49 protein-coding genes and 2 pseudogenes (2 of these 51 running past the window's edge) are annotated in these 57,671 nt (G+C 64.0%); 21 read left to right on the top strand and 30 right to left on the bottom strand.

Translation table 11 applies throughout. The annotated features are described in order from the left end of the window. Positions 1-150, bottom strand: the beginning of a protein-coding gene (locus WIMU1_RS06735; protein WP_062795612.1) for an HNH endonuclease signature motif containing protein. The gene continues 1,170 nt to the left of window position 1, outside the view; the window shows 150 of its 1,320 coding nt (coding positions 1-150); its start codon is at positions 148-150; its stop codon lies beyond the left edge, outside the window. Between the two features lie 167 nt (positions 151-317). Then, a pseudogene (locus WIMU1_RS06730) lies at positions 318-1,112 on the bottom strand (SDR family NAD(P)-dependent oxidoreductase). 82 nt (positions 1,113-1,194) lie between these two features. On the opposite strand from WIMU1_RS06730, the gene WIMU1_RS06725 reads away from it, so the two are divergent. Together WIMU1_RS06725 and sigJ are read left to right on the top strand one after the other, a co-directional pair. After that, entirely contained in the window at positions 1,195-1,773 is a 579-nt protein-coding gene (locus tag WIMU1_RS06725) for a TerD family protein (protein ID WP_062795611.1), read from the top strand. Positions 1,774-1,804: 31 nt separating this feature from the next. After that, the gene (gene sigJ, locus WIMU1_RS06720; protein WP_062795610.1) at positions 1,805-2,722 is read left to right on the top strand and encodes an RNA polymerase sigma factor SigJ; all 918 of its coding nucleotides are present in this window, start codon (positions 1,805-1,807) and stop codon (positions 2,720-2,722) included. Positions 2,723-2,730: 8 nt separating this feature from the next. Here the strand turns inward: sigJ and WIMU1_RS06715 are convergent, their stop codons facing one another. The 7 genes from WIMU1_RS06715 to WIMU1_RS06685 form a co-directional block, all read right to left on the bottom strand. After that, entirely contained in the window at positions 2,731-4,236 is a 1,506-nt protein-coding gene (locus WIMU1_RS06715) for a flavin-containing monooxygenase (protein ID WP_062795609.1), read from the bottom strand. Then, positions 4,233-5,357, bottom strand: a complete 1,125-nt coding sequence (locus WIMU1_RS06710) for a hypothetical protein (protein WP_062795608.1) — start codon at positions 5,355-5,357, stop codon at positions 4,233-4,235. The genes WIMU1_RS06715 and WIMU1_RS06710 overlap by 4 nt, the downstream gene beginning before the upstream one ends. Continuing rightward, complete coding sequence (locus WIMU1_RS06705; protein ID WP_084248021.1) at positions 5,354-7,063, bottom strand: MFS transporter; 1,710 nt, start codon at positions 7,061-7,063, stop codon at positions 5,354-5,356. The genes WIMU1_RS06710 and WIMU1_RS06705 overlap by 4 nt, the downstream gene beginning before the upstream one ends. Beyond that, positions 7,060-7,896 (bottom strand): NmrA/HSCARG family protein, encoded by an 837-nt coding sequence (locus WIMU1_RS06700; RefSeq protein WP_062795607.1) that lies wholly within the window; start codon positions 7,894-7,896, stop codon positions 7,060-7,062. Before WIMU1_RS06700 ends, WIMU1_RS06705 begins: the two co-directional genes overlap by 4 nt. A gap of 91 nt (positions 7,897-7,987) precedes the next feature. Further along, positions 7,988-8,728 carry an alpha/beta fold hydrolase gene (locus WIMU1_RS06695; RefSeq protein WP_062795606.1) on the bottom strand — a complete coding sequence of 247 codons (741 nt, stop codon included), beginning with the start codon at positions 8,726-8,728 and terminating at the stop codon, positions 7,988-7,990. A 43-nt stretch (positions 8,729-8,771) separates the two neighbouring features. Then, on the bottom strand, positions 8,772-9,593 hold the full coding sequence (locus WIMU1_RS06690; protein WP_062795605.1) for an alpha/beta fold hydrolase: 822 nt from the start codon (positions 9,591-9,593) through the stop codon (positions 8,772-8,774). A 147-nt stretch (positions 9,594-9,740) separates the two neighbouring features. Then, positions 9,741-11,600, bottom strand: coding sequence for a sensor histidine kinase (locus WIMU1_RS06685; RefSeq protein WP_245969094.1), 1,860 nt, complete (start codon positions 11,598-11,600; stop codon positions 9,741-9,743). 168 nt (positions 11,601-11,768) lie between these two features. Here WIMU1_RS06685 and WIMU1_RS06680 point away from each other — a divergent pair, with 168 nt between their 5' ends. Then, complete coding sequence (locus tag WIMU1_RS06680) at positions 11,769-12,137, top strand: response regulator (protein WP_245969096.1); 369 nt, start codon at positions 11,769-11,771, stop codon at positions 12,135-12,137. Between the two features lie 33 nt (positions 12,138-12,170). On the opposite strand, the gene WIMU1_RS06675 is transcribed toward WIMU1_RS06680, so the two are convergent. From WIMU1_RS06675 to WIMU1_RS06665, 3 genes are all read right to left on the bottom strand, one after another. After that, positions 12,171-12,830, bottom strand: a complete 660-nt coding sequence (locus WIMU1_RS06675) for a response regulator transcription factor (protein WP_062795962.1) — start codon at positions 12,828-12,830, stop codon at positions 12,171-12,173. A 69-nt stretch (positions 12,831-12,899) separates the two neighbouring features. After that, positions 12,900-13,487: a carboxymuconolactone decarboxylase family protein gene (locus WIMU1_RS06670; RefSeq protein WP_062795603.1), complete on the bottom strand. Its 588-nt coding sequence runs from the start codon at positions 13,485-13,487 to the stop codon at positions 12,900-12,902. A gap of 84 nt (positions 13,488-13,571) precedes the next feature. Continuing rightward, positions 13,572-13,853 (bottom strand): DUF3253 domain-containing protein, encoded by a 282-nt coding sequence (locus WIMU1_RS06665; RefSeq protein WP_062795602.1) that lies wholly within the window; start codon positions 13,851-13,853, stop codon positions 13,572-13,574. A gap of 159 nt (positions 13,854-14,012) precedes the next feature. On the opposite strand from WIMU1_RS06665, the gene WIMU1_RS06660 reads away from it, so the two are divergent. The 10 genes and pseudogenes from WIMU1_RS06660 to WIMU1_RS06615 all read left to right on the top strand — a co-directional run bounded on the left by WIMU1_RS06660 (position 14,013) and on the right by WIMU1_RS06615 (position 25,099). After that, positions 14,013-14,750 carry an SDR family NAD(P)-dependent oxidoreductase gene (locus WIMU1_RS06660; protein ID WP_031333423.1) on the top strand — a complete coding sequence of 246 codons (738 nt, stop codon included), beginning with the start codon at positions 14,013-14,015 and terminating at the stop codon, positions 14,748-14,750. A gap of 116 nt (positions 14,751-14,866) precedes the next feature. After that, entirely contained in the window at positions 14,867-15,481 is a 615-nt protein-coding gene (locus WIMU1_RS06655) for a DUF998 domain-containing protein (protein ID WP_062795601.1), read from the top strand. Between the two features lie 169 nt (positions 15,482-15,650). Continuing rightward, positions 15,651-16,391 (top strand): GntR family transcriptional regulator, encoded by a 741-nt coding sequence (locus WIMU1_RS06650; protein WP_062795960.1) that lies wholly within the window; start codon positions 15,651-15,653, stop codon positions 16,389-16,391. Positions 16,392-16,396: 5 nt separating this feature from the next. Beyond that, the gene (locus tag WIMU1_RS06645; RefSeq protein ID WP_023962513.1) at positions 16,397-16,624 is read left to right on the top strand and encodes a 4Fe-4S dicluster domain-containing protein; all 228 of its coding nucleotides are present in this window, start codon (positions 16,397-16,399) and stop codon (positions 16,622-16,624) included. A 62-nt stretch (positions 16,625-16,686) separates the two neighbouring features. Continuing rightward, a complete protein-coding gene (locus WIMU1_RS06640) occupies positions 16,687-18,126 on the top strand; it encodes an ABC transporter substrate-binding protein (RefSeq protein WP_062795600.1) in 1,440 nt (479 codons plus the stop codon). Continuing rightward, the gene (locus tag WIMU1_RS06635) at positions 18,126-18,983 is read left to right on the top strand and encodes an ABC transporter permease (RefSeq protein ID WP_062795599.1); all 858 of its coding nucleotides are present in this window, start codon (positions 18,126-18,128) and stop codon (positions 18,981-18,983) included. Before WIMU1_RS06640 ends, WIMU1_RS06635 begins: the two co-directional genes overlap by 1 nt. After that, positions 18,980-19,759, top strand: a complete 780-nt coding sequence (locus tag WIMU1_RS06630) for an ABC transporter ATP-binding protein (protein WP_062795598.1) — start codon at positions 18,980-18,982, stop codon at positions 19,757-19,759. Before WIMU1_RS06635 ends, WIMU1_RS06630 begins: the two co-directional genes overlap by 4 nt. A gap of 8 nt (positions 19,760-19,767) precedes the next feature. Further along, on the top strand, positions 19,768-22,479 hold the full coding sequence (locus WIMU1_RS06625) for a fumarate reductase/succinate dehydrogenase flavoprotein subunit (RefSeq protein WP_062795597.1): 2,712 nt from the start codon (positions 19,768-19,770) through the stop codon (positions 22,477-22,479). A 99-nt stretch (positions 22,480-22,578) separates the two neighbouring features. Beyond that, positions 22,579-23,519 (top strand): annotated as a pseudogene (locus tag WIMU1_RS06620) (AurF N-oxygenase family protein). After that, positions 23,519-25,099, top strand: a complete 1,581-nt coding sequence (locus tag WIMU1_RS06615; RefSeq protein ID WP_062795596.1) for an FAD-dependent oxidoreductase — start codon at positions 23,519-23,521, stop codon at positions 25,097-25,099. The pseudogene WIMU1_RS06620 and the gene WIMU1_RS06615 overlap by 1 nt, the downstream one beginning before the upstream one ends. 30 nt (positions 25,100-25,129) lie before the next feature. On the opposite strand, the gene WIMU1_RS06610 is transcribed toward WIMU1_RS06615, so the two are convergent. Continuing rightward, entirely contained in the window at positions 25,130-25,696 is a 567-nt protein-coding gene (locus WIMU1_RS06610; RefSeq protein ID WP_307714350.1) for a TetR/AcrR family transcriptional regulator, read from the bottom strand. An 82-nt stretch (positions 25,697-25,778) separates the two neighbouring features. Continuing rightward, the gene (locus WIMU1_RS06605; RefSeq protein ID WP_062795958.1) at positions 25,779-26,270 is read right to left on the bottom strand and encodes a PaaI family thioesterase; all 492 of its coding nucleotides are present in this window, start codon (positions 26,268-26,270) and stop codon (positions 25,779-25,781) included. Positions 26,271-26,422: 152 nt separating this feature from the next. Between WIMU1_RS06605 and WIMU1_RS06600 the strand changes: the two genes are divergently transcribed. Further along, on the top strand, positions 26,423-29,467 hold the full coding sequence (locus tag WIMU1_RS06600) for an MMPL/RND family transporter (protein WP_062795594.1): 3,045 nt from the start codon (positions 26,423-26,425) through the stop codon (positions 29,465-29,467). Between the two features lie 44 nt (positions 29,468-29,511). Here WIMU1_RS06600 and WIMU1_RS06595 read toward each other — a convergent pair whose 3' ends face one another. The 4 genes from WIMU1_RS06595 to WIMU1_RS06580 all read right to left on the bottom strand — a co-directional run bounded on the left by WIMU1_RS06595 (position 29,512) and on the right by WIMU1_RS06580 (position 32,435). Next, positions 29,512-31,020, bottom strand: a complete 1,509-nt coding sequence (locus tag WIMU1_RS06595) for an alpha/beta hydrolase (protein ID WP_062795593.1) — start codon at positions 31,018-31,020, stop codon at positions 29,512-29,514. Further along, a complete protein-coding gene (locus WIMU1_RS26370; RefSeq protein ID WP_062795592.1) occupies positions 30,984-31,247 on the bottom strand; it encodes a hypothetical protein in 264 nt (87 codons plus the stop codon). Before WIMU1_RS26370 ends, WIMU1_RS06595 begins: the two co-directional genes overlap by 37 nt. A gap of 14 nt (positions 31,248-31,261) precedes the next feature. Next, positions 31,262-31,582, bottom strand: coding sequence for a type VII secretion target (locus WIMU1_RS26130; RefSeq protein WP_120802790.1), 321 nt, complete (start codon positions 31,580-31,582; stop codon positions 31,262-31,264). 139 nt (positions 31,583-31,721) lie between these two features. After that, positions 31,722-32,435, bottom strand: a complete 714-nt coding sequence (locus WIMU1_RS06580; RefSeq protein ID WP_062795590.1) for a hypothetical protein — start codon at positions 32,433-32,435, stop codon at positions 31,722-31,724. An 84-nt stretch (positions 32,436-32,519) separates the two neighbouring features. On the opposite strand from WIMU1_RS06580, the gene WIMU1_RS06575 reads away from it, so the two are divergent. Then, positions 32,520-34,049, top strand: a complete 1,530-nt coding sequence (locus WIMU1_RS06575) for a glycosyltransferase family 39 protein (protein ID WP_062795589.1) — start codon at positions 32,520-32,522, stop codon at positions 34,047-34,049. A gap of 18 nt (positions 34,050-34,067) precedes the next feature. Here the strand turns inward: WIMU1_RS06575 and WIMU1_RS06570 are convergent, their stop codons facing one another. Then, a complete protein-coding gene (locus tag WIMU1_RS06570; RefSeq protein WP_062795956.1) occupies positions 34,068-35,381 on the bottom strand; it encodes a uracil-xanthine permease family protein in 1,314 nt (437 codons plus the stop codon). A gap of 216 nt (positions 35,382-35,597) precedes the next feature. Between WIMU1_RS06570 and WIMU1_RS06565 the strand changes: the two genes are divergently transcribed. From WIMU1_RS06565 to WIMU1_RS06550, 3 genes are all read left to right on the top strand, one after another. Then, entirely contained in the window at positions 35,598-35,915 is a 318-nt protein-coding gene (locus WIMU1_RS06565) for a hypothetical protein (RefSeq protein WP_062795588.1), read from the top strand. Further along, positions 35,912-38,299 (top strand): TPR repeat domain-containing protein, encoded by a 2,388-nt coding sequence (locus WIMU1_RS06560; RefSeq protein WP_062795587.1) that lies wholly within the window; start codon positions 35,912-35,914, stop codon positions 38,297-38,299. Before WIMU1_RS06565 ends, WIMU1_RS06560 begins: the two co-directional genes overlap by 4 nt. A gap of 983 nt (positions 38,300-39,282) precedes the next feature. Further along, on the top strand, positions 39,283-40,164 hold the full coding sequence (locus WIMU1_RS06550; RefSeq protein ID WP_062795585.1) for a hypothetical protein: 882 nt from the start codon (positions 39,283-39,285) through the stop codon (positions 40,162-40,164). 395 nt (positions 40,165-40,559) lie between these two features. Here the strand turns inward: WIMU1_RS06550 and WIMU1_RS06545 are convergent, their stop codons facing one another. From WIMU1_RS06545 to WIMU1_RS06515, 7 genes are all read right to left on the bottom strand, one after another. Beyond that, positions 40,560-41,282 carry a DUF8548 family protein gene (locus tag WIMU1_RS06545; protein WP_062795584.1) on the bottom strand — a complete coding sequence of 241 codons (723 nt, stop codon included), beginning with the start codon at positions 41,280-41,282 and terminating at the stop codon, positions 40,560-40,562. Between the two features lie 84 nt (positions 41,283-41,366). Then, positions 41,367-42,590: an MFS transporter gene (locus WIMU1_RS06540; protein ID WP_371850280.1), complete on the bottom strand. Its 1,224-nt coding sequence runs from the start codon at positions 42,588-42,590 to the stop codon at positions 41,367-41,369. After that, on the bottom strand, positions 42,587-43,333 hold the full coding sequence (gene narI / locus WIMU1_RS06535) for a respiratory nitrate reductase subunit gamma (RefSeq protein ID WP_062795582.1): 747 nt from the start codon (positions 43,331-43,333) through the stop codon (positions 42,587-42,589). The genes WIMU1_RS06540 and narI overlap by 4 nt, the downstream gene beginning before the upstream one ends. A gap of 3 nt (positions 43,334-43,336) precedes the next feature. After that, a complete protein-coding gene (narJ, locus tag WIMU1_RS06530; RefSeq protein WP_062795581.1) occupies positions 43,337-43,984 on the bottom strand; it encodes a nitrate reductase molybdenum cofactor assembly chaperone in 648 nt (215 codons plus the stop codon). After that, on the bottom strand, positions 43,981-45,645 hold the full coding sequence (gene narH, locus WIMU1_RS06525; protein ID WP_062795580.1) for a nitrate reductase subunit beta: 1,665 nt from the start codon (positions 45,643-45,645) through the stop codon (positions 43,981-43,983). The genes narJ and narH overlap by 4 nt, the downstream gene beginning before the upstream one ends. After that, a complete protein-coding gene (locus WIMU1_RS06520) occupies positions 45,645-49,373 on the bottom strand; it encodes a nitrate reductase subunit alpha (protein WP_062795579.1) in 3,729 nt (1,242 codons plus the stop codon). Before WIMU1_RS06520 ends, narH begins: the two co-directional genes overlap by 1 nt. Before the next feature lie 364 nt (positions 49,374-49,737). Further along, entirely contained in the window at positions 49,738-51,030 is a 1,293-nt protein-coding gene (locus WIMU1_RS06515) for a lipase family protein (RefSeq protein WP_084248018.1), read from the bottom strand. A 232-nt stretch (positions 51,031-51,262) separates the two neighbouring features. Here WIMU1_RS06515 and WIMU1_RS06510 point away from each other — a divergent pair, with 232 nt between their 5' ends. Together WIMU1_RS06510 and WIMU1_RS06505 are read left to right on the top strand one after the other, a co-directional pair. After that, positions 51,263-53,278, top strand: coding sequence for an OPT family oligopeptide transporter (locus tag WIMU1_RS06510; RefSeq protein ID WP_062795578.1), 2,016 nt, complete (start codon positions 51,263-51,265; stop codon positions 53,276-53,278). 49 nt (positions 53,279-53,327) lie between these two features. Beyond that, on the top strand, positions 53,328-53,474 hold the full coding sequence (locus WIMU1_RS06505; RefSeq protein WP_245969097.1) for a hypothetical protein: 147 nt from the start codon (positions 53,328-53,330) through the stop codon (positions 53,472-53,474). Positions 53,475-53,546: 72 nt separating this feature from the next. Here the strand turns inward: WIMU1_RS06505 and WIMU1_RS06500 are convergent, their stop codons facing one another. From WIMU1_RS06500 to WIMU1_RS06485, 4 genes are all read right to left on the bottom strand, one after another. Then, on the bottom strand, positions 53,547-53,807 hold the full coding sequence (locus WIMU1_RS06500) for a hypothetical protein (protein ID WP_147431408.1): 261 nt from the start codon (positions 53,805-53,807) through the stop codon (positions 53,547-53,549). A gap of 304 nt (positions 53,808-54,111) precedes the next feature. Then, on the bottom strand, positions 54,112-54,726 hold the full coding sequence (locus WIMU1_RS06495) for a hypothetical protein (protein WP_062795575.1): 615 nt from the start codon (positions 54,724-54,726) through the stop codon (positions 54,112-54,114). A gap of 29 nt (positions 54,727-54,755) precedes the next feature. After that, complete coding sequence (locus tag WIMU1_RS06490; RefSeq protein WP_062795574.1) at positions 54,756-55,244, bottom strand: DUF8820 family protein; 489 nt, start codon at positions 55,242-55,244, stop codon at positions 54,756-54,758. Between the two features lie 43 nt (positions 55,245-55,287). After that, on the bottom strand, positions 55,288-56,334 hold the full coding sequence (locus tag WIMU1_RS06485) for a DUF6745 domain-containing protein (RefSeq protein ID WP_245969098.1): 1,047 nt from the start codon (positions 56,332-56,334) through the stop codon (positions 55,288-55,290). A gap of 744 nt (positions 56,335-57,078) precedes the next feature. Between WIMU1_RS06485 and WIMU1_RS06480 the strand changes: the two genes are divergently transcribed. Further along, positions 57,079-57,671 carry the 5' end (the start) of an aldehyde dehydrogenase family protein gene (locus tag WIMU1_RS06480; RefSeq protein ID WP_062795572.1) on the top strand. Its footprint extends 862 nt past the window's final position, so the window shows 593 of its 1,455 coding nt (coding positions 1-593); it begins with the start codon at positions 57,079-57,081; its stop codon lies beyond the right edge, outside the window.

Genomic DNA, 57,671 nt, shown 5'->3' with positions numbered 1-57,671 from the left:
GGAGACGGCGAGTTCTTCATTCACCCGCAGTGTCGCCAGCTCGACGACATCGGCGACCGTCTGCGCGAAGCGCCGATTCACCTCACGCGGAACAGTTCTCAGATCCTCGACCACCTGTATGGCTCGAGTTCCCCCCTCGACCAACAACATGACCCAATTCTAGATCAAGGGTCTGACAATTCCATCGATCACATTCTGGCGCAGACACTCTCGCGGGCACCGTTGCACACAAGTTCAACCCAGACATCACATCCGGCCATCAGATCACGACTTGTGTGCACTCAGGCACATCACCCGCCGAGCCCAGGGTTCAGGGTTCAGGGAACGATCGAGTCCAAGTAACCGCCGTCTACTCGTACGGCGGCACCAGTGGTTGCCGAAGCCTGCGGAGACGCGAGATAGACACACATGTTCGCGATCTCTTCGGGCTCGATCAACCTCTGCAGCAACGATTGTGGACGGTGCAGACGCATGAACTCGCGCTGGGCCTCGTCCCACGGGAGGTCTTTGTCCACGAGTTGATAGACGAAGTCCTCGACCCCACCGGTGTGGGTGGGCCCCGCTATCACCGAGTTCACGGTGACGCCGGTGCCTGCTGCTTCCTTCGCGAACCCACGGCTCACGGCGAGCAGTGCCGTCTTCGACATCCCGTAGTGGATCATCTCGGTGGGGATCACGATCGCCGAGTCGCTTGCGATGTTCTGGATGCGTCCCCACCCACCATCGGTCATCGACGGCAGATAGGCGCGGATGAGTCGCACTGCGGCAAGCACATTCACCTCGAAGTAGCGGCGCCATTCCTCGTCGGAGATGTCCAGCGCAGGCTGCGACCCGAAGATGCCGAGATTGTTCACCAGGATGTCGACCGAGGGAAGGGCAGCGAGCAACGTGTCCACACCGTCGGTGGTGGTGACGTCGGCAGCCAACGGTATGACATCGGTTTCAGGTACCTACGCGGTCAGTTCCGCCACCGCGTCGCGCACCTTCCCAGCGTCTCGACCGTTCACCGCAACGCGCGCTCCCGCCTCGGCAAGTCCCTTCGCGATTGCCTTTCCGATGCCCTGGCTCGAACCTGTCACCAATGCTGTTCTACCGCTCAGATCGATACGCATACTGCCGACTGTAGACGCGGCCATCGGTACTCTTGGAGGGGATGGTTTGCAAGCCAAAGAACCCGCTCCGAGGAGGATGCCCATGTCTGTGAGCCTGGCCAAAGGCGGAAACGTCTCGCTGAGCAAGGAAGCACCCAATCTGACCGCGGTAAGCGTCGGACTCGGGTGGGACGTCCGATCCACCACCGGTGCCGACTACGACCTCGACGCCAGCGCCCTTGCGATCAACGTGAACCGGAAGGTGCTGAACGACTCGTTTTTTGTGTTCTACAACAACCTGCGTTCCCCTGACGGCGCCATCGAGCACACCGGCGACAACCGCACCGGCGAGGGCGAGGGCGACGACGAGACGATCACCGTCGATCTGAAGGCCCTCTCGCCGGACGTCGACTCCATCATCTTTCCGGTCACCATCCACGAGGCCGATATCCACGGTCAGAGCTTCGGCCAGGTGCACGGCGCTTTCATCCGAGTGGTCAACCAGGCCGACGGGCGAGAACTGGCACGCTACGACCTGAGTGAGGACGCGTCGACAGAGACCGCCATGGTGTTCGGCGAGATCTACCGGCGCGGCGGCGAATGGAAGTTCCGGGCGGTGGGCCAGGGATACGCCTCAGGGCTCGCCGGTATCGCACGCGACTACGGGGTCAACATCGGCTGAGAACCTGCCGACGTCCGCCTACGATCACCCCATGCCGAGTCTCGCGGATCGATTCCAGGATCAACGCACTCGCCTGCTCGCGGTGGGATATCGAATCACCGGGAGTGTCACGGACGCCGAAGACGCCGTGCAGGAATCGTGGCTGCGTCTGGCCGATGTCGATGTCGACTCGATCAACGACCTCGGCGCCTGGCTGACCACCGTGGTCGGGCGCATCTGCCTCGACCGGCTCCGGTCGGCAGCGGTTCGACGAGAACAGTATGTAGGCCAATGGCTTCCCGAGCCCGTGGTCACCGCGCTCCCGTCCGGCGATTCACAAGATCCACTGCAGGCGGTGGTCGCCGCGGAAGACAGCCGATACGCCGCAATGGTGGTGCTCGAAACCCTGACTCCCCCGATGCGCGTCGCATTCGTGATGCATGACGGTTTCGGTGTGCCGTTCGCCGAGATCGGCGGCCTCCTGGGTGTGAACGCGGCCTCGGCACGCCAGATGGCCTCACGTGCCAGGAGAATTGTCTCGGGAGTGCCGCCGTCGGTCCCGGAGACCGAACAGGCCGACGCGGTGCAACGCCTCGTTGCTGCGCTGGCCTCGAAAGACGTCGATTCCGTTGTGGCTGCACTGGATCCGGACGCCATGATCGTCGGTGATGCGAACCGCACCACCCCCACAGCGGTCAAGCCCATCCACGGTGCGGACGGCGTCGCGCGATTCCTGCTGGGGCTGGTTCGACGGTACGGCGAGTCGTTCCTGTCCGAACAGATCCCGGTGCTCGTCAACGGCGAACTCGGTGCGTACAGCGCCGGATGGGACGCTGCCGGCGACCGTCGCGCATCCCCGGCTCGCGCCAGTTGCTTTGTGGTCCGCGACGGCCGTGTGGCAGCCATCTACGACATCGCCGACCCCGCGAAGCTGAAGGCGGTACCGGACGTGCGCTCATCTGACCGGTGAGCACAGGGTCAGGAAACCCGGCACTCCTGGCCCACACCAACCGCGCTGACCTTCTCGTAGCGCTGCGGATCAAAGGTGCCGTTGCGTTCCCGGAACGAGCGACCGGTACCAGGCCACAGCAAGGTCAACCGTCCGCTCTGTGGGTCGAGATACCAACTGCTGCAACCACTGAGCCATACCGTCGACGCACTTCGCTCGTCGATCTCCCGCGTGTAGTCGCGCTCGGCATCCGCGGACACCTCGAGCGCCAGCCCACTGTTGCGCCACAGGTGGTCCAGGGCGCCCAGGACGTAGTCGATCTGCGTCTCGATCATGTAGATCGCGGAGTTGTGGCCGAGTGCGGCATTGGGGCCGTCCAATACGAACATGTTCGGGAAGCCACTGACGGCGGTGGACGCGTACGACACCATGCCCTCGCCCCAATGGTCGGAGAGCAGTTCCCCGCCCACACCCGCGACCCTCTCGGCGAACGCGGGCCTGGCAGCCTCGAATCCGGTGGCCATGACAACAACGTCGAGATCGTAGGAACGCCCGCTGGCGGCGACCACCGAGGCACCGTCGAACGCCGCGAGCGCAGAGGGTTCCAGTGTCACCGACGGCCTCGTCAGCGCCGGGTAGAACTCGTCACTGAGAAGTATTCGCTTGCAACCGATTTCATAGTCCGGCGTCAGGGCCCGTCGGAGATCCGGATCGCCGATCTGGGCAGTCAGATGTCCCAGCGCTCGGGCCCGGATCTCATCGATGTCCGGTCGGAGCCCCCGGCGCTGCGCAAATGCTTTGTCGGCCTCGGTGAAGAGCTCTTCCCTCAGGCGGTCTGCGTTGGCCTTCACCTGTAGTTGCACACGCTCGGGTTCGCTGTATTCCCGATTGCCTCGCGGCACCACATAGGGCGCGCTGCGGGAGAAGACGACGAGCTCCCCGGCACGCTCAGCGAGGTGTGGCGTGAGTTGAACCGCCGATGCCCCGGTGCCGACGATGCCGACGCGTGCGCCGTCGATCGGAGCTTCGTCATCCCACTGGGCGGTGTGAAAAACCTTGCCGGAGAATGTTTCCGAGCCGCTGACCTCAGGCATGAGCGGATCAGCCAACCGGCCGACCGCCACGACGAGCACGCGGGCCCGCATCTCGCCCGCGTTGGTCGCCACCAGCCAGCAGAGCTGATCCGGAAGCCATCGCGCCTGTGCCACATCGGTGTTCAGATGCAGGTGCGGCGTCAGACCCTCCTCGTCCACCGCACGGGTCAGATACTCGTGGATCTCCGGCCCCGACGCGAACAGCGAGGTCCAGTCACCGGGAGGCCGGAACGAATACGAGTAGACATGTGCGGGTACGTCACATGCGACGCCCGGGTAGTGGTTGTCCCGCCACGTGCCGCCCACCGAATCGCCGCGCTCGAGGATGACAAAGCTCTCCCGGTCGGCCCGAGCCAGCCGGATACCCAGGCCGAGTCCCGCGAACCCGGCACCGACGATCGCCACATCGACGCAGTGTGGCAATGAGGACGGTGAGGTCACGCGAAGACCCGTCGCAACACTTCGACCCGCTCGGCGGGTGGGTCCTCGTAGAGGGTCGTGCGCTGACGCGGCGTCCGGCCGAGTTCTCTGCCCAACTCCGTCACATCGTCGGGCGAGAGCTGTCTACCACTCTCGGGCCCGGCGTCGGGACGTAGCGTTCCGTCCATCAGGACGCCGCCGACATCGTCAGCACCACCGCGGAGCACGGCACGCAGCGCGTCGGCGTCGAGTTTGGTCCACGCCGCCTGTACGTGGTCGATGGTGCCGAGCATCATCAGACGTGCCACCGCGTGCACTGCCCGGGTCTCGCGGAGCGTGGGGCCCTGGACCGCTTGATCCCGGACGTGGGGTGGCGCGTTCTCGGGAAGCATCGGCATGAGGATGAGTTCGTTGAAGCCGGACGTGCGGTGCTGGATGTCGGTCAGCAGACGCAGGTGGGCCACCTGGTGAATCGGGTCCTCGATGTGACCGTAGAGCATCGTCGCGGTCGATTTCAGACCCATCTGGTGGGCGGTGATGATCGTGTCCACCCACGCGGCGACCGACAGTCCGCGGCCGTCGGGCGAGAGGGCGCGGCGCACGTGGTCGTCGAGTACCTGCGCGGCAGTGCCGGGCACGGTGTCGAGGCCCGCCTCGCGGGCCGACCGGAGGAACTCTCCGGCGGTGACGTCGAGTCGGGTCGCGGCGTCGAACACCTCTGTTGCGCGGTAGGCGTGCAGATGGATCTCGGGCGCGACCGCTTTGATCCGCTTGATCAGCTCCAGGTATTCGGCGGCGGACTCGGTCGCCGGAACAGGACCCTGCAGGCAGATCTCGGTCGCGCCGAGTTCCCAGGCCTCCGCAACAAGGTCTTCCAGGCTCACACCGCCACCGTCGGCCAGCACGGCTGCCGTCTCGAAGTTGCGGTTGGCGACAAAGGTGAGGTCATCACCAGTGGTCTCGCGCCGGGCGGCATCGGCCAACGCACAGAGTTCGTCCAGGTCAGGACCGTCGGCCTGCAGGAGATAGCTCCACTCCAGGTCGTCGATCGAACCGGGATCGCGAGCCAACCGTCGCAGGACCGGTTGCACCACGGCCGGCGGCATGTGGTGGTCGGCGGCCCATGACGATCGCAACTTCATCCCTTGACTGTAGAACCGTGCCGCAACTCCTCCCGTTCAGCGGTACCGTTCGGTTCGCCGACTTGGCCGATGTGCTCCCCAGCCCGCGCCGGATGGCGGCCGGTCCGGGGCCCGACCGCGAACAGTTGACGTTCTTCTTCGGTTGCGCCGGTCACCGTGTGCGACAACGCCGCGGTGATCAGTTGGTGGTCCGACTCCGTCCAGCGCTCGGTGGTCTGCCGCTTGTAATCACTCCACGAGGGAACGGTGAACTGTTCCACCCGCAGGTCCGAGTCGGCGCCATGGCGGTACAGGCCCCACGAGTATCCGCCGGTCCGCCGCCGCGCCTTCCCCACGGCGGCCATCGCCTGATCGAACTGGTCCAACTCTGCGGGCCGCACGCGATAAGTCACCGAGACGACAACAGGGCCGTCATCGGGTTCGGGTCCGAACACCACCATCGGAGTGGGCCAGGCAGTGGACACACCTCGCGGCAGTGTCCCCGTCTCGGGCCGCAGCGGTACCACCGTGACGCTGGCCGCCGCGGCGACAAGCAGGGCCGCCGAGATGAGCAACGCCGTGACAAAGCTCGTGTGGGACGCCACCACACCCCACACAAACGATCCGAGAGCCTGCGATCCCATGAACACGAGCAGGTAGATCGACATCCCGCGGGCCCGCACCCAGTGCGACAGCGACAGCTGGATCGCTGCGTTGAGCGTGGTGAGAGTTGCGATCCAGGCAGCTCCGGCCACAAGGAGCAGCGGCAGCACCGCCCACACCGGCAACACGCCGACCGCGACCACTCCCACCCCGTACGCGATCGCCGAAGCCGCCAGCAAGGCGTTGGGCGACAACTTCTTCCGCAGGCGCGGGTAGATCGCGACGCCGGCCACCGCCCCGACACCGAGCATGCCCAGTACCAGGCCGTAACCCGATGCCCCGAAATGAAGGTGCTCACTCGACGCCAGCGGCAGCAGAGCCCAGAGGGCAGATGCCGGGAAGGCGAAGACCGCCGATCGCACCATGATCCGGCGAACGATGGGTGCTGCGTGCACGTAGTGCAGACCGGTCACCAGCGACCGTCCCAGCCGCTCACGGTCTACGCCCGGGGCGTCGGCGGGTCGCCGCCACCACACCAGCGCACCGATGATCGCCAGGAACGACACGGCATTGATCGCGAACACCGCGGCCGGCCCGGCCGCGGCCACCACCACTCCGCCAATCGCCGGACCCACCGCACGTGCCGCGTTCACGGTGACACTGCCCAACGAGGAAGCCGCTGGGATCTGTTCGCGTGGAACGAGTTCTGGCTGGATGGCCTGCCACGCCGGAGCCGACAGTGCCGAGCCGCATCCGAGCAGGAACGTCATCGCCAGCAGCATCACAGGCGTCAGCACATCGGTCCAGGCCAGGAATGTGGTGACCCCCGCAGCGACCGCGGTGTAGACACTGACCGCGATCAGCAGGCGCCTGCGATCGAGGAGATCGGCGAGTCCACCGGCGGGCAAGGCCAAGAACAGCGTCGGCAGCAGGCTCGCAGTCTGGACGAGCGCAACGATGGTGGCGCTGCTGCCATGCTCCACCAGGAACCACTGGGCCCCGACGGTCTGCATCCACAGACCGATGTTCGAGACGAGCTGGGCGATGAACAGATATCGATAGATCTTGTTGCGCAACGGCGCCCATGCGGACGCCTGGGGCGCGGACTCCGCAGTGGTGGTCATAGCGTTTCGTCCAGCCAGTCGGTGAACGATTGCCAACCGACTGCCGGGTATGCGGTGTGCAGAGCGGGGATGTCGGCCGCATATCCGGTGTCGTTGAGGTACCCGAACATCGCCCGCATGTCCGCCGAACCGATGTCGGTAGCATCGACGGTCCGCAAACGAACGGTGCGGCCGAGCTGCTGCCCCAACGCTTCCGCCATCTGGGCGGGTGTCGGTGCGTCGGACGCGATGTCGATCCGCCGGCCCACGTGGGGCGCCGGATCCTCGAAGACCGTCGCGACGAACTCGCCGAGGTCGCGACGTGAAAGCTGTTGTAATGGAGTATTTTCACCGATCGCGAGCTCGAGTACTCCCCCACGCACCTGGTCGATTCCGGCCAGGAGGTTGTCGTAGAAGTATGTGGGGCCGACGATCGTGCTGGCAACGCCCGACCGCATCAACGCCGCCTCGACAACTGCTTTGCTCTCGAAGTGCGGGATCCCGGTGTGGCGATCAGCACTGGCCACCGAGGAGAAGACCAGATGAGGAACACCGGCGGTGGACGCTGCTTCGATGATCGAGATCCCCTGCGAGACTTCCTCATCCGGTCCACGTTCGAACGGTGTGGTGAGAGCGAAGACACCGGCGACTCCCGCGAACGCCGCGGCGAGGCTCTTCGGGTCGCCGAGGTCGGCAACAGCGAGTGATGCACCCGCATCTGCGAGCCGGCGGGCTCGGGTCGACTCCGGGCGCCGGACCACTGCACGCACGGGCAGCGCTCTGGCGAGCAGCGCTGTCACCACGGCGCCACCTTGCGCGCCGGTGGCGCCGATCACCACATAGGGGCTGCTCATCTTCTCGGACTCTCTGTCGGTCAATGGTGGATGTCTAAGCAAGTGGGCGCACCGCCCTCGGCACGTCGACCGGGGGCGGCGCGCTGGAACATCAAGCGCTCGCGACGGCGCTTTCCTCGGTCACCGCAGTGACCGCCTCTTCGATGAGGGAGACGACCTCAGCCGGCTTCGCCAGCATCACCAGGTGCGGGGCGTCGAGTTCGACAACCTTCTTCAGGCCCGCACGCTCGTACCCGAAACGCTCGACGTCCGGGTTGATCGTGTGGTCGTCGCTGCTGACGATTCCCCACGCGGGCTTGGTCTTCCAGGCGGCGACCGGTGCTGCTTCACCGAAGGCCGCGGCGGCCAGTGGTCGTTGCGAGACGGCAAGCACCTCTGAGTCTTCCTGCGGGATACCCGCGGCGAAGACGGCCGGGAAGGCGCTGATCTTGACCGAGACGTCGGTGCCGGGCTCGGCACCCTCGATCGGGAACGGCGTGTACACAAGATTGGCGGCGAGGTCGGAATCCGGGAACCGGCCCTGCAGTTCGCCGAGGCTCTCGCCTTCTTCGAGTGCGTACCCGGAGACATACACCAGGCCGACGACGTTGTCGGCGGCACCGGCAACGGTGATCACGGCGCCACCGTAGGAGTGGCCGACGAGTACAACCGGGCCGTCGATCTGCTCGACGAACGAGCGGATGTACGCCGAGTCGCCGAGCAGACTGCGGTTGGGCACCGGGGGCGCAAGAACGGTGTGACCCTTGTCGAGCAGACGGCGGGTCACCGGGGTCCAGCTGGCAGCATCGGCAAATGCACCGTGGATGAGAACGATGGTGGGTGTTGCGGACATGAACGAACTCCGTTGTCTAAAGGGCTGAAAGGGGGCCTGGCTGCTACTTGGCGATGAACTCGAGGATGTCTGCGTCCAGGGCCTTCTGGTACTCCCCGTAGATGCCGTGCGGGGCGCCTGGGTAGACCTTCAAGGTTCCGTCCTTGACGAGGTCGATGGTCTTCTCGGCAGCTGCGGCGATCGGCACGATCTGATCGTCGCCGCCATGGGCGATGAAGATGGGCACGTCCAGGGCCTTGAGGTCCTCGGTGAAGTCGGTCTCGGAGAACGCCTTGACGCAGTCGTAGGCGGCGGCGAGGTTCACCAGCATGCCCTGACGCCAGAAGTCGTCTTTTGCACCCTGGGAGACATTGGCATCGTCGCGGTTCGCACCGAAGAAGGGCTCGGACAGGTCCTTGTAGAACTGCGAGCGGTCGTTCAGTACACCGTTGCGGATGTCGTCGAGAGCCTCGATCGGAGTGCCTTCGGGGTTGGACTCTGACTTCAGCATGACCGGTGGGACAGCGCCGGCCGTGATCACCTTGGCGACCCGATCTCCGCCGTGCTGGGCGGCGTAGCGGACCACTTCACCACCACCGGTGGAGTGTCCGATCAGGACCAGGTCGCGCAGGTCAAGTGCCTCGACGAGTTCGGCGAGATCTTTGGCGTAGGTGTCCATGTCGTTGCCCTGGTAAGTCTTCGACGACCGACCGTGGCCGCGGCGATCATGGGCGATGGCCCGGTAGCCGGCGTCGGCGAGGAGCTTGAGTTCGAGCTGCCAAGCGTCCGACGACAGTGGCCATCCGTGGCTCAGGATGACCGGCTGGCCACTGCCCTGCTCGGTGTAGTAGATCTCGGTTCCGTCGGTGGTGGTGATGTACGGCATGGTGTCTCCTGTGGTCGCTTCGACGTGGTGACATCAACATTCGTCCACCGCGGCAGCTGTGTCGACGCTGCTGGCGTCCAAACCCGGGGGATGGTGACGGGAGGTGCCACTACCGGCTAGCCGGTAGTGGGCGTGAGGCTTCAGGTGTCAGGCGTCGCGTGCCACGGGTATCCGCACGGTGAGGTTCGTACCCTCACCCACCGGACTCGACACGGTGAATGTTCCTCCGACGGCTTCGATTCGATCCTGCAGGCCGATCAGACCTGATCCCGCGCCGGTGTCTGCCCCACCGTCTCCGTCGTCGCACACGGTGAGGTCGAGAACTTCATCGGTGATCGCCGCAGTGATCGTGACCACGGAGGCGTCGGCGTACTTCGCGGTGTTGGTCAACGCTTCGGCCACGACATAGTAGGCAGCGACTTCCACCGGGTCGGGCAGTCTCCAGGGGATGTCGATGGACAGGGACACCGGTACCGGTGATCGGCGGGCGAGGGTCTTGAGTGCCGGTCCGAGCCCACCCCTAGAGAGGATCGCAGGGTGGATGCCGCGCGAGAGTTCCTGAAGATCGGTGTGTACGTGCGTGAGCGCATCGACGCTGCGGTCCAGCCGAAGTCGTAGGTCCTCCCGGTCCGTGGGGACGGCCGCCTGCGCGGCCCTCAACTCCATGCCCAGGGAGACGATGCGTTGCTGGGCGCCGTCGTGGAGGTCGCGTTCGATGGTCCGACGCGCCTGGTCGGCCGCTGCGATGACACGTGCACGCGACTGGGTGAGTTGAGCCCGGGTCTCGCAGTTGTAGACCGCGGTGGCCACCAGGTCGGCGAAATCGGTCATCCGGGTCTGGATCTCGAGCTCGGGTGCACGGTCTGACGACGCGACCACCACCGCGCCCCAGACGTCGCCGTCGATGGTGATCGGCACTCCGAGCCCGCAGACCAGTCCCCGTTGGTGCATGCGATCGGCAATCGGGCCGGTCGCTGCCGTGTAATCGATGGCCGCTGGTTCCCCGGTGGTCAGAACAAGGGTGCAGATGTTGTTCCCACCCAGTTCGAGCCGCTCTCCGGGAGTGAGGCGGTTCTCGTTGCGCTCGTCGTCCCAGGCCGCGAGCACAACACCGTGCCCGTCCTCGAACCGCACCACCGACACGTGCTCGGCACCCAGCCCGGATCCGAGTTCCCGCGCGACGGCCGGATATACGTCGTCGGGCTCCACACGCAGGGCAACCAGGGTGGCCACCCTGCGCAGCGCGGCCTGCTGGCGGGCCAGCCTGGCAGTCTGTTCATGCAGTTGTTCCCGATCTCGGGCGGCGGCCAGCAAGGCTTCGAGTGCCGGCACGATTCGCCGGACACGGCGTGCGTCGGCAGCATCGAGGGTGCCGGGCACCAGCAACGCGCCGAGATCGATACCATTGTCACGCAACAGGATCCGCTGCTGGTCCGGCGCCGGGTCAGTGTCCGCCGGCCCGAGCACCGCGTGTGGCGGCGGCAGCTCGAGTACATCGGAGAGCCGGGAACTGGCCTTTTCGAACATCTCCGGCGACATCGACTCACGGAGCATGGTGCGTGCAAACGCGGCCAGCAGGTCGGCTTCCCGCCGCCGTTGATCGGATTCGACTGCGCGAAGCCGGGACTGGCCCACCAGCACATTGGTCAGTATTGCCAGCGTCGAGAACACCACCACGGCGGGAACCAGGCTCTCACTGTTCTCCGAAACATGCACGTACGCGTAGGCCGTTGCGCTGGCCACCGATGTGACAAGCGCGAGGCCGAAACCCCATCCGGCCGACACGACCAGGACACCGAACAGGAAGACCGCGCCGAACGCGGAATTGGGGGCGATCTGTTCGAGCAGATGCACCACGAGCATCTCGGTGGCGATGAAGCCGCACGCGATGGCGATGCCCCACCCCAGAGGTGGAGCGCTGGGCCGAAGCACCGTGGTGGCGAGCCTGTCGCGCCAAGAACCGCGATCGGTACTGAACTCTGTTCCTGACCGAGCCGCAGAGATCATCGTGCAGACCTGCGGTGCGGCCTGCTTGTTCGTCCGAGCACACGGCGATGATAGTGCCGTTGTCGGCCAAGCGGCTCGCCGCCGAAAGCGGCCCGCGCCGCTTTCGGCGGCGAGATGTTCCTGCTAGCGGGAATGCCCCACGCGCGTCCGTCTGACACCCTCGAAGAGGTGAAGCCCTCCGACCATCGCTGCCTCATCGTCGATGACAGCGTCGCCTTCTGCGCTGCGGCGCAGAGGCTGCTGGAGGCTGCGGGCATGACGGTGGTCGGGACGGCCGCGACACTTGCTGCTGCGGTACAGACCGCTGCCGGCACCCGGCCCGACCTGATCTTGGTGGACATCGACCTCGGCGGTGAGAGTGGCTTCGATGTGGTCGAAGCGCTACTGGACACCCGGCCGGACCCGGTTCCCGCCGTCATCCTCGTCTCCACCCACGATGAGGAGGATTTCGCCGACATGGTGGAGGCGAGCTCGGCGATCGGGTTCCTGCCGAAGTTCGAACTGTCCGCCGAGTCGATCATGCGCATTCTGAGCTGACGGCAGGTCGGCAAACCCTCTGGCCCGTGGTGATCAGCTCATCGCATCGAGATACATGATCACTGCCCGGACCCGCCGGTGGTCGTCGGCTGTATCGGCGAGATCGAGCTTGGTCAGGATGCTGCGGACGTGTTTTTCCACGGTGCCCTCGGTGATCCACAGCCTGCGCCCGATGCCGGCGTTGGAGAGCCCTTCCGCCATCAACGTCAGCACATCTCGTTCCCGTGCGCTGAGGGCGCCGAGCGGATCATCGCGCCGTCGCGCGGCCACCAGCTCGTGCACCAGAGCGGGGTCGATCACCGACGCACCGTTCGCAACTCGACCCACGGTGTCCACAAAATCGGTGACGTCGGTGACCCGGCTCTTGAGCAGGTAGCCGATCCCCCGGCCACCGTCGAGCAACTCGAGAGCATGGTCGACCTCCACGTGTGCCGACAACAGGAGCATCGAGACCGAGGGGAACTCTTTGCGGATCTGCAGCGCGGCGTCGAGACCCTCCGAGGTGTGCGACGGTGGCATCCGGATGTCGATGATGGCCAGTTGTGGCGGTTCCGCCCGCACGAGCGTGAGCAGTTCATCGGCGTCGCCGGCCTGGCCGACCACGTCCAGCCCGGCCTGCGTCAGCAGACTCGACAGGCCTGCCCGAAGCAACACATCGTCGTCGGCGATCACCACGGACAATCCGGCCGACATGTGAGTCCCTTCGTAGATCGCGTCACCTGCCTGCACCAGTGTGCCCGGTCGGTCAGACGGTCGACGCGGTCAGTCCGCCACCGCTGTGTCGGGATCGGCCCACGGCACCCGGCAGGAGTCGGTCGAGAAACCCTGGTCGGTGATACCGAGCGCCGAGTACATCCGCGCCCGCTGATTCTCCAGCCCGATCTGATAGGTCAGCTCCACCACACCGGCGTCGCCGAAACGCTCACGCAGATCGGCCACCTGCTCGTCGGTAACCGTGGTCGGCGTTGCGGTGATCGCATCGGAGTACGCGATCGCCGCCCGTTCGTCGTCGCTGTAGTGCGGCGAACTCTGATAGTCGGCGATGTCGCGCAGACGGTCGATGTCGAGACCGTCGAGACGCTGGAGAATGGTGCCGAAGTCGACGCACCACGAGCACCCGATCGTCCAGGCCGTACGGAACACAGCGATTTCCCGGATGTTCGATGGCAGTACCGTCGACGCCTTGTCCACGGCCGTCTCATGTATCGCCGACGCCAGGAACAGGCCGCGGTGATGGGCAATCACGGCAAACGGTTCGGGCACCGAGCCGAACCTGCGGGCCGCGTACCGATACGCCCCCTTCACCATCAGACCGGCGTCGGCGGGGTTGACTGCTGGAATACGTGCCACGCGAGGAACCTCCTGTTTCAGACGAGCGCACCGTGCGCCCCTATCTGGAGGACGACACAGCAGCGCACAATGTGACAGGCGCGCTCAGCGAGTCCAGCGAATGCGGATGGGACCTCGGACGTTCGCCGGATCGTCGACCACGTCACCGCCCTGGGTGATCTGGACTTCGCCGTCCGCCATCATCTGGCGCGCGACCGCACGCACCGGTTCCATCAGGGGGCGCCAGTCATCAGGGGCAACTGCTCGCGCTACATCCGACGGGCAGATACTCGAATCCGGCGACCGCGCGCTCAGCAGGTCGCGAATCTTCGCCGTGAGGGAAACGTCATCGGTGCCGTCCGGCGCCCCGCCGTTCGTGTGGGCCATCTGCCCAGCTTCCCGTCGCGGTGGCCCACCGTCAACGTCCTCCTCCCCCGCGACGCGAGGTCCGATTCCCGCCAGCACCCCCGAGCTGTCGTGAGATGAACTGATGTCGCGCTCTACCGGAGCGTGAAAGTGGTTGTCGCACAGAGATTTGGAGTCATCGTGTCAAAAGTCGCATTGGTCACCGGATCGAGCCGGGGCCTGGGCCTTGCCACTGCGTGGGCACTGGGCCGCGCAGGGAACACCGTCATCATCAGTGGCCGCGACGGCGGGCGGATCGAATCCCTGGCCGCCGATCTACGCGAGGAGGGCCTGCGCGCGGAAAGCCTGGTTCTCGACGTGGAGTCCTTCGAAAGTGCTCGATGCGCGGCTCACGAACTCGCCAACCGCCATGATCGGCTGGATGTTCTGGTGAACAACGCCGGTGTCTTGCCCGAGGCCACACAGCCGGCCGAGATCAACTTCAGTCACCCGTCGGCCGCCGCGAAGACCTTCAGCGTCAACACCCTTGGGGTCCTCAATGTGGTCGAGGCGATGCTGCCGCTCATCTGGCGTAGTGCCGGCGGCCGCATTGTCAATGTATCGAGCACCATGGGCTCCTTGGCGGATCAGAAAGATGTTCAGTCGCAGTACTATTCGATGGTCGTTCCTGCTTATCAGGCGTCCAAGGCGGCGGTGAACAGCATCACCATCGGGCTGGCGAAGATGCTGGCCGGCACCACCGTCAAGGTCACGTCGGTGTGCCCGGGTCATGTGCAGACCGATCTCGCCCCCGGCAACCGGACACAGGCGCCGTTGACCGCAGAGGAGGCAGCAGCCGTTGTGCTGCGTGCGGCAACGCTTCCCGACGATGCCGAGTCGGGCACCTTCATCGACGCGGCCGGACCCGTACGCTGGTAGCCGGTGTCGGGGTTGGTGGGTGCGAGGTGAGAGCCCCGAACCTGTGATCGCAGGAAGGCGAACAGTTGCCGGCACCGCCGCGAGTACCACGATCGGCCGTACCGCTCTGGGCACTGGTGAGCGCTGCCGCTGCTCCCGTCCTGCTGATCGGCTCCTCGGTGATCGCCGCGATGATCATCACCGAAAAGTACGACGCCACGAAACAGACGCTCAGCGACCTGGCCACGATCTCCGGCGGCGGCTGGGTGATGGCCATCGGGATCGCCCTGAGCGGGGTCTGCCAGATCGTTACGAGCGCTGGTCTGACCGGAATCAGGACACTGGCGCGGATCGCGTTGGCGGGGGCAGGCGCGTGTGGGATCGCCGTGGCGTTGTCACCGGTGGACGTCGCACCCACGTTCCATCTCCTCGCGGCCGGAGGTTCAGCGGCCTTGTTCTGCCTGTGGCCTCTGCTGGCGATCTCGCGCGCGCCGTCTTCCGCCCCGACCATTCGCCCGGCCGTGGCGGCGACGGCCTCGATCATCCTGCTCGCAGTGCTGGGGTGGACAGTTCTGGAGACCGGCGGAGGCGACCGGCTGGGACTCGCCGAAAGGATCAATTTCACCGCCGAGATGCTGTGGCCGCTGGTGGTGGCCATCGATCTGCGGCGCCGGGGAACGCAGGTCAGGGCGGGTTCAAGTGGGTTGAACGGCCCGCGGGCCACTCCCGCCGAAACGTTTACACCCCGCTGATTTAAATCCCCCGCCGGCTCGCCCAGGTGGCGAATTGGCCCCTCGGCGCCGCAGCAGCCCAGGTCACGGCGCAGTCGACCGGGCGGCACCTGGCGCATTCCGAACTGCCGCTCGCAGCGGCGCATTCGGCCAGGCCGGACCCCGAAATTCGGGCGTTATGGTGCCATTCATGCAGATGAGGCCCCCTGGCGGCACGCGATTACGTGCCGACAACGCGCGCATGGTCGCCGATGTTCTGCGGCGCCAGGTCCACGACGGAGACGTCGCCGGATCGCTTGATGAACCCACCCTCATCGCCGACTTCGGCGTATCTCGCAACACCATCCGTGATGCCCTGACCATCCTGCGCGACGAAGGACTCATCGAACGCTCTCCTCGTGTCGGCACCCATGTGGTGGCGCGACAACTCGAACACGGTCTGGACGCCCTGCAAGGACTCAAGGAGACGTTCCTCATGCACGGCGAGGTCCGCAACACCGTCAAGGTGGCGACCTTGGTGGACCCTCCCCGCGCCGTGGCACGCAAATTGGCACTCGACGACGGTGAGCAGGCCGTCTACATCGAACGGCTGCGGTTTCTCGATGACGAACCGATCAGTCTCGACGTCACCTATCTCGTTCCCGACCTGGGCATCCCGCTGATCCAGCACGATCTGGAACACAACGACGTCTTCGCCCTGCTCGAGCAGATCGCGGGCGAAAGGCTGGGCCGCGCCACGATGACCGTCGAAGCAGTGAACGCCGACCCACACTCTGCGGCCCACCTCGAGATCGCCTCGGGCGCAGCCATGTTGCTGCTCGAAAGACTCACCCACCTACAAGCCGGAGACCGACCCGTCGATCTCGAATACATCCGAATGCGCAGCGACCGAGTCTGTCTGCGCAGCACAGCCCGCCGAACACAGGAGTAGTACCAGTGAGCCAAGTCAACGCCCGAGCCGACGTCCCGGTCACCATCGACGAATCCCTGTGCATCACGGGCTGCACGCTCTGCGTCGAGGTGTGTCCCCTCGATTCACTGGCCATCAATCCCGAGAGCGGTAAGGCCTTCATGCACGTCGACGAATGCTGGTACTGCGGCCCGTGCGCAGTCCGCTGCCCCACCGGAGCGGTCACCGTGAACATGCCGTACCTGCTCCGCTGACTCATTCCCCACCAGCCCAACACCTCTCGCACCCCACCCTTTCGCACCACAAGGAAACCTCGATGAGATCAACCGCGTCTCGACGTGCCCGATTGGGCACGCTGTTCACCGCCGCTGCGATCGTGCTGACTTCAGCAGCTTGTTCACTCGACAGTTCCGGTGACGGCGATGCGATTCGCGTGGTCGTCGGGTACCAGTCCAAAACCATCAACACCGTGACGGCCGGGACCTTGCTTCGCGCCGAGGGGAACTTCGAGAAGCGCTTAGACGAGGTGACCGAGCGGACCGGCCAGAAGTACAGCGTCGAATGGCAGGACTACGACACCGGTGCTCCGATCACCACCGGGATGATCGCAGGCAAGATCGACATCGGGTCGATGGGTGACTACCCGATGCTCATCAACGGGTCGCGGGCGAACGCCAATGACGCAACACGCACCGAGATGTTGTCGGTCACCGGTTCGAGCCCCAGGGGCTCACTGAACATGGTTGTGGTGTCACCCGATTCAGATGCGAAGACCATCGCTGATCTGCGCGGCAAGAGCGTCTCGGCCAGCGTCGGTTCGGCTGGACACGGAACACTGGTCCAGGCGCTCGACCGCATCGGCATCAACCCCAACGACGCCGTCAAAGTGCAGAATCAGCAGCCTCAGGTCGGCGCGTCTGCGCTCGAATCGAACAAGGTCGATGCGCTGGCTCAGTTCGTCGCCTGGCCGGGTCTGCTGGTGTTCCAGGACAAGGCGCGGCTCCTGTACGACGGCGCCCAGCTCGGCGTTCCCACGCTGCACGGTGTTGTCGCCCGATCGGCGTTCGCCGACGAGCACCCGGATGTGGTGGCCGCCTTCCTGCAGGCACAACTGGATTCCACCAAGTCCCTGATCGACGCTCCGCTCGCCGCTGCGAACCTGGTCGCCAAGGACAGCGGCCTGCCCGCCGAGGTGGTCTACCTCTACAACGGCCCCGGCGGCACCGACTTCAACCCTGCAGTCAAACCGCAACTGGTGGAGGCGCTTCGGGGCGATCAGCCCTACCTCAAGTCGATCGGCAGCTTCGAACACGAGCTCGACCTCAACACGTTTGTGAACACCGCTCCCCTGGAACAGGCATTCACCGCGGCCGGTCAGAACTACGCAGACTCACTGGCATCCACCCAGAATGCGTCGCAGATCCGTGGCCGTGACCCGGTGTGCAACATCGACGTCGACCCGGCCGACGCAGCAGAACTGTGGCTCGACGGCAGCGACAACACGCAGCCGGCGGCCGGACCGACGTGCCTGCTCAAAGCAATCCGGCAGGCCCAGTCCCAAGGCGAATCTGTTCGTGCAGCGTATATCTCGGACCCGCTGCTCGGAACCCGATGGTTTGCCGACAAGGCGGTGTGGCTGCGGGACGGAACACAGTTCGTGCCGTTCACCACCCAGGACAGCGCCAACGAGTACATCAAGACCCATCCCGGGGCCGTGCCGGCGTCGTACGATCAGGCTGTCGCGGAGGTCATCTGATGGCCACCGCCACCGTCACCCCGGCGCTGGACATCCAGACACGTTCAGTGACAGCACCGAAGTCTGCCCGGAGCAGCAGCCACTGGCTGACCGTCTGGCCACTTCGCATCCTGGTCCTCGTTGCCGCCGCAGGACTCTGGCAGTTCCTGACCACCGCCGACGTAGTGCTGTGGGCCCGGTTCGACACGGTGCCATCGGTCACCGACATCGCCCAAGCATTCTGGACGAGTCTGGGCACCGAGGAGTACTACCTCGACCTAGGCCAGTCGCTGATCCGGATCGGGGCCGGTTTCGCACTCGCCGTCGGAGTCGGCGTTCCGGTCGGAATCCTGTTGGGCCGCTCTCGTATTGCCACCAACACGGTTGGCACCCTCACGGAGGTCCTGCGTCCCATCCCCGCCATCGCCCTGGTGCCGGTGGCGATCCTGGTGCTGCCGACCGACGAAGCCGGCATGGTGTTCATCACGTTCGTCGCCGCGTTCTTCCCGATCTCGGTGGCCACCCGGCACGCGGTGCGTGCACTGCCGACCATCTGGGAAGATTCCGTCCTCACCATGGGCGGACGCAAGCGCGACGTGATCCTGCGAGTGGTGTTGCCCGGCATCGCCCCCGGCGTCTTCAGTGGACTGTCGGTGGGCATCGGCGTGGCGTGGATCTGCCTCATCTCGGCCGAGATGATCTCCGGCCGGCTCGGCGTGGGCTACCGCACCTGGCAGGCGTACACGGTGGTGGACTACCCGCAGGTGTTCGTCGGCATGCTCACCATCGGGATACTCGGCGCCCTCACCTCGGGCGGCATCGAGTTGATCGGCCGCCGATTGACCCGGTGGCTTCCCCGAGCTCAGGAGACCCGATGACCAGCACCATCAACTCCACAACCGCCCTGATCCCGACAACAGGTCTTCGTCTCGAACTCGATGATGTACGACTCGACTACGGCGGCGACGCCGTGGTGAACGGACTCGACCTGACGATCGAACCGGGTGAGATCCTGGTGCTCACAGGGCCGTCGGGATGCGGGAAATCCACTGTGCTGCGGGCGATTGCCGGGCTGTTGCCCGTATCGGGTGGCCGAGTGCTCGCCGACGCGGAGCCCGTACGCAAGACCTCTCGTGATCGGGCCATGGTCTTCCAGGACGACGCCCTGCACCCGTGGCGCACCGTGCGCGGCAACATCATGCTCGCGCTCACCCTCCGCGGGGTACCGCGTCGGGACCGCAAGGCTCAGGCCGAGCGGTGGATGGACGAGATCGGACTGGCCGATTTCGCCGACTACCTCCCGAAGTCGCTCTCGGGCGGTATGCGTCAGCGAGTCCAACTCGCCCGCGGACTGGCCGGTGCACCGAGGGCGGTGCTGATGGACGAGCCGTTCGGCGCGCTCGACGCCCAGACCCGGTCGACCATGCAGGCGTTGCTGATCGACACGCTGGCATCGCATCCCGCGACCGTGGTGTTCGTGACCCACGACGTGGACGAGGCGCTGCTGCTCGGCGACCGGGTTGTGGTGTTCGGGCGCGCCGGACGCCCGGTCCGCGACATCGTCGACGTGCCGCGTCCGCGCGACCCCAACCACCGGGATGCCACGGCGACCGCCCAACTGCGTGCGCGGATCACCGCCGCACTCGAGAACTGAGGGACCACATGGACATCCCGAACATAGCTGACCGCGATCGCCGGGAATGCGACGTCTTGGTGATCGGCGGCGGTACCGCCGGGACGATGGCTGCCCTGACCGCCGCGGAGAACGGCGCGTCGGTGTTGCTGCTGGACAAGGCGCACGTGCGGCACTCGGGTGCGCTTGCCATGGGTATGGATGGCGTGAACAACGCCGTCATCCCCGGCAAGGCAACGCCGGAGGCATACGTCGCCGAGATCACCAGGGCCAACGACGGCATCGTCAACCAGAAGACCGTGTATCAGACGGCGACTCGTGGCTTCGCGATGATCGGGCGCCTCGAGAAGTACGGCGTGAAATTCGAGAAGGACGAACACGGTGAGTACGCGGTACGCCGAGTCCATCGCTCCGGTTCGTACGTTCTCCCCATGCCCGAGGGCAAGGACGTCAAGAAGGCCCTCTACCGAGTGCTGCGCAAAAAGGACATGCGCGAGCACATCACCATCGAGAACCGGCTGATGCCCGTGCGCGTGCTCACCGAGAACGGCCGGGCCGTCGGCGCGGCTGCATTGCACACGCGCACCGGTGAATTCGTGGAGATTGCCGCCAAGACAGTGATCCTGGCGACCGGCCCGTGCGGACGACTCGGGCTACCGGCATCCGGCTATCTCTATGGCACGTACGAGAACCCGACCAACGCGGGCGACGGGTACTCGATGGCCTACCACGCGGGCGCCGAACTCAGCGGGATCGAGTGCTTCCAGATCAATCCACTCATCAAGGACTACAACGGCCCGGCCTGCGCCTACGTGGCCAACCCGTTCGGCGGCTACCAGGTGAACGCCGAAGGTGAGCGATTCGTCGACTCCGACTACTGGTCCGGCGACATGATGGCGGAGGTGAAGACCGAGATCGAATCAGCCCGCGGGCCGATCTATCTCAAGGTCAGCCACCTGCCCGACGAGACACTCGATGCACTCGAATCGATCCTGCACACCACCGAACGGCCGACCCGTGGCACGTTCCACGCCAACCGCGGTCACGACTACCGGACCCATGACATCGAGATGCACATCTCCGAGATCGGTTTGTGCAGCGGACATTCCGCGTCCGGTGTGTGGGTGGACGAGAACGGCCGCACCACCGTCGACGGGCTGTACGCGGCTGGCGATCTGGCATGCGTACCGCACAACTACATGATCGGCGCCTTCGTGTACGGCGAGCTCACCGGCCAGCACGCCAGCGACACCGCACGGGACCGCGCGATGCCGACGGCATTGCCACTCGACCAGCTCGCCGAGGCGCACGACCTGATCTACCGGCCGCTGAGGCACCCCGACGGTCCCCCACAGCCCCAGGTGGAATACAAGCTGCGTCGCTTTGTCAACGACTATGTCGCACCTCCGAAGTCCGCGAACAAACTGGCCATCGCCATCGAGTCATTCGAACGGATGCGCGGTGAGATCGACGAGATGGGCGGGCGCACACCGCATGAGCTGATGCGTTGCGCCGAGGTGTCGTTCATCCGCGACTGCGCCGAGCTGGCGGCCCGGAGTTCGTTGACACGCACCGAAAGTCGGTGGGGTCTCTATCACGAGCGGGCCGACATCCCCGAGCGACAGGATGACAAGTGGGGCTACCACCTCAACGTCCGGAAGAACGCCACGGGTGACATGGAGTTCCTGGGCCGGCCGGTCGAGCCCTACTTTGTACCGGTCGACGGTCTCGACCACATCCCGCCCGCCGATCGTTCCGTCATCGCCATCGAGCAGCCCGAGGTGGTCACCGGGCCTGCCCATGCGGGCGTGGAGAGTCCGGTCCGTGAGCTCGCGCGTGTCGAAGACCGCCAGTCGGTCGCTGCGGCCTCGCCGCGGATCGTCGAACTGCTCGCGATGGGATCGGCCGGTATCGACGATTTCCAGTCGTACCTCGCCGACGACGACGCCACCGTGCGGAAGACCGCCATCTCGGTCCTCACCGAGAACACCCCGGAGGGTTTTGATGTCGCAATCGCACACGCGCTGAGTGACGTGGCCCCCGAGGTGCGTCGCTTCGCCGCGCAGGGTTTGCAAGAGTTGGTCGAAGTGCTCGACGCGACCGATGAGTTCATCACGATCCTCCACGCGACGCTCACCTCGGTGGATGCCACAGTGCGCGCCACCGTCCTCGACCTCCTACGCGCCCTGCGCGCGGCACCCGCGGAGACGTTCGCCGCCGCGCTCGCCGACAGCGATCACCGCGTGCGCATCGAGGCCGTTCGCGGACTGGTCTCACTGGACGAATCTGCGCTGATCGCCGAGTCTGTCGGCGACGTCAACCGAGAGGTCCGCATCGCCGTTGCCGCGGGGCTCGCGACCGTCGGGACCAAGGGCGCCGAGGCGGTCCGCGTTCTCGCCCAGGACATCGATCCGCTGGTGCGAGCGGCCGCATTCGAAGCGATGGCTCGCCTGGGAGAAGCTCCCGTGGACGGTCCACTGCTGGTCAAAGCGCTCAAGGACTCCGCCTGGCAGGTTCGGGTCGGCGCGGCGCGAGGCCTCGTCTCGGCGCCGGGGCCCGCGGCGATCGCAGTGTTGTCGGCCGCGATCACCGATCCCCACAACGACGTGAGAAAGGCCGCCGCCCTCACACTCAGCCACTGGTCCGACGATCCCGAGGTCCGAGTGGTGCTCGACGCGGCTGCCGACGACACCGATGCCGACGTGCGCGCCGCAGTCCGGCGGGTGGTCGCCGCGCACTGATTTCGGTCGCGACCCTTTCCAGACACGCACCTCCGTGTTAGCGTGACAACGCACATTGTCGTATCAATGTCCGTTGTCTTAGTTTGTGGAGGTTCTCCGATGTCTGTGAACGCGGCGCAAGCGCACCACCAGTCGACCCACGACAACGTGGTGAGCATGCACGATCAGGGCACCGACGAGGTGTCCAAGCGTCTGCTCGCCTCGGCGGCTCGACTGTCGCGCAACGCGATGACCGAGATCGATTGGGACCAGCCGATGGACCCGGACAAATACGGATGCAGTCCCGAGTGGTCGTCGCTGTACGGCACCGACTACTGGGATGAGCTGACCGAACCGCAGCGCGTGGCACTGACCCGCCACGAGTTCGCGTCGATCATGAACATCGGCATCTGGTTCGAGAGATCCTGCAGGAGATGGTGATCCGGGATCAGTACCTGGGCGACTACCACGACCCGGAGTTCCAGTTCGCGCTCACCGAGATTGCCGATGAATGCCGGCATTCGATCATGTTCGCGAAGGCCTCGCAGAAGATGGTCGGCAAGTCCTACCACCCCTCCAAGTTCGTCGGATGGATGGGCAAGGTCTTCATGCGCACGGCGCGTTCCGAAATCGCGTACACCGGAATCCTGGTGGCAGAAGAGATCCTCGACGTCTTCCAGCGCGGCTGCATGCGTGATGAGAAGGTGCTTCCGTTCATCCGCACCGTCAACGAGATCCACGTCCTCGAAGAGTCGCGGCACATGAAGTTCGCGCGCGAAGAGGTCCGGGATGCGATGAAGGGCGTCGGCTGGTTGCGCCGGCAGTGGAGCGCACTGGTGGTGTCCATCGCTGCCGCGTTCATCTTCACGAGCATGATCCGTCCGCGGGCGTACGCCGACGCCGGCCTCGACGCCAAGCGGGCTGTTGCCACCCGCCGATCCAACGAACATTTCCACTCGATGGTCCGAAGCAGCTGCGCACACCTGATGAGCTTCCTGGACGAGGCGGGTCTGCTCACCAAACCCGCTGCCCGCGTCTATCGCAAAGTCCACATGCTCTGATGTTCGTCATCACCCAGACCTGCTGCAGCGACGCAGCATGCGTGTCCGTGTGCCCGGTCAACTGCATCCACCCGACACCGGAGGAACGCGGGTTCGGCAGCTCCGACATCCTGCACATCGATCCAGAAGCCTGCATCGACTGCGGCGCCTGCGCCGACGCCTGCCCCGTGGACGCGATCTACCCCGCCGACAAGCTGGGTACCCGCGACAAGGTGTTCATCGACATCAACGCCTCGTACTACCGCGACAACACCGACGTGACCTCCGGGTGGACGCCGATCACCTACCCTGTCATCCCGAAATTGCCTGCAGGTCAACGTATTGCGGTGGTCGGAACCGGCCCCTCCGGGGGTTACGCGTTGCGTAGCCTCCTGGACCGCACCACCGCTGACATCACGGTGATCGACAAGTTGCCCACCCCCGGCGGGCTGGTACGCGCCGGCGTGGCACCTGATCACCCCGGCACCAAGAAGGTGCTGCGAGGATTCGACATCCTGTACCGCGACCCGCGGGTCACCCTGGTCACCAACGTGGAGGTCGGCGAAGACACTGCGGCCGGCCAGATTTCACCTGCCGAACTGGCCGACCATTTCGACGCGGTCTTCTACGCGGTGGGGGCCAGCGACTCCAGGCAGCTCGGAATCCCAGGTGAGGACCTGGACGGCTCCACCTCGGCCACCGATCTGGTTGCCTGGTACAACGCCGCACCGGCAATCGCCGATGCTCAGGTGTTGCGCCACAACAACACCGGACGCGTTGTGGTTGTCGGCACAGGCAACGTGGCACTGGACGTGGCCCGGATCCTCGTATCGCCTCCCGAACTTCTCGCGACCACCGACATCGCCGACCGGGCGTTGGAGGTCTTGCGGCGCCAGAATGTGCGCGAGGTTGTGCTACTCGGCCGCCGCGACCAGGCCGGCGCTGCCTACTCCGCGGCCGAATACCGAGCGCTGAACTCCATTCCGGGTGTCGACGTGGTGGTGGAGAACGATCCCGGCGTCATCTCCGACGACAGCGGGGTGGCCGACCCGACCGCTCGTCGCATCGTTTTCCGTTTTCACTCGGCTCCCGAGGAGATTCTCGGCGATTCTTGGGTGAGCGGCGTCCGGGTTCGTACCGGCGCCACTTCCCACGTCATCGCTGCCGACCTCGTGGTGCGATCCATCGGCTACCGCTCCACCCCGATCGCCGGCCTGCCGTTCGACCAGCAACGCGGAGTGTTCCCCAATGTTGATGGCCGCCTACTCGACACGAACGGCGACGTCATCCCGGGCAGCTATGTGCTCGGCTGGGCAAAACGCGGGCCGACCGGTGGCATCGGGGCCAACAAGGTGTGCGCCGAAGCGACGGTGGACGAATTCTTGATCGACGCGGAAAAGGGCCAGCTGTCCGGCCGATCGCACGGCCAGAAGCACTTCGACGCACTGCTGCGCCAACGCAAGGCGCCGGTGATCGGCTACCGGGGCGTGCGAGCCATCGACCGCGCCGAACGGCGGCGAGGCGAGGAGCTCAACCGCCCACGGGTGAAGTTCACGTCTGTACCCGACATGGTGAAGGCGGCGGGGCTACGCAAGCGCTGAGTGAGCGTCGGTCCTGCCGCGACCTCGAGTTCAGGTGAGGGTTTTCAGCAGGGCTTTCAACTCGGTTGCCGTGTGCTTGAGGGGAGTTGTCGATCTGGTCGACTTGCTCAACATCACCGCGCCTTCGAGCGCGGACAGTGTCAGTGTGGCGAGACGTTTGGCGCGGGCTCGTGACACACCTTCGTTGACGATCACCCGCTCGAGCCCGAGCATCCACGCATTGAACCAGCGCGCCGCCGCCTCCCCCAGTTCAGCGTCGGCCGGCCCCGCGCCCACCGCGGCCCCAGCGACCGGGCATCCCGCGGCAAAGTCACTGGTCTCGAGCAGATCGGTCCACCAGCGAACGAAGGTGTCGATGGCAGCGATGGAGCCGCGCTTCACAGCCGATTCGATGACGCCGTTGATGGTGGTGCCGGCATAGTCGAGCGCTTCGGCGACGATCTGCTGACGCCCTTGCGGGAAGTGGTAGTACACCGAGCCACGCGGCGATCCGCTGCGTTCGAGCACCGCATCCACCGTGACACCGGCGGCTCCACGCTCACGCATCACCTCGACGGCGCCGATCAGCATCCGTTCACGCGTGCCCTGACGCTCCACTGTTCTCCTCCGCGACGCAGCCAGCCATATGTCGTAATGAATACTACGTAACAGCTGCGGCGCAGAGTACGGGATCGTTCGGTCAGGACGGCCCGTCAGGCGCGCCGGCAGTGGCAATCGCAGCTGCTCCCGCCGCTTCGGCGTTCTTCCGCGGGTTGAGGATCAGACATGTTGTGGTCGCGTGCGCGACCAGGCGCCCTTCGTCGTCGTGCACCTTTCCCTGCGCTGTCGCAACGGTTTTGCCCACGTGGATGATCTCGCCGGTCGCTGTCAGCGTGCGGCCCTCTGTCGACACCGAGCGAATGTAATTCACGCCCAACTCCAGGGTTGTGTACCCGACCCCCGCCGGCAGAGTCGTGTGCACGGCACATCCCATCACGGAGTCGAGCAGGGTCGCCGCGATACCCCCATGCACACTCCCGAGCGGATTGGCGAAGTCAGGCGCGGTGGTGATCTCCACCGTCACCTTGCCCAGATCTACGTCGGTGAACTTCATGCCCAGCAGCCGCCCGATCGATGGAACGTCCTGCAAGTCAGCGGTTTTGATCCACTGCAGGACTTCCAGTCCGGTCATTTCTGCGAAGTTGTCGTTCGCCACCTTGTTCTCCCTTGTCGCTGATCGACGAGCAGGTCGCCCAAACGAGGACTTCCGATCCGGCGTCCCCCGTGCTCTACTATGCCATACAACATAACAACGGTCATTGGCTTATTAAGAGGTCTCCCGCAATGTCACACGGTCCCAACGCCTTCTTCCGGAACACCGGCGCGTTCTGCGCACGCCACAGGTGGTGGGTGATCGGCTTCTGGGTTGCGTTGGTGGTCGGGCTGAACCTGGCTGTCCCCCAGATAGAGCAGACCGTGTCGGAGAAATCGGCCGCGTTCCTGCCCGAACACATGCCGTCCGTCGACGCGCTGCGCGACATGTCGACGGATTTCGGCGCTCCCGCGTCGACTGCTGTCGGCAGTGTGGTTCTGGCTGATGACGGCGGGATCACCACAGCAGATGATGACTACTACCGCCGCCTCGTAGAGGTTCTGTCCGGTGATCACGAAAACGTCGCCTACGTCCTCGACATGTACGGAAATCCCGCCACCCGCGCGGCGGCGATCAGTCCGGACGGCAAGGCCGTCAACGTCATGGTGGTCGCCGAGGGCGACGTCGGCAGCACGCGTGCACACCACAGCACGGTCGCGATCCGTTCGGCGATCGATTCCATTCCCAAGCCCGACGGGCTGTCGGTGTATTACACGGGCGCCTCGCCCACCCTTGCCGATCTCTTCTCTTCGATCGATCTGTCACTGCTCATCATCACGGGAGTGTCGGTACTGCTGATCACGTTGATGCTGCTGATCGCCTATCGTTCGCTGATCACAGCCCTGATCCCGTTGGCGACCATCGGTTTCGGACTCGGCGCCGTGCGGCCCATCGTCTCGTACCTCGGCGCGAATGACCTGATGTCGATCTCGAACTTCTCGATTGCCATCATGACGGCGCTGGTACTGGGCGCCGGAACCGACTACGCGATTTTTCAGATCGCGGGCTACCACGACGCCAGGCGCGCTGGTGAAGACCCGGACACTGCTGTTGCGACGGCCAGTGCGCGGGTCTCCCCGATTCTGGTTGCCTCGGCCCTGACAATCGCTGCTGCTGCGGGTGCCATGATCTTCGCCGAGGTCGGGATGTTCAAGACGGCAGGCCCGCCGACCGCGATCGGGGTGCTGCTGGCGATGGCGATCTCGGTGACCCTCACACCCGCGCTGATGTCCGTCGCCGGGCGTCGCGGTCACATCGAGCCCAAGGCATCGACCGAGCGGCGATGGCGCCGACGTGGTGCGACGATCATTCGACACTCGGGCCCGCTGGTGGCGGTGTCGATGGTGGTTCTCATCGCGTTGGCAGCAATGGTTCCCCTGTTGCGCGTCAGCTACGACGAAGAGTCGGTTCAGCTCTACGCCAACGACTCCACGCGCGGTTACGACAAGGTGCTCGAACACTATGGTGTCAACGAGATCCTGCCCGAGTACCTGATCATCCGTGCCGACCACGACATGCGTAACACCAACGATCTGGCGGCGCTCGAACTCGTGGCGATGTCGGTGTCGAAGTTGCCCGACATCGCTTATGTCCGGTCGATCACTCGACCCGATGGCTCACCGATTCCAGAGGCATCCACCGGATATCAGGTGGGCCAGGTTGGCAATCGGCTCGATGATGCTCATCGGCAGATGGTCGAGGCCACACCGGAGTTGCAACGACTGGCATCCGGGGTGACAGCACTTCGCGACGGCGCCGACAGCGCGTTAGGGCAGTTGCCACTCTTGGTCGACGGGACCAATCAGGTTGTGGGACTGGCCGGTGGTGTGCTCGACGCAGTGGACACCGCGTCTCGAATAGTGGCGATCGCTTCTGATGGCCGCCTCTCTCTTCCCCAGGGAGTCACTGAGCTCGCAACCCTCGCCGATACGCTGAGTCTTTTGGTCACAGCGGTTTCCACGAGCAATGCGCAAACGCTGGCTGCCACCGAACAGCTCGACGAGGTGTTCGGTCCGATGCTCATGACCGTTCCTGACGCAGAGTGCCAGGCCGACCCCACGTGCCTGGCGGCGCGGGCGGCGTTCAGCCTGTTCGACAAGGCCACGGGCGGAAAAGCCTCACGGACGTTGCAACAAGCCGTCAACTTGTCGGGTGTGCCGGGCGAGGTCATCGGCAAAGCACAGGCTTTGCTGCCCGAAATCGAGACCGGGCTGAGTCAGGTCAAGATCCTTCTCGATGGGCTCGGAGGAAAAACGCCGGAGCAGCTGCGTTCTGAGCTGGGTGCCCTGACTGCGGGAATCACTGAACTCTCGACAGGAATGACACAGCTGGCCGAAGGGCTTCGCCAGGTCAAGGCCGGCACCGACAAAACCGTCTCGCTCACCGGGCAACTCACCGCCGGGCTCGGCGAAGCCGGCGACTACCTGCAGACGATGGCTCGAGACACGACGTCGGGCCCGGGGGCTGGTTTCTACCTTCCCGCACAGGGTCTCGAAGATCCCCGTTTTGTGGCGGGCACAAAACTCTTGCTGTCACCCAACGGCAAGACCGCGCGGATGCTTGTGGTGCGCAGCATCAACCCGTACGGCCATGAAGCGATCCGCACGGTGCACGACATCGCGGACACTGCCCGGACGGCAACCACCGGAACGGTTCTCGACGGTGCGGAGGTGAGCTCAACCGGTCTGACATCGTTGTCCGCCGACATGAATGATCAGGTCAACAGAGACTTCGCACTGTATGCCGTGGTCGCAATCCTGGCGGTGTTCCTGATCCTCGTCGTGTTGCTCCGCAGCATTCTCGCGCCACTGCTCCTGGTTTTGACTGTGCTGCTGTCGTTTGCGGCGACCGTTGGGTTGTCGATTCTCTTCTGGCAGTACGGACTGGGTATCGACCTCGATTGGTCGGTCGTACCGTTGGCGTTCATGGCGCTTGTGGCCGTCGGCGCGGACTACAGCATGCTGTTTGCATCCAGGATCCGCGAGGAATCCCAGACCGGGATGATCGGCGGAATCATCCGAGGCTTCGGGTCGACCGGCAGTGTGATCACCACGGCCGGTGTCGTTTTCGCTGTCACGATGTTTGCCCTCATGAGTGCCACCGTGATCAATTTGCTCCAATTCGGTTTCACCGTGGGCGTCGGGCTCATCCTCGACGTGGTGGTGGTTCGGTCGATCCTGGTACCGGCCGCGATGGCCGCGATCGGCAACCGCATCTGGTGGCCTGCGAAGGTATGACGGCCCGCCGCTTCTGGGTGGTGGGCGTTTCGGCGTAGCGTCCATCACTCAGCCCTGTCGGCGAGTTCTGGCCGGCCCGCGAGAATCGCGGCCAAGTTGTATCCGCTGACGCGGAGTGGGTTCTCGCGGGTGCCCGGAATGCCCTGATCCTCCTGGGCCCGGGAGTACTGACCGTGGCTGTCCACACCGTCGCGGCGCACGTTGTCTGCAGTCGTTCGCTCCTCGGTGGACAGCTGGATGAAGTCCGAGGCAAACGGGTTGGATCCGTGAACACCCTCGCTGGCAGCGAGATTGATCCACTTGTCATCGGGGTCGTTCATCAGATACGCATGCCCGTACTCCAGTCCCAATTGTGATGACGTATTCGCGTACACACCAGGACTCCCGTAGAACACGGTGTCGTCCACGTACTCGTGCGCTCCTCCCTGCAGGGCCAGCGACGCCGTCGTTGATCCGTAGGAGTGCCCGTTGAGTACAAGGTGCTGCTCGTCCTCGGAATGGTCGCTGGTCAGGCCCAGCGAACGCGTGAAGTCGGCGAGGCTGTCCGCTCCGGCTTTCGCTTTGCCATCTCCTAGTGCTTCCCACGGGGCACCGTCGTTTACGTCTGGTGTGTCGTACCCGATCCACGCCACCGTCGAGACAGCTTCTCCCTCGCCGCCGGTGGCGGCAAGGATGCCGAGGGTCTCGCGACGCAAGGCACCCGCCTCGCTTGTCATGGTGCCGATCGACTTCGCGGTGGTGTTCACTCCGGGCACGGTCACGCTGACATGGCGCGCTTTGTCTGGATCCCCCACCGCCACAGCGGCTTTTGCCTCTTTCCCGTCAGGCGCAAAGGTCAGCAGGAACGCTTGCGCTCCGGTGTCGTTGTGATCAACGCGGTAGTCCCCGCCCAGTGCCGTGTTGATAGCGCGCAAGCCGTCGAGCTCTTCGCGCTTTGCTGCCAGCCTTGAGGCGAGTGCGTACTGACCCCGGGCGCCGATGTATGCCCTGTCGAGCGCGGCGAGTTCGGCCTCCACTCGTTGCGTCTGCGCCGCCAGCGCGATCCGGTTGGCGACGTCGCGCGAGGCAGCGTCCACACCGTCGAGGTTGCCGATCAACCCCGGATGCTCCGCGATCATCTGCTGCTTCTGTGCCTCCGGGAGCGCCCGCCACCAGGCGTCGATCTCTTCGGGCGACTTCTTGTCCATGTTCGGCCAGGTGGGCGCAGTCAGAGATGCACCCGCCCGGCCCGACTCGAAGGCCTCTGTGAGCGAGCCGAACTCCGGATAGGCGATCTCGCCGGCGACGATCTTGCGCAGAACAGTCGCGGTGTCATTGTCGATGTCCTCGGCCTGGACGACAAGTGCTCGTGCACGGACCAACAAGTGCCTTTTTGTCTTCTCCCGTTCTGTCCGTTCTTCACCCGTCATATGCGAGTGCGCCGGGGCCATCTGCGACGCATCATCGACTGCCGGCGGCGGATGAATCACCATGTCTGCATCGGATGCGTCGGCGCGAAGAAGCGTCAACGCCGACTTCAACTCGCCGACGGCGATACTCGTCTGTCGGGCCAACTCCGACGCCGCGCCCAAGGCAGCTGCCCCTCGTCGTTGAGCGATATGGACACGGATCGGAACGATCCTCCGGCCGCGGTTGCGCCTTCGCCTTTCCACCCCGGAGTCGCCGCGACCTTGCGCAGCATTGCGTCGGCGTCGATCACAGATGTGAAGCGGCCGTTCAGTTCTGCGACCAGCACGTCGAGTGCAGCAGTGTCCCAGTTGTCGATGTCGGTGAGATCCACGACTACGCCGCCCTCTACAGCCGCAGCCCGGTCGAGGGTTGTTCGAAAGTGCCTGCCGCGCAGTCATCGACCGACCCATACGACGCCGCGGCGCCTGCCAGGCCCGTTGCGAGCCCTTCCAGCGCACCCACCATCTCGCCGGCCCGCCGCTTGAGCGTTGTCACGTAGGTGACGAACTCCGTCTGCGTCGAGGTTCCGAAACCGTTGGCGCACATCGCAATGTGTCGTCCCGATCGATCCAGGGCCGCGGCCAGGTCTTCGCCCAGAAGCGCCACTTCCCTGCCCCACCGCGCAAGGCCGATCGTGTCGACCTCAGTGTTTGACTGATTCCCCACAGTTCCCCCGAACCTCGCCCGAACCCAGTGGCGTTAGGACGCCGGGTCGAACTCGACGGTTCCAGACGGACCTGTTGCGCCGCATTGCTGAACTCCCCGACCCATCGCACTCGATCCAGGGCACCTGCAAGGGAACTCGTCACGCCGACGGTTTGCCCGCCACCAAGTCTTCGATGTCCAGGCCCCACCGCCCGAAGGTCTCGTCGAACTTCTTTTCGTGCTGCTGCGCGCGACCGAGCTTGACGCCGGAATACCGTTTGCGAGCCCACCTCGACTTCGTCCTGGCGAGGCGAAGTGCGCCGATCCAGGCGACGGGAGGAATGAACGCGCCGATCGCAGCCGTCTGGTACTTGCCCTTCTCGACACACAACAACAGGGCGAGGATGTGGAACGGGATGGTGCCGAGCAGGACAAAGTGGCCGGGCGTCCCGACGTTCGACACGACGGGATCGATGCCGAGCAGCACCAGTCCGAGGAGCGAGCCCGTCAGGGCGACCACCTGCACCGACAGCTGGCCCTCGGCGGACCAGTAGACGTCTTGCAGGTGCAGGATCATGGCGAACTCGTCGAGCACCAGCGACGATCCGACCCCGATCATCACCGCACTGACCTCGGCCCATGGTGAGTCACCGTGGACAGCGACCGATAGGAATCCCCCGCCGATCGTGGAGATGATGCCGGGGACCGCGTGATGGATGTGCACGCCGCCGGCGACGTTGTCGTGGAAGGGGCCGCGCCCGGAGCGAATCATCCGGGTGATGGTCCGGGTGACCACAAACGTGATCATGAACGAGGCGAAAAGCAGCAACATCGGCAGCCTGGTGTCGTCTACCAGGCCCTCGAGGAACGACATGGATAGAAGCTACAGCGATCTTGCTGAGATACGCTCGACCGCGTCAACAGGCCCGGTGAGGAGACAGCGCTGAACGATCAGACGGTGGCCCCGGCCGAGTCGCGCAGGTCGAGGTTTCGAGTCGGCCCGAACGTGGATGCGGTCGCCGTCGCCGTGCTTGCGTTTGTGGTCAGTTTCGTCGGCATCGGCAATCCGTCCTTCTGGTACGACGAGGCCGCCACCATCTCGGCGTCCACCCGCTCGATCTCCGAGCTGATCGATCTCGTCTCGTCCACCGACTCGGCCCACACCTTCTATTACGTCCTGATGCATGGCTGGTTCGCCGTCTTCCCAGAATCGGAGGCGTGGGCGCGGCTGCCCAGCGCCGTTGCGATCGCTGTCGCCGGTGCGGGCGTGGTGGTGCTCGGCAAACTGCTCTCGCGCCGCGCCGTCGGCGTGACCGCCGGCATCGTCTTCGCAATCCTGCCTCGGGTCACGTTGGCAGGCATCGAGGCTCGTCCTTACGCGCTGGCCATCGTGGTGTCGACGTGGCTGACCATCGTCTTGTTCGTGGCAATTCGGCGTGGGGTCACGTCCTGGTGGCTGCTGTATGCGGTTCTGGTGGTGTTGTCGGTTCTTGTCAACATCCACCTGCTGTTGCTGGTGCCGGTTCATCTCATCGCCCTGATCATGCTCGGCAACAACCGGAGTCAGCTCCGTGCCTGGGCTCTGTCGACCGTTCTTGCCGTGGTTCTGCTCAGCCCCTACCTCGCCTTCATGCGCGCCAAGTCCACCCAGCTCAGTTGGATCGATCCTCTCGACGAGCGTGTGTTCGGCAATGTCCTGCTGACTCAGTACTTCGATTTCTCGATCGCCTTCGCGGTGGTCGCATTTGTCTTGTTGGGCGCCGCTGTGGTGCTGTTCTTCGCCCGGCGAGAGCGCGTCGCGACCAGCGGCATGCGCGCGGTTGTTGTCCTCTCGATCGTGTGGATCGTGGTCCCCACCGCCGGGTTGCTGTTGTATTCGTTGATATCGCAACCCATCTACGTCGATCGGTATCTGTCGTTCACAGCGCCTGCGATGGCTCTGCTGATCGGGGCTTGTGTGGTGGCCATCGCGCAGAAGCCCGCGGCCATCGCGGCCGTGCTCGTCGTCATGGCGATCGCCGCGACGCCCAACTGGATCGATCAGCGCGGTGACTACGCCAAGTTCAAGATGGATTACAGCCAGGTCGCAGACCTCATCGGGGCGCAGGCGTCACCCGGGGACTGCCTACTTCTCGACGACACCGTCTCGTGGGAGCCCGGCCCCATCCGCCCGCTGCTGGCCGCGCGGCCAGAGGCATATCGGGGCCTGATAGATGTCGGGTTGTGGCAGCGAGCCCGGCCCGAGGGACTTCTCTGGGACACCAATGCGGCACCTCATCTACGCCGTGACCAGATTCGTGCGTGCACCGTCATTTGGACCATCTCGGAGAAGGACAAGAGCCTGTCGGCACACGATGCGGGCCCGGCGCTCGACCCCGGCCCGCGTCTGGCCCCCACCATCGCCTACCGCGTGCCTGCACGGATGGGCTTTCATGTGGTCGAACGCTGGCAATTCAACATCAGTCAGGTGACGAAGTCGGTGCGGTGACCGAGTCGAGCCGGCGGGTCAGCTGGGTGTCGGCCCGGTTTTCTCGGTCGACGGGTCCACCGTCACGGTCCCCCGCCAGCCACCCACCACGCGCATCACGTGGTAGATCAGCAGGGCTGCAACGGCGCCCAGTGCGATACCGCCGAAGCTGAGGTCACCGATGACCCAGGAGAAGTCGGCGATGCCGATCACCAGGGCTATGGCTGCGGTGAACTGGTTGACGGGCTTGGAGAAGTCGACCTTGTTGGTCACCCAGATGTGCACACCAAGAATTCCGACGAGGCCATAGAGCGCGGTGGTGACGCCACCGAGCACACCATCTGGGATCGCCGCGATCACGGCGCCGACCTTCGGTGACATTCCCAGGATGATTGCCGCGACGCCGGCGACCCAATATGCCGCCGTCGAATAAACCTTCGTCGCGGCCATCACGCCGATGTTCTCGGCGTAAGTTGTTGTCGCCGAACCGCCACCGCTGCCGGCGAGCACCGTGGCAACACCGTCTGCTGCCAGGGCGCGGCCGATGCGGTTGTCGTAGTTGAGACCGGTCATGGTGTTGATCGACTTGACGTGCCCGATGTTCTCGACAACCAGCACCAGCACCACCGGCAGAAACATCGGTAACACCGAGAGGTGGAAAGTCGGGGTCGTGAAGTCGGGCAGCCCAACCCAATCTGCCGAACCGATCTTGCTGGTGTCCACCTCGTCTCTCGCCAGCGCGAACAGGTAGCCGAGCACCACGCTGGTGAAGATGGCGAGGCGTCCGAGGAGTCCCCGGAACAGGATCAGTGACGCGATCAGCAGAACCAGCACCACGGTCGCCGTGATGGCGTCTTTCTCATAGTTCGCCTTAGCTGTCGGGGCAAGATTGAGCCCGATCAGAGCGACAATCGTCCCGGTCACCACAGGGGGCATCAACGCTTGGATCCAGCCGGTGCCCGCGTACTGCACCACCACGCCGATGATGATCAGCAATACACCGACCACCACGATGCCGCCGAGCGCTGCCGATTCCCCGTTGGATGCAGTCGCGGCGAGGACTGGCGCGATAATCGCGAAGCTGGAACCTAGGTAGCTGGGTAGCCGGTTGCGCGTGATCAGCAGGAAAAGGATGGTGCCGATTCCGGAGAAGAGGAGGGTCGTCGCAGGCGGGAAGCCGGTGATCACCGGGACCAAGAAGGTCGCGCCGAACATCGCCACCACGTGCTGCAGGCCGATGCCCACAGTCCTGGGCCAGGTCAGTCGTTCATGGGGTGCCACCACGTCCCCGCTGCCGGCCACCTGCCAGCTGAAAAACGACGGCGACTTCTTCTCGAGATGTTCGTTCGGCATGGCCACCAGTCTGAGGCATCCACAGGCGGCATCGGTGCATTGACCGGGTGAGTAGCGGCCTGCAGAGCTCGGCTGACGTTTCACTGTGGCGTACGCATGTCCTGTCTCAAGCATGTATTACTGTCGAATCCGGACTCGGTGGGAGGGTCCGGGGGACGGCAACGTCAGAGCGCTCGATACGCGTTCGACACCGCCACTATCTGATTCGGGGGAATCATGGACGTCATCATCAACGACGCCGTATTGGGCGTCTTGGCAGGCGATATCGAGGGCATCGCGGCAGAGGTCGCAGAGATCGCGCATCCGGATGTGACTGCTGTCGTTGCAGCTTTCATGCCGGATTCACCGATGGTGGCGGCCACTTCGACCGCCACGGACACGCTGCGAGGGTCGTTGACCGTGGTCTCGGGCCAATGGGAATCGATGGCCTCAGTAGTTCGAGCGACCCGCCAAGGATTGAGTGGAGTCGACGAGCTCTCGGCACTGAAGTTCGGAGGGTTGGGCCAGCTGCCCACCGGTGACGGCCCGCGATGACCCCCACCAAGAACCAGCTCGACAAGTGGATGCCCGATCAACTCGTTCTTGCTGCGCTCCCGATGATGGCCGAACTGCTTCGCGGCAAGCTCGATCAAGCGGAACGGAAGTTCGATCTGCCGACGTCGGACTGGAAAGGTCAGTCGCGAACGGCGGCAGAAAATCGGTCAACCGAAGAAGCAACCTGGGGCAAGCGCGTTGCTGCTGGTTACGAGACTCTCGGTACCACGCTCAGCGAGGCTGCGACCGGTATCGGTGGAACACTGACCGCAGTAGACAACGCAATCGCCGACGCTTCCGGCAAAGGCTTCCATTTGATCAGCGGCGACGACCCGGAATGGCTGGTTCGCTACGTTCCCGCCGGGGACGACGACTCGTCCGAAGAGAAGAAAGCGCAGCTGAGGCACGAGTGGTCCGCGTTCCTCAAAGGCAAGGCCGACACGGCCGAACAGACATGTCAGCAGTACGCCGCCACGGTGACGGCAAGTCTGCAGTCGCTGGCTGAACTCACCCCCGCCGTGCTCGGTCTCAGTGCCGCGGATGGCCGAACGGCGGCAATGATGTCGGCGGACGGGTGGACTCCCGAAGAACTCGAAATCGTCGGGAAGAGTTTGGAAGCCGCCGGGTTGACTCCTGAACAGGCCCAGCGATTGCTCAGTGGCGAACGCGTGGAGGACCTTCCGGTAGGTGCCCAAGAGTTCCTTCATCAGTTCTACAACAATCTGTCAATGGACCAGACTCTCGGATTGCAGTCGGAGTTCGAAAAACTGGGCTCCGACGAAGGCGCAGCGTGGTCAAAGGCACTGGGATCTGGGCTCCTGATCCTCTCCAACGAGAAGGTCGGTGCCGGCAGCGTCCACGGCGGGTTCGACAGTTTGCCTCAATGGATGCGTGACTGGTCTACGCACCGCGACCGCGACGAATGGATCGTGAACCTAGGCGGAAAACCGACGAACATTGCCACGCAGGACTACAAGATCGCAAAGATGCTCGCCAACACTGGGGCTGGGATCGCACCTGGCGAACGGCTGGGCACCGAGTTGATCCGTAAGTCGGAGACTGAGATGGCGTGGAAACAGCATTCCGAGTTGATCACGGGGTCGTTTCCCGGTGCCGAGGTGTCAGACCAACAGAACAACTACGAGACCACCATGGAGAACCTGCTCTCCGTCGGAACGCGTAGCCATGAGGCGTCCGCGGCAATCCTGTCAGGCCAGTACAGCGACGGCACCGCCCTCGACGGCGACTACAACCGGGATCGGACCGTGCAGAACGTCCTGGCGCATGAATGGCGGGAGCAGGACAACGGCAAGACCGCGGCCAATCTTGTGAATTGGGTCGACGACTACGCTGCCGACCAAACCGACGCCCATCGAGCCGAGCTGTCGGCTCGCGCATTCCGGGGTCTGCTCGACAGCACGTCAGCCACGGGTGACCAGTTCGGCAACCTCATGAACATCGGCGCATCGGAGAAAAGTGTGGGTGATCTCAACCCAGCAGTCGCCGCCGCCATCGAGGAATCGATCCGTCCCTACCTGAATGTGATGTCCGGCGGTAGCCCAGAGATGTACGGGTTCAACACCAGTACTCACGATGATCTCGATTTCGGCAATGACGCAGACGCGCTCCGAGATCAGTCCCAACGAGCGATGGCCCTTGCTGCGTCCGACCCGGAGACCGCGGCGAGATTGGTGCACGATGTTCAGGCACAGCAAGCCCTCAACGTACATAATTTGGTGACCTTGGAGCCTGACGCGAGCGCGGTACCGAATGCGACCGAGGTGGGCGCGCGAAACGGCGGACTCCAGAACCTTCTCACTGATGGACTCACTGCTGCCGAACTCGACGACTGGCACGACGAGCATTTGGGTTCTGGCACAGGCGGACTCAGTAACGATGACCGCGCGGCAATCTCGTCGAACGTCGAGGAGACCATCAAGAAGGTGGCTGGTGGTTTACCCGTCATCGGAAACACAGCTGAGTTCGGCCTCGACCTCGCGTCCCCTTGGGTTCCGGCGTGGGACGCCGACGTCAAGGCCCCGGATCAGGGGCCAACTCCTACGAATGTGCCTGACGCAGTTGAGAATGCGCAGCTACATCAGTACTACCAGATGTATGCGTCGACAAATCCCGTACCTTCGGATGGTCTTGCCCCCGGGGAGGAGCGGTTGTTTGAGAACGGAAGCCTTAGGCCTCTGCCCGACATTTTGGCAGAGTTGGGGCCAGGCTACGAAGACCAACTAGTCGGAACAATGCGGCCACGCATCGAGGGAGCGGGCATCGATACGAGCGCCTACGACTCGCAGTACTCACGATTAGAGGGAGACGTCACCGAATCGATGTCGTACGAAGACTACAAAAACAGGCTGCTCAATGAGGGGTAGTCCGTGGCGTCTCCTGACATTGGGACTGGTTGCACTTGTGTTGTCCTGCACGACTAGCGAAGGCGACGAGAGACCGTCTCCTACGTCAGGTTCAATGACGAAGAGCAGCCCGGCCGAGTACGTTCTCCCAGCGGTCGTCGGGCCCTACACAACGGTTTGGGACGCCGACGACCCTGGAATCGATTTGCTCTCCGAGCCAGTAGCGGTCGTCCGAGCAACCGTAGAAGCGAAGGCCGTTGCTGAGATGGTCGGCCGTCACGAAAGCTACCCCGGGTACGGGCGATTTCTCGACCATGCGACTCAGACTGCCGTAGGGAGGAATCGAATAGACGTTGAAGACACGCCCCGCTACGAGAGACCAATTGCTCTGAATGGGACCCGGCACTACCGGATATATGACGTAGACGAGACAGAGACCACCATCGCAGCCAGCATCTGTGACATCACCTTTGGCATTTACCAACAACACCCTGCTGTCTGGCGAGGCATCTGGGACCCAGCCGACCTACAGAAGGTCACAGCCTCCGACAGACTCGACACAGACGGACACATACCCGCCTATAACCACCTCTGGCAGATAGAACTCAGGCGGACTCACGGACCGGATAGCAACGCGGCTCCGCCGCACGCGGCGCCGACAACAACTACCGGTCTCGAGCAGGCCGATCCCGAACGCTATCCAAATCAAGACATGTTCGAAGGATGGACGCTCGAACGATACTCGGTTTCGGTTTCGGCAGAACCTCGTTGCGACGCCTGGACTTTAGACGCTTATCCCATGGCAGTCGTCGGCAGCGAAGGCTTCGCCTACCCGACCAATCCAGTTGACCCGTCATACCTACCGACACTGGCGCCATACCCGGGATGGACACACGTCCCAGCCGTCTAAAACGTCCTGCCCTCCGCCGTGCGAACCGATTCCTTTGTGTCCCACTGTTACAAGGACAGCGGTAGCAAGGGACAACCGAAGGATGGATTGACAAATGAGCGCCGGCCGTGGCCTTGCCCTCGCAGCCATTGCAGTCGTGCTCGTGATCGGATGTGCACCGACAAACGGTCCCGGAAACCAGAACTCTACTGCCCCAACGACACCGAGGGAATCCGAGTACATCCTCCCCGCCGGACTGGGGCGCTACACCAATGTGTGGTCTGCCGACCCCGGAGTCAATCTGCACGCGCCATCCGTAGCCGTCGTCCGAGCCGCTGTTGAAGCCAAGGCAATCGCGGACATGGTCGGGCGATACGCTAGCTACCCCGGATACGGTCGCCTTCTCGACAAAGGCACCAGCACTTCACTTGGGAAGAACAGCATCTCTGTCGAAGACACCCCCAAGTATCCCGAACCGATTCCGCTCGACGGGACGATGCGATACGGCATCTACGACGTCCATGTGACCGAAACGAGCGTCGACGCTCGTGTGTGCGACATATCGTTCGGTACTTATCAGCCCAGCCCTGCAGCCAGTCGCACAGTCGTCGCTCCGGTTGACCTGAGTAAGGTCACCGAGCCGGCACTGCTCGACGAGGAGGGCCACATACCCAGTTTTGTCAGAGGGTGGCGTATCAGGCTCGACCGCGAGCAACCCAATGGCCAGCCAGTGCCGACTGATGAGACGGCACCCGCTGCCGAAGTCACGAACGACGTGAAGCGGTACCCGAATTACGATGCATTCGCCGGGTGGCAACTACGAGAGTTCTCCATAAATCCCTTCATCGAGCCGCGCTGCGACGCTTGGGCGGCCGAGTTCTACCCGATGGCTGTGATCGGCAGCAAGGGCCTCGCCTACCCGACCAATCCAGTGGACCCCGCATACCTACCGACCCTGCCGCCATACCCGGGGTGGACACACGTCCCCGCCGTTTGAGGTTCAAAGCTCGTCAAAGCTGAAGATCGGACGCTGCAGTGCCGAGGGCTCCCGCGGTTTGGTCAGCATCGGATCGGCACAGTCCCTCCGGTTTCATTCATATCCTCCGACTACAACCGGAGGAGCTACACGAAGTCGGAGGAAACACGGGCGACGCCTGCAACCCCTTCGCTCCCCCGGCCCCACACCCTCCGACACCAGCCACACCCTCCGGCTGCAACCGGAGGAACCACACGAAACCGGAGGAAACACGGGCGACGCCCGCAACCCCTTCGCTCCCCCGGCCCCACACCCTCCGACACCAGCCACACCCTCCGGCTGCAACCGGAGGAACCACACGAAGTCGGAGGGACTACGGCAAACGCCCCACTCCCTCCGACTTCTGCAGCACCCTCCTACCCGGCCACTTCAACCACCGACCCACTCACCGGACGTCTGGTCTGCAACCGCCAGATCGCGTGTTCGGTGTGAATGCTGTTCCATCCCTTCGTCTTCGCCACGTCACGAATCCACCCGCTGACCGATCGCGCGTCGACCTCACCTACCGGGAGCTCGAGCACGTCGGCCACGTACTCGACCACCAGTCGATTCGCTTTGGCGCCAGGTATTCCCGCGAGCATCAGCACGTACGCCCACGTCACGCCCGACCGCTGGCCGGGCACCTCGCGCCACGACTTGTTGACCACATCGATGGCGTCGGACTCTGCCGTCAGCCGCAGTTCTTCAACCGACCGGATCCCTAGTCCGACAAGGCGGCTCGCACCGTCCCGAACGGCTTCCGCCTTCAACGGTGCGCCTGGCGTCGTCGACGTCGGCCTACGGTTGCCGATCTGTTCCGCCCACGCCTGCGCGCTACCCAGCTCGTCGAACGTCGCGAGCAACTCCGCCGGCCCGTCGAGGTCCGCATCCCCACCCTGGCCCGATCGATACGTGCGGTACCGCTCGACGATGTTGGCCACCTGACCGTACTGAGCGCCCGTCGAGTAGATCGAGTCGATGATGCACAGCGCCAACGACTGTGGATACGCCCTCGGCTTGATCCACAAAGCCTCGTCTCCCAGATCGCGCTCGCACGCGGTTACCAACGCGTCGATCCGAACATCCACCCCTGACGACATACTTTCCCCCTTGATTGACGTCACCCATCCCCATGGGCAACACGTGGGGAGACAGTAGCGCCGGCATACGACAACGGGGGCCGCTCAAACGGCGGCGTTCTCCGACTTCCGGTGCCGGATACCGAACGCCGTGTACACCGCAGCAAGTGCGGACACGATGACCAGGAGCGTCAGGCCGACCGTGTAGCTGTGGTCTTCGGCGTTGTAGGTGGCGCCCATGAGCAGCGGCGGGAAGAAGCCCCCGAGTCCGCCTGCAGCACCAACGATTCCGGTCACGGATCCGACTCGCTCCTGCGGCGCCTCCTTGGCCACCCAGCTGAAGACCGACCCTGAGCCGAGCCCCATGCACAACGCCATGAGCACGAAGTCGAGGCCGGCGGGGATCTCCAGGGGCGGTTTGGTGATCATCCAGATCGCCAGGACGGACGCGCCGGCACACGAGATCACGGTGATGAGTCGCGCTCCGAAGCGATCAGAGAGGATGCCACCGAGCGGGCGGGCGACCACCGCGGCGATCGCGAAGCCAGCGGTGCGGGTTCCGGCTGCCTCGATGTCGAAGCCGTACACATCGTTCAAGTAGGTCGGAAGGTACGTCGGGAATGCGACGAATCCACCGAACGCCGCGGCGTAAAGGAATCCCATCTGCCAGGTGATCGGCAGTTTGGCAGCACCGATCAGCTTGGGCACCACCGCATCGTGATTTGCCGACCACCGGGGTGAGTCCCGCATCAGCACCCAGCAGATAGCAGCGACCACCACGAGTGCCACGGCGATGATGACGTGGGTGGTGACGTATCCGAACCACTGAACAAAGCGCGGCGTGAAGAACGCCGACAGTGCTGTGCCGCCCATTCCCGCGCCGAAGATGCCGGTGGCGAAACCTCGCCGTGACTTGTCGTACCAGGCGTTCACGAATGGGATGCCGACCGCGAACGAGGTGCCGGCAATACCGAGGAAGAAGCCCGCGATCACCAGGATCGTGTAGTTGTCGAAGTGCCCGCCGATGGCCACCAGGATGACAAACGGCACTGAGGCAAGGAGCAACACCGGGAACATGATTCGTCCGCCGAGCCGGTCGGTCAGTGCCCCGGTGAGGATCCTGCCCAGCGAGCCCACCAGGATCGGGATCGCCACCAGCACCGACTTGGCTGTCGACGACAAGTCCATGTCGGCGGTGTACCGAACCCCCAACGGACCGATCAGGTTCCAGGCCCAGAAGCTGATGGTGAACGCTGTGGTGGCGAGAACAAGATTGAGTGTCTGCGCGCGCCGGTCCACCGGCACCTCCGTCCCTGTCGACATCGTCATCGTTCGCGGTCCTTCACTCCGACCGGCGCCCATCCGCGCCGATACTGTTGGTTGCCAGGGGACGAGTGCTGGTCACGGCTGCGATAGACGATGTACGGCCGGAACAGATAGTGCACGGGTGCGGTGAACATGTGCACCAGCCGGGTGAACGGCACCATCGCGAACACCAGCATTCCGACGAGAACGTGGATATGAAACCTCAACGGCGCGTTGTTCATCGCTGCGACGTCGGGGTTGAAGTAGAAGATGGAACGGAACCACGGCGAGACTGTTTCCCGGTAGTTGACACCCTTTTGCCCAGGCACCACGCCGAGAAATGTGCAGTACAGACCGAGCAGCAACGCGGCGGTGAGAACCAGATACATCACCTTGTCGTTGCGTGTGGTGGCCATGAACACCGGTCCGACAGTGCGGCGCCGATAGATCAAGATGACCAGACCGGCCAAGGTGCAAACCCCCGCGATGATGCCGAAGAACGCGGAGTTCAGATGGTAGAGGTCTTCGGTAACACCCACTGCCTCAGTGAGGGATTCGGGGATCACCAGGCCGATGGCGTGGCCGATGATCACCACCAGGATCCCGAAATGGAAGAGGGGTGAACCGATGCGCAGGAGTCGCGATTCGTACAACTCCGAAGAACGCGTGGTCCAGCCGAACTTGTCGTACCGGTAGCGCCAGATGGTGCCGCCGATGAGAAGGGCCAGGGTCAGGTATGGGACGACGCCCCACAGGAAGATGTCCACGTCTCACCTCGTCTCCGCGATGGGTAGCAGGCGGGGGTCGAACGGTTCGAGGCCAACCGTTTCCATCGGGATGGACGGCCGCATGGCCATTGCGGATTGACGGTCCGTCGGCGAGGCGCCTGGCACTGTCGAGCACACAGCGGTCAACACATCGCCATAAGGCGATCCCGTATCGAGGAGGCCGAACCGGATGAGTTCGAGAGCTGCGCGGTACCTGGTGAGGAGTTCCTGGACAACCGCAGGATCAGCGCGCGCGCAGTATTCGAGCACCACGGGCAGATGGTCGGGCAACTCACCGTGCAGATCAACGAGATACCCGCTGTCGCGGTACATCTGCTTGAACTCGCCCAACACTGCTCCCCTGCGCCTGGTGTCCCCATCGGTCCAGTACGACAGGTACAGCGTCCGCTTGTTCGACAGGTCGAAGACGTCGACGTACTCGCGGCGGATGGCCTCGGCGTCAGCACTGGTCAGATAGTCGACGAAACGATGCAGCGACGTGGCGGTGTTCCGATCAGGATGCTCGTCGAGAGCTGCTTGCAGCAGTGCAACTTTCGACAACAACTGTTCATCCGGATAGCTCAGACACCACGACGCAACCTGGTAAATCACCCGGTGGTCGATACCGCGCGTGCCGCGTAGCCACCTCATCGCAGCTCCGAAGGTCCGGGGAACATGCCGTTAGGGACACCGTTGCCGTCCCAGTTCAGCAGGTTCACGCGGCCTGCCATGCTCGCCTCCCCCGCCGCAGTGTTGGTGGTCTGCCGTTGCTTGAGAGCGTGGAACGTTTCCACCGACACCGGCGCCGGGCGACCACTGGCCTCTCCGAACGCACCGGATTCGAACATCCCGGGACCCTCTTCGTAGTCCAGAGCGCAGGCCATCTCGTCGAGTTGCTCGGCCTGCTCGAGATGGGCGGTCGGAATCACGTAGCGGTCTTCGTATTTGGCGATGGCCATCAGGCGGTACATCTCGTACACCTCTTCCTCGGACATACCGACCGCAGCCGGAATATCAGGATTAGGCTCCCGGCCGAGCGTGACGTCGCGCATGTAGGCGCGCATGCCGGCCAAGCGCTTGAGAACCCTGTCGATCACGTCGGTGTCTCCCGCAGTGAACAGTTCAGCGAGGTATTCGACCGGGATGCGCAGGGCGTCGATCGCACCGAACAACGTGCCCGGACTCTCGGCATCGTGCCCTTGGTCGGCGAGCAAGTCGACGATCGGCGAGAGCGGCGGGACGTACCAGACCATCGGCATGGTGCGGTATTCCGGATGCAGGGGCAACGCGACGCGGTACTTCTTGGCCAGCGCGTACACCGGTGACCGGCGGGCGGCCTCCAGCCAGTCGTCAGGGATCCCATCTCGTCTGGCAGCGGCAATCACGTCAGTGTCGTCGGGATCGAGAAGGAGATCGAGTTGTGCTTCGTACAGGTCTTTTTCGTCCGGGGTGGAGGCAGCATCGGTGACGGCGTCGGCGTCGTAGAGGAAGATTCCGAGGTAGCGCAGACGTCCGACGCACGTCTCCGAACACACCGTCGGCTGCCCGACTTCGATGCGCGGGTAGCACAGGGTGCACTTCTCGGCCTTGCCCGACTTGTGGTTGAAATACATCTTCTTGTAGGGACATCCGGTGATGCACTGGCGCCAACCGCGGCACTGGTCTTGATCGACCAGGACGATGCCGTCTTCACTGCGTTTGTAGATGGCGCCGCTCGGGCAGGAAGCCATGCACGACGGATTGAGGCAGTGCTCGCAGATGCGCGGCAGGTAGAACATGAAGGTCTGTTCGAAACTGAACTTGATCGCTTCTTCGGACTCGCGACGCAGCTTTTCGACGATGGGATCGAGGTCCCCGTATGCGGTTGAGCCACCAAGGTTGTCGTCCCAGTTGGCCGACCAGGAGATCTTCGTGTCCTCGCCGGTGAGCAGCGATTTGGGTCGGGCCACCGGGAAATCGTCGCCGAGCGGGGCGTCGATCAGCGTCTGGTAGTCGTAGGTCCACGGCTCGTAGTAGTCGGCGATGGTCGGCTGGACCGGACTGGCGAACAGGGTCCACAGCTTCTGCAATCGCCCGCCGGTGCGCAGACGTAGCTTGCCTTTCGCATTCAGATGCCAACCGCCGCGCCACTTCTCCTGATCTTCATACCGCCGCGGGTAACCCTGACCGGGACGCGTCTCGACGTTGTTGAACCAGACGTATTCGGTGCCGGCGCGATTGGTCCAGGCCTGTTTACACGTCACCGAGCACGTATGGCATCCGATGCACTTGTCGAGGTTCATCACCATGCCGACCTGCGCCATGACTCGCATCAGAACGTCACCTCCTGGCTGCGTTTGCGAATGGTGGCCACCATGTCGCGTTGATTACCTGCCGGCCCGAGATAGTTGAAGGCGTACGACAATTGGGCATAGCCGCCGATCAGGTGCGTTGGTTTCACGAGTAATCGGGTGGCCGAATTGTGGATCCCGCCCCGGCGTCCGGTCGCCTCGGACTTCGGAACGTCGATGGTGCGCTCCTGCACGTGGTAGACGTACGCCACTCCTGCCGGCATCCGGTGACTCACGATGGCCCGGCATACGAGAACACCATTGGCGTTGACACATTCGATCCAGTCGTTGTCGGACACGTCGATCGCGGCAGCATCCTCAGGACTGAGCCAGGCGGTCGGGCCACCCCGCGACAACGACAACATGAACAGGTTGTCCTGGTACTCGGAGTGGATGGACCACTTGGAATGTGGCGTGAGGTAGCGGACCGTCACCTGTTGCGCACCATCGGGACCCAAACGGGGCTCACCGAACAGCCGTTGCATGTCGAGTGGGGGCCGGTAGATGGGCAGTGCCTCGCCCATATCGATCATCCAGTCGTGGTCGAGATAGAAGTGCATGCGGCCGGTGAGTGTGTGGAAAGGCTTGAGCCGCTCGATGTTCACGGTGAACGGCGCATATCGGCGGCCACCGGTTTCCGAGCCCGACCATTCCGGTGAGGTGATCACCGGGACCGGTGCGCGCTGGGTGTCGGCGAACGTGATCCGCTTCTCTTCCGAGCCGCCCGCGAGGTCGTCGAGGCGCTTGCCCACACGTTTTTGCAGCTTTTCGAATCCGTCCACGGCCACCGCACCGTTGGTGGTGCCAGAGAACGTCAAGATTGCTTCGGCGAGTTTGACGTCGGCGTCGAGGGCGGGGCGACCGTCGGCGGCACCACCGAGCATCACGCCGTTGATGGAGGCCAGGTGTTCGCTCTGCTCGGCCAGGTCGTAGGTGACGTTCTTGACCGTGAAGCCCAGCTTGTCCACCAGCGGCCCGACGGCAGCGAGCTTGTCGGCGATGGCGGTGTAATCACGTTCCACCACGGTGAAGTTCGGCATGTTCTTGCCTGGCGTTCCCGGGTCCGGGGCGCCCTGCCAATCCATCACCCGCCCGTGCGGCTGCGCGATCTCACCGGGGGTGTCGTGCTGCATCGGAACGCTGACAAGATCGCGGCGCACCCCGAGGTGGGTCTTGGCCAGGGCCGAGAACTTCTCGGCCAGTGTGTGAAACAGATCGAAGTCGGACTTGGCTTCCCACGGCGGATCGATCGCGGGCGAGAAGGCGTGTACAAACGGATGCATGTCGGTGGACGACAGGTCGTATTTCTCGTACCACGTGGCGGCCGGAAACACGATGTCGGACAACAGTGTTGTGGATGTCATCCGGAAGTCCGCCGACATCAGCAGGTCGAGCTTGCCCTCCGGGGCCTCGTCGTGCCACTTCACGTCCCGTGGCCGGGGTGTCTCCGGATTCTCGGTTCCCAACACGTTGTGGTGTGTCCCGAGCAGGTGACGCAGGAAGTACTCGTTGCCCTTGGCTGACGAACCCATCAGGTTCGAGCGCCACAGCACCAGAGTGCGCGGCCAGTTCTCCGGTGCATCGATATCAGTGATGGCCGGGGTGAGCCCACCGTCGTGAAGCTTCTCGGCCACATAGCCACCGACTGAGTCTGCAGTCCCGGCGTCCACCGCAGCATTCGCCTCATCGGCGATGTCGAGTGGGTTGCGGTCGAATTGGGGGTAAAACGGCATCCAGCCGAGACGGGCCGACTGCGCAATGGCATCGGCGGTGTGTTCGTGGTCGAGCGTGCCGCGAGACAAGGGTGAAGCGAGCGACGCCGCGGAGTAACCGTCGTTGCGCCACTGGTCGGTGTGCATGTACCAGTACGACGTTCCGGTCATGGTGCGCGGCGGCCGCGACCAGTCGAGCGCGTTGGCCAGCGAGATCCATCCGGTGATGGGTCGGCACTTCTCCTGCCCCACATAGTGAGCCCAGCCACCACCGTTGCGGCCCATGCAGCCGGTGAGGATCAGCAACGACAGGATGGCGCGGTAGGTGGCATCCCCGTGGAACCACTGACAGATGCCGGCTCCCATGATGATCATCGAGCGCCCACCCGAATCGATCGAGTTGGTGGCGAACTCGCGGGCCACCCGGATCGCGGCTTGTGCCGGGACGCCGGTGATCTCGGCCTGCCACGCGGGTGTGTACGGCGTGCTGACGTCGTCATAGCCTGCAGGCCACTCCCCCGGTAAGCCGTCGCGAGCAACGCCGTATTGCGCGAACATCAGGTCGAAGACGGTGGTCACCAGTGCTCCGTTGACCCTCGTCGCCGGAACACCCCGTCGCAGGATCGTGCCGGAGCCATCCGGGGCGTCGAAGGCCGGGAGCAAGATCTCGACGGCGTCGGTGCCGTCACGTCCGAGCAACGTGAGGACCGGTTCGATGTCGCCGAGGTCGAGATTCCACCGACCCTCTCCCGACTTCGAGAACCGGAAGCCGAGCGACCCATTCGGCACCACGGGCTCGCCGGTGTTCTTGTCGAGGACAACCGTTTTCCACACCTCGTCCTCGGGCGCCGCACCGTCGGGCAGTGTCGCGAGTTCGTCTGCGGTGACAAACTTTCCGGGCACGTACGCGCCGTCGTGCTCGTCGAGGTGGATGAGGAACGGCAAGTCGCTGTACGTCTTGATGTAGTCGTTGAAAAACGGCACCGAGTCTCGAGCGAAGAACTCGGTGAGGATGACGTGACCCATCGCCATGGCGAGCGCCGCGTCCGTACCTGCCTGCGCTGGTAGCCATTCGTCGGCGAACTTGCTGTTGTCGGCGTAGTCGGGGCTTACGGTGACGACTTTCGTTCCGCGATAACGCACCTCGGCCATCCAATGCGCATCAGGCGTGCGCGTGACCGGAACGTTGGAGCCCCACATCATCAGATAGGTGGCGTCCCACCAGTCGCCGGATTCGGGCACATCGGTCTGGTCGCCGAACACCTGCGGGCTGGCGACCGGGAGGTCGGCGTACCAGTCGTAGAACGACGTCATCACGCCGCCGATGAGCTGGATGAATCGGGTGCCCACACAGTGCGAGACCATCGACATCGCCGGGATGGGCGAGAAGCCGGCACAGCGGTCGGGGCCGTAGGTCTTGATGGTGTGGACGTGCGCCGCGGCTGCCATCTCGATGGCCTCGTCCCACGACACCCGGACCAGGCCGCCCTTGCCCCGTGCCTGTTGGTAGGACCTCCGACGCATCGGGTCGCCAACCACATCGGCCCAGGCGAGCACCGGGTCGCCCACACGAGCCTTCGCGGCGCGGTACATCTCCACGAGTACGCCGCGGGCGTAGGGGTGCCGGACCCGAGTGGGCGAATAGGTGTACCAGGAGAACGCGGCACCTCGGGGGCACCCACGCGGCTCGTACTCGGGCCTGTCCGGGCCGACCGATGGATAGTCGGTCTCCTGGGTTTCCCAGGTGATGATGCCGTCTTTGACATACACCTTCCACGAACAGGAACCGGTGCAGTTCACGCCGTGGGTGGATCGGACGATCTTGTCGTGACTCCATCGGTCGCGGTAGAACACGTCACCCGCACGGCCGCCCTCCCGGAACACCATGCGGCCGTCGTCGCTCTCATCCCACCGGGTGAAGAACCTGCCGACGTCGAGGAGGGCCTTTGCTGCCTCGCCCTGAACCCCGTTTGGCTTCCTATCCGTTGACCGGGCCATGAGGCCACCATACGAAAATCAAATGAATTGCATGGTCTTTTCAATACGAAAATCAAGTAACTATCCGGACAACTTGAGATTTCTTAAAATTGACCATTCATTGATCATGGTAAATGACACTTGTGACCTTTATCCGATATGTCCGGGTCTGCATCTGACTACGCAGAACACCAGATCAGAGGTGGTGACAGGTTGCCTGGAATAAGATTCCAGTTGCCTCGAATTCGATACAACTGGCCTCCTAATAGGCCGTCACACACCCGGCTCAATCTGGACAATCTGTCGTTTGTCAGCCGACCGACTGCCGAATCCACGACATGGGTTTGGCCTGGCCAATTCGTTTACTGCGGCGGTTCCACGAACATCAAGCGATGACGCACCGTGGCTGCGGCACTGCGTTGAATCTGTCGATCATCCAACCCAACGCGGTCGGGATGCCGAAGAACTCTGGAATGCCGTGCGCCGCGGCCGTACCGGGAAGAATCGGCGGCAGCGGGAAGGTGGTGAACTGGACGGTGGCGCCGCGGCCGCACCACTCGCGAGCGACGTCCCTCGATGTGCTCCACGGAACCACGTCATCGTTGTCGGAGGCGACGATGAGGATGGGCGCCTGGGGTGTGAGCGTGCCGATACGCTGTTGATCGAAGACCGATTTCAGAACTGGGTTGTCCGTCGCGACCTCGGCGAGTGGTCGGCCACTGGTGGTCCATTGACTGGTTCGCTGGAATGCGTAGCGCGCCAACGTCTCCGGAACGCATTGATTTGCCGTGTCGCGCATCAGCGCCTTGCCTGCCGGGTTGATCAGTCGATCGAGTTCGGGCCTCGCCGACGGGTAATCGTTGTACACGCCGTTTAAAGCGTATCCGACTGCGCCGGTGAGGATTCCGCCCTCGGCGAGGCCCAGGGTCTTCAGGGGATCAACAGGTGGTGCGCCGGCGTAGGTGCCGCGAACGTTGAGTTCGGGCGCATAAGAAGCCTGGAACTCGGCGGCACCGGCCACCGCTCCCCCGCCCTGCGAATAGCCCCACATGCCGACCGGGGTGTCGGCGGGCAGGGACTTGAGGTCGATGGCTGCGCGGGCGGCGTCGAGAACTGCGTGCGCTTGCGCCACCCGGTTGAGGTAGCCGTGCACGGCCGGGGTGCCCAGACCCTGGTAATCGGTGACGACCACGCCGATGCCCTGGGCAACCGCCGCGTATACCGCGGCGATCTCGTACTGCACCATCACGTCGAGTCCGCCACCGTAGGAGATGACGGAGTTGAACAGACGCGACGGCGCGCACTGATCGCCCTGGCCGTGGGTGCCGACGGCCATGCTGATGATCGGGCGGGGCCCGGGCTTGTTCCACGCAGCGGCCGGCTCGAAGTACGTGCCGGTCACAGCGATGGGCGCACCGTTGAGGTCGGTGCTGCTGTACATCAGGCGGGTGCCGGTAGCTGGGAACGCGCCGCCGCCTGCGGGGATGCTGAACGCCAGCGGCGACGGCTCGGTCCGCAAGACAATCCCAGGGCGGTCGGGGATGTCGCCGGGTGGCTGATAGAAGCCCGGTGCCGCACCTGCACCTCCGGCGCCGGAGAACCCCGCTGCGGCGACGAGGACCGCCACCAGCAGAATGCTCGGGAACAGGCGGGCCAGGCGTGCGACGGTGGGTCCCATCTTGCGGAAACTACCAGCAGAACCACGCTCCGGGACCGTTTCTAAAGACGCAGCGTCCGATCTCTGACGAGCACGGGCCGGGCCGTTCAACCAGCACGTTCTTGATGCCTGCGGGGTTTTCGCCGACAGGTGGTTCGCAGCCGCGGGTTCGGGATTACAGTGTCACGGTCAACGATGCTTTTGTTTCGGCGGCTAATGATCACCAGACCCGTTCAAGATGAGGGGTAGCAACATGTCCACAGAGGACGCAACCGCAACGGACAAGAAGTCGCCCGGGCTGCGGGAACTGACCGTCCGGGGGATCATCCTGGGCGGGCTGATCACCCTCGTGTTCACGGCCGCCAACGTGTATCTCGGCTTGAAGGTGGGTCTTACCTTTGCCACGGCGATCCCCGCGGCCGTCATCTCGATGAGCATCCTGCGCTATTTCGCGAACCACACCGTTGTCGAGAACAACATCGTGCAGACCATTGCATCGGCCGCGGGCACTCTCTCGGCCATCATCTTTGTGCTGCCCGGCTTGATCATGGTCGGCTGGTGGACCGGCTTCCCGTACTGGATCACGGTGGCGGTGTGCGCCATCGGCGGCATCCTCGGCGTCATGTACTCGATCCCGCTGCGCCGAGCGTTGGTGACGGGATCTGATCTGCCCTATCCCGAGGGGGTGGCGGCTGCCGAGGTTCTGCGGGTGGGCGACACCACCCAGGGCGCCGAAGAGAACAGGGGCGGGCTGCGGATCATTCTGATCGGGTCGGTGGTTGCCGCTGCGTTCAACCTTCTCGCGAACCTCAAACTCATCAGCAACTCGTTGGCCGGCGCGGTCAAAGTCGGTGCGGGCGGGACGATGTGGGGCGCCAGCTTGTCGCTGGCCCTGATCGGCGTGGGCCATCTGGTCGGACTGACAGTCGGTATCGCGATGCTCATCGGCCTGGTCATCTCGTTCGGCATCATCCTGCCCATCCAGAGCAACGGAAACCTGCCCGCGGGCGAGGCTCTGCTCGACGGGGTCAGCAGCATCTTCTCGTCCGACGTCCGGTTCGTGGGCGCCGGAGCCATCGCGGTCGCCGCGATCTGGACTTTGCTCAAGATCATCGGCCCGATCATCAAGGGCATCAAGACAGCGATGGTGTCGGCCAGCAGTCGCCGTAAAGGGTCGTCGGTCGAGCTGACCGAGCAGGACATCCCCATCACCTACGTCGGGCTCGTCATCGTGGTGGCCCTGATCCCGATCGGGCTACTCCTCTGGGACTTTGTGCACAACACGGCATTGCACGGCACGGCCACCGGAATCATTGCTGTCAGCATCATTTTGGTGTTCGTGATCGGGCTCGTGGTCGCGGCGGTCTGTGGTTATATGGCCGGCCTCATCGGGTCGTCCAACAGCCCGATTTCCGGCGTCGGAATTCTTGTTGTTCTCATCGCCGCCCTGCTCATCAAGATGGTGTACGGCGATGCCACAGACGCCCAGAACACCGCATTGATTGCATTCACGCTGTTCACGACGGCGGTGATCTTCGGTGTCGCGACCATCTCTAACGACAATCTTCAAGACCTCAAGACCGGCCAGCTCGTGGGTGCAACGCCGTGGAAGCAGCAGGTGGCGTTGGTGATCGGTGTGCTGTTCGGTTCCGCCGTGATCCCGCCGATCCTGCAGCTGATGCAGACGGCCTTCGGTTTCGTCGGAGCACCCGGCGCGGGCGAAGACGCGCTCGCAGCGCCGCAGGCCGCACTGATCTCCTCACTCGCCAAGGGCGTGTTCGGTTCCGACCTGGACTGGAACCTGATCGGTGTCGGTGCGCTCATCGGTATCGGCATCATCGTTGTCGACGAGGTGCTGACCCGGACGACCAACAGCAAGTTCCGTCTGCCGCCGCTGGCCGTGGGTATGGGTATGTACCTCCCCATCTCGCTGACGCTGGTCATCCCGATCGGCGCCATCCTCGGCACCTTCTACAACAAGTGGGCCGAGAAGTCCGGCGTCGAGGTGGAACGCAAGAAGCGCATGGGCGTCCTGTTGGCCACCGGACTCATCGTCGGTGAGAGCCTCTTCGGTGTGGTGTTCGCCGGCATCGTTGCCGCAACCGACGACGAGAGCCCACTCGCCATTGTCGGCAGCGGATTCGAGAAAATCTCCGAGTACCTCGGTGTGATCGTCTTCGTCGCCGTTATCGCGTGGCTGTACAAGAAGACCCAGCAGATCGCGGCGAAGCCGGCCGAGGGCGAATCAGTCAAGCTGGACAAGGGGTGAGGGCGCCATTTCCCCCGCAGCACTGACACTCGGTATCTCGTTGTATTCGATGGCGATCCTGGTCGGCATCGGAGTCGGCATCAACGCTGCCACCAAACATCGGCGCCGACTGGCCTGGATCATGGCCACGGTTGTGGGTGTGTTGGTGGTTGCGGGTGTTGTTGTTGCGGTGTTGAGTAGCACCACGTTTGCGTGAGAACCTCGGAGTCGGAGACGCGATAGGACTGCTTGCACAGGCCATCCTGCTTCACTAAAGGAGGCTTGGCAGTCACATACTGCTGACCACCACGAAGCCCAGTATGCCGACCAGCATGAATCCAACGGCAACATCGTCTTTTTCGTAGATGCGGTAGCCCCACGCTCCGCCGGACACGCAGGTCAAGCTGGCCAATGCTGGGCCGAAGAGCCACAGCACGGGCGTGAAGTACATGACCAACGCCACCAGTATCCACACCCCGACACCCACAACAACGCCGCCAACCGTCCGCGCGGCGCGAGACGCCCACGATTTACTGACTGCACCGGTCATGTGCACCACCCCCCGGCTCTCTGACGCCCACGGCCAGACCGCGGTTCCATGGACTGACAGCCGGGGCACCCTCACCCGCGGTTGAAGCATTCCGAGCGCTTGCAGTTGGCTCTCGACCCTTTAAACGCGTTAGTTGTGGGAGTGTCGATAACTGCGGGTTGTGGTTGTCGCGTTGTTGAGCAGCACCACATTTATGTGGTCTGTGGAGTTCGAGGAAGCGGCCGATCGGCTAGTTCGAAAACTACGCTGCGGCGGCAGTCAGACGCGGTTTCGAGTGGTTCGTAGTTCGAGCGGTTCTGCGCGCTCAGACGGACCGAGGGGCGAAACCGCGGGCCCACACCTCGCGTACGGCGACTGCTGCCAGAATCAAGAACACTGCGGTGCCTAACTCAAGCCCGGAATCGTCAATGGTGCCGGGGGTCGCGATCACCAGCAGCCCCAGAGCAGCGCAGGGCGCGAGCACCGTGACGACACCTTGCCGCAATCGACCAGCTGAAACCGCCTCAACCACAGCTGCAATCAAGACCACCACAAAGGCCAAAGCAGAGAGCATTTCGCCGTTAGTCCATCTGTCGTACGAATACAACATGGCGACATCAACATAGTCCGCTCCCACGAACGTCTCGTCCGTCAACGGGGTGTATGCCGTCCACTCGTCCGATGAGGGAATGAACGGACGGTAGTAGTCCTGATCGATGCCCAGCCAGGTGATGCCGCCGGCCACCAACGTTCCGACCACGAACACCCACCACGCAGCATGACCAGTGATTCGGGCTAGCGCATGCGTTCTTTGACGGGTCATGAGTGCCAAGTCTTGCATGCCGACTCGGAGGAGACTCGGACTGGCGATCGAGTTGCACGACATTGGAACGAGGCGTTCGATACCGGCCAGCGACAACATATTGTCGCTGGCCGGCATTCGGTGTTAGCACCACCGGGCATCGGGCGTCAGTCAGCGACGAGCCGCCCACTCCCCCAGAGGGAATCGCTCGTCGTCCAGGCCGGCGGTGTCCGACGAACAGTCATGTCGAACTCCTGCTGTCGCCCGATCACGTAACGACCAGGGGCAATCCCCGTGGCTCCGTGCTCGGGATGAATGAGGTACGCGACCACGTCAGTGTCGAGGATGCCGAGCGCCAGACCTCTCGGATCGATTACGTGCGCCATCCACATACAGTGGCCTGCTTCGGAGACAAGGCTGTGCGGGTTTCCGCCGGCTGCGCTGCGCAGCAGTTCAATTCCCGCCCGTGAAACCGGTTCGGGACGTGTATTCGGGTAGGACGTGACCATCGGCAAGATGTCGGCGGGAGTGACGAGAAGGTCGCCCTGCGCTTGGAGTCCGTCTACGACGGGAATCGACATCTCGGTGTCGAGGTAGTCGAAGACCTCGAGGCCTGAGAGCGCGGTGAGATCGGACAGGGTCATGGTGGAGTTCATGTGATCACCTTGTGGTTGTGGTTTAGATTCTGTTGGAGGGTTTTCAGGTGCGGCGGACGAGCCGCGAGTAGTCGTCGCCGCTAACGCCGTAGGTCCAGCCGGCGGCGTCGAGTGCAGAGGACATCCCATCGGGCACGGGAAGCCCGTACCGTCGGCGGGTACCATCGCGTTCCCGGGAACCATTGAGAACCAGCAGTATTCGTCCGCCTCGGCGCACATTTGGTGGAGTTGCATACAGCGCCAAGGTGCCATCGACGTTCCCAGGGTCATCGGCCTGATCGATCAGTGTCATCCCAGCTTCCGAGATGTAGACATCCCAGCCGAGGCGCTCGATCGCGCACCGACGGACTTCTACATTGCGTTCGCGAGCGATACGTTCAACGGTCGGATCATGCATCACCCATTCGGGAACGACAGTGCCATGGAGCACGTAAAGTGCTTTCCGATCGGCGAATTGGATGGCTGGCGCTTCGTCATGGTGAAGGCGCCGTTGGCCGAACCTCGCGTCCGGGGTGGGTTCGGTGTGCATAGTTGCGGGTCGCTCGGCCATGACACAGACGTCGTCAAATGGCCACCACCATCCCGTCGCTCGCGCCAACGCGCAGTTGATGTCGAGGATCTCGGTGTCTTCCTGCGAATACCTGGACAGCCCGAGTTGTCGACCGGCAATGCAGTGCGCGAGCCAGGGGGCTTCGTGCTGCCCGTACCAGGTGACGTAGCCGGCGATCGGTGGCGTGAGGGCGCGTATAGCAGCGGCAATACCATCAGAAACACTAGTGTGTAACGAATCCCGTATTTCCCGACGCACTCTCACCCTCGGCCCCGGGTTGCGATCCGGCGGCGGAACCGGAGCCCGCCACCATCCGAAGCGATTCGAGCGACGGTGCGGATCGATTCGCGCCAGCATCCGCGCTTTCGACCTGGTAATCACCGCTGCAACGTCAGAATGTGCGGACTGCCGCATGCCGTGGACGACCGGCACCGATGACGCGAGACCTTCGGAGATGATCAAGTCGGCGCCCGCGGGCGGTGACGGTACCCAGACGAAGTCGGGTTCCGGACGGTCAGCCAGCCGATACAGCTGTGCCACAGCGGTTTCCGCGGAACTTCGGTCGCTAGGCCCGGTGGTCAGTGCATGCGCAAGCCACGCTGCGTGAATGTCAGCGATGGTGCGGGAATGCTCGAGATCAAACTGAGAATGGTGGTCTTGCGGCGCTCGGCGGTCAAGAACCGAGGACCCAAATGCGGCGCTCACGCGACGGTGGCGGGATCCGCCTTTCCTGTAGTCATGTTTCCCAGAGTGACACTCGGAGCCGGAGTTGGCAAGTGCTGGCCGCAAACTTGTTTCTGGACAGCGCGTTTCGGGTGGTCATGTGCGAGCTGACGCGGCTACGCTATCTGGCGTTCCAGCTCGCTCGCAGTCCTGGAGGTTGCTCGCGCCGTAGACCGAGCGTTGGCCAGTACGGTGCGCGGCCTCCGCATCGCGCTCGCCAAACTTGAGGAAGCTCGTCCCACGGACCGCGCGTTCGCCAGAACCCCGAGCGACCCCCGGACCCAGCTCACCGAACTCGGAGCCGCTCGCGCTACAGACCGAGCGTCCACCAGAGACTCGAGCGGCCAACCTCACCCGCCCACGAAACCCGCAGACGCTCGCCCCGCAGACCGAGCAACGACCAAAACCCAGAGCGACACCGACGGCCCCACCACCCCAGGTAAAGGTTCCTTCACACCACACATCTTCCCGAGCGAGCCAAGCAGGAGTAGCGTACGTCACACCCTATGGTTCTACGAACGTAGAATTACAGCTTCCCTCAGCCTCAGGAGCACCTCGACCATGATCGATATCTCGAACCTGCACACCGGCCTGTTCATCGGCGGGGAATGGCGAGACGCCGGCGACACCTTCACCACCCTGAATCCCGCAACCGGGCGACCGCTGGCAGAACTCGCCGCCGCCGGGCCCGACGACGTCGACGCTGCGGTGGACGCGGCCACCTCAGCTTTCCGCGGCGACTGGGGCACGCTCGCCCCTTCCCGCAAGGGGGCGATGCTGCACAAGCTGGCCGACTTGGTCGAACGCAACCTCGACCAGCTCGCAGCGCTGGAGTCACTGGACATGGGCAGGCCAGTGGGCATGGGCGCGGCGCTGATGATTCCCAACTTCGTTGCCACGCTGCGCTATTACGCCGGTTGGGCCGACAAGATCAACGGCGAGCTGGTCGCCAACGACGGCTACCTCGGTGGGCCGGTACCCACACACGCGTACACACGTCGCGATCCGCTCGGCGTGGTCGCGGCCATCGTGCCCTGGAACGCCCCCCTGATGATCCTCGGCTGGAAGCTTGCGCCGGCGCTCGCCTGCGGCAACGCGGTCATCATCAAGCCATCGGAAGACGCGTCGCTGTCGATTCTCCGGTTGGCCGAACT

It is taken from the genome of Williamsia muralis NBRC 105860 (genome assembly GCF_001598915.1).
GTDB classification, from domain to species: Bacteria; Actinomycetota; Actinomycetes; order Mycobacteriales; family Mycobacteriaceae; genus Williamsia; species Williamsia muralis.
The sequence above is the reverse complement of the archived record's forward strand: the minus strand, read 5'-3'. Positions and strand labels throughout refer to the sequence as shown.

Bases quoted from the DNA above. Each gene is read 5' to 3' on its own strand.
- WIMU1_RS06725 (WP_062795611.1), top strand. From the start codon at position 1,195: ATGTCTGTGAGCCTGGCCAAAGGCGGAAACGTCTCGCTGAGCAAGGAA.
- sigJ (WP_062795610.1), top strand. From the start codon at position 1,805: ATGCCGAGTCTCGCGGATCGATTCCAGGATCAACGCACTCGCCTGCTC.
- WIMU1_RS06710 (WP_062795608.1), bottom strand. From the start codon at position 5,357: ATGAAGTTGCGATCGTCATGGGCCGCCGACCACCACATGCCGCCGGCC.
- WIMU1_RS06705 (WP_084248021.1), bottom strand. From the start codon at position 7,063: ATGACCACCACTGCGGAGTCCGCGCCCCAGGCGTCCGCATGGGCGCCG.
- WIMU1_RS06700 (WP_062795607.1), bottom strand. From the start codon at position 7,896: ATGAGCAGCCCCTATGTGGTGATCGGCGCCACCGGCGCGCAAGGTGGC.
- WIMU1_RS06695 (WP_062795606.1), bottom strand. From the start codon at position 8,728: ATGTCCGCAACACCCACCATCGTTCTCATCCACGGTGCATTTGCCGAT.
- WIMU1_RS06690 (WP_062795605.1), bottom strand. From the start codon at position 9,593: ATGCCGTACATCACCACCACCGACGGAACCGAGATCTACTACACCGAG.
- WIMU1_RS06685 (WP_245969094.1), bottom strand. From the start codon at position 11,600: ATGATCTCTGCGGCTCGGTCAGGAACAGAGTTCAGTACCGATCGCGGT.
- WIMU1_RS06675 (WP_062795962.1), bottom strand. From the start codon at position 12,830: ATGTCGGCCGGATTGTCCGTGGTGATCGCCGACGACGATGTGTTGCTT.
- WIMU1_RS06665 (WP_062795602.1), bottom strand. From the start codon at position 13,853: ATGGCCCACACGAACGGCGGGGCGCCGGACGGCACCGATGACGTTTCC.
- WIMU1_RS06650 (WP_062795960.1), top strand. From the start codon at position 15,651: ATGCAGATGAGGCCCCCTGGCGGCACGCGATTACGTGCCGACAACGCG.
- WIMU1_RS06640 (WP_062795600.1), top strand. From the start codon at position 16,687: ATGAGATCAACCGCGTCTCGACGTGCCCGATTGGGCACGCTGTTCACC.
- WIMU1_RS06635 (WP_062795599.1), top strand. From the start codon at position 18,126: ATGGCCACCGCCACCGTCACCCCGGCGCTGGACATCCAGACACGTTCA.
- WIMU1_RS06630 (WP_062795598.1), top strand. From the start codon at position 18,980: ATGACCAGCACCATCAACTCCACAACCGCCCTGATCCCGACAACAGGT.
- WIMU1_RS06625 (WP_062795597.1), top strand. From the start codon at position 19,768: ATGGACATCCCGAACATAGCTGACCGCGATCGCCGGGAATGCGACGTC.
- WIMU1_RS06615 (WP_062795596.1), top strand. From the start codon at position 23,519: ATGTTCGTCATCACCCAGACCTGCTGCAGCGACGCAGCATGCGTGTCC.
- WIMU1_RS06605 (WP_062795958.1), bottom strand. From the start codon at position 26,270: ATGACCGGACTGGAAGTCCTGCAGTGGATCAAAACCGCTGACTTGCAG.
- WIMU1_RS06600 (WP_062795594.1), top strand. From the start codon at position 26,423: ATGTCACACGGTCCCAACGCCTTCTTCCGGAACACCGGCGCGTTCTGC.
- WIMU1_RS06580 (WP_062795590.1), bottom strand. From the start codon at position 32,435: ATGTCGTTCCTCGAGGGCCTGGTAGACGACACCAGGCTGCCGATGTTG.
- WIMU1_RS06570 (WP_062795956.1), bottom strand. From the start codon at position 35,381: ATGCCGAACGAACATCTCGAGAAGAAGTCGCCGTCGTTTTTCAGCTGG.
- WIMU1_RS06565 (WP_062795588.1), top strand. From the start codon at position 35,598: ATGGACGTCATCATCAACGACGCCGTATTGGGCGTCTTGGCAGGCGAT.
- WIMU1_RS06560 (WP_062795587.1), top strand. From the start codon at position 35,912: ATGACCCCCACCAAGAACCAGCTCGACAAGTGGATGCCCGATCAACTC.
- WIMU1_RS06550 (WP_062795585.1), top strand. From the start codon at position 39,283: ATGAGCGCCGGCCGTGGCCTTGCCCTCGCAGCCATTGCAGTCGTGCTC.
- WIMU1_RS06545 (WP_062795584.1), bottom strand. From the start codon at position 41,282: ATGTCGTCAGGGGTGGATGTTCGGATCGACGCGTTGGTAACCGCGTGC.
- WIMU1_RS06540 (WP_371850280.1), bottom strand. From the start codon at position 42,590: ATGACGATGTCGACAGGGACGGAGGTGCCGGTGGACCGGCGCGCGCAG.
- narJ (WP_062795581.1), bottom strand. From the start codon at position 43,984: ATGAGGTGGCTACGCGGCACGCGCGGTATCGACCACCGGGTGATTTAC.
- narH (WP_062795580.1), bottom strand. From the start codon at position 45,645: ATGCGAGTCATGGCGCAGGTCGGCATGGTGATGAACCTCGACAAGTGC.
- WIMU1_RS06520 (WP_062795579.1), bottom strand. From the start codon at position 49,373: ATGGCCCGGTCAACGGATAGGAAGCCAAACGGGGTTCAGGGCGAGGCA.
- WIMU1_RS06515 (WP_084248018.1), bottom strand. From the start codon at position 51,030: ATGGGACCCACCGTCGCACGCCTGGCCCGCCTGTTCCCGAGCATTCTG.
- WIMU1_RS06510 (WP_062795578.1), top strand. From the start codon at position 51,263: ATGTCCACAGAGGACGCAACCGCAACGGACAAGAAGTCGCCCGGGCTG.
- WIMU1_RS06505 (WP_245969097.1), top strand. From the start codon at position 53,328: ATGGCGATCCTGGTCGGCATCGGAGTCGGCATCAACGCTGCCACCAAA.
- WIMU1_RS06500 (WP_147431408.1), bottom strand. From the start codon at position 53,807: ATGACCGGTGCAGTCAGTAAATCGTGGGCGTCTCGCGCCGCGCGGACG.
- WIMU1_RS06495 (WP_062795575.1), bottom strand. From the start codon at position 54,726: ATGCCGGCCAGCGACAATATGTTGTCGCTGGCCGGTATCGAACGCCTC.
- WIMU1_RS06490 (WP_062795574.1), bottom strand. From the start codon at position 55,244: ATGAACTCCACCATGACCCTGTCCGATCTCACCGCGCTCTCAGGCCTC.